47 protein-coding genes and 2 tRNA genes (1 of these 49 running past the window's edge) are annotated in these 57,671 nt (G+C 50.8%); 21 read left to right on the forward strand and 28 right to left on the reverse strand.

Going from position 1 to position 57,671, the window contains the following annotated elements:
* Positions 1–266, forward strand: a 266-nt coding sequence (locus tag AC5L4R_RS03545) for a transposase (RefSeq protein ID WP_494478029.1), incomplete at its 5' end; no start/stop codon positions are given.
* Positions 267–770: 504 nt separating this feature from the next.
* Here the strand turns inward: AC5L4R_RS03545 and metH are convergent.
* The 6 genes from metH to AC5L4R_RS03575 form a co-directional block, all read right to left on the reverse strand.
* Positions 771–4,601: a methionine synthase gene (gene metH / locus AC5L4R_RS03550; protein ID WP_494472704.1), complete on the reverse strand. Its 3,831-nt coding sequence runs from the start codon at positions 4,599–4,601 to the stop codon at positions 771–773.
* A gap of 146 nt (positions 4,602–4,747) precedes the next feature.
* Complete coding sequence (gene fdxA / locus AC5L4R_RS03555) at positions 4,748–5,071, reverse strand: ferredoxin FdxA (protein ID WP_067059216.1); 324 nt, start codon at positions 5,069–5,071, stop codon at positions 4,748–4,750.
* Positions 5,072–5,159: 88 nt separating this feature from the next.
* Positions 5,160–8,156 (reverse strand): DNA mismatch repair protein MutS, encoded by a 2,997-nt coding sequence (gene mutS / locus AC5L4R_RS03560; protein WP_494472705.1) that lies wholly within the window; start codon positions 8,154–8,156, stop codon positions 5,160–5,162.
* A 206-nt stretch (positions 8,157–8,362) separates the two neighbouring features.
* Positions 8,363–9,733, reverse strand: coding sequence for a phospholipase D-like domain-containing protein (locus AC5L4R_RS03565; RefSeq protein WP_494472706.1), 1,371 nt, complete (start codon positions 9,731–9,733; stop codon positions 8,363–8,365).
* Between the two features lie 7 nt (positions 9,734–9,740).
* Entirely contained in the window at positions 9,741–10,988 is a 1,248-nt protein-coding gene (locus AC5L4R_RS03570) for a leucine-rich repeat domain-containing protein (RefSeq protein ID WP_494472707.1), read from the reverse strand.
* Positions 10,975–11,253 (reverse strand): hypothetical protein, encoded by a 279-nt coding sequence (locus tag AC5L4R_RS03575; protein ID WP_494472708.1) that lies wholly within the window; start codon positions 11,251–11,253, stop codon positions 10,975–10,977. The genes AC5L4R_RS03570 and AC5L4R_RS03575 overlap by 14 nt, the downstream gene beginning before the upstream one ends.
* A gap of 182 nt (positions 11,254–11,435) precedes the next feature.
* On the opposite strand from AC5L4R_RS03575, the gene secA reads away from it, so the two are divergent.
* The gene (secA, locus tag AC5L4R_RS03580; protein WP_494472709.1) at positions 11,436–14,282 is read left to right on the forward strand and encodes a preprotein translocase subunit SecA; all 2,847 of its coding nucleotides are present in this window, start codon (positions 11,436–11,438) and stop codon (positions 14,280–14,282) included.
* A gap of 66 nt (positions 14,283–14,348) precedes the next feature.
* Positions 14,349–14,786 (forward strand): hypothetical protein, encoded by a 438-nt coding sequence (locus AC5L4R_RS03585; protein ID WP_494472710.1) that lies wholly within the window; start codon positions 14,349–14,351, stop codon positions 14,784–14,786.
* Positions 14,787–14,799: 13 nt separating this feature from the next.
* On the opposite strand, the gene AC5L4R_RS03590 is transcribed toward AC5L4R_RS03585, so the two are convergent.
* From AC5L4R_RS03590 to tsaB, 3 genes are read right to left on the reverse strand one after another with little or no spacing between them, the layout of a single operon-like run.
* Complete coding sequence (locus AC5L4R_RS03590; RefSeq protein WP_494472711.1) at positions 14,800–15,681, reverse strand: class I SAM-dependent methyltransferase; 882 nt, start codon at positions 15,679–15,681, stop codon at positions 14,800–14,802.
* The gene (locus tag AC5L4R_RS03595) at positions 15,653–16,492 is read right to left on the reverse strand and encodes an undecaprenyl-diphosphate phosphatase (protein WP_494472712.1); all 840 of its coding nucleotides are present in this window, start codon (positions 16,490–16,492) and stop codon (positions 15,653–15,655) included. The genes AC5L4R_RS03590 and AC5L4R_RS03595 overlap by 29 nt, the downstream gene beginning before the upstream one ends.
* Positions 16,493–16,534: 42 nt before the next feature.
* Positions 16,535–17,398: a tRNA (adenosine(37)-N6)-threonylcarbamoyltransferase complex dimerization subunit type 1 TsaB gene (tsaB, locus tag AC5L4R_RS03600; RefSeq protein WP_494472713.1), complete on the reverse strand. Its 864-nt coding sequence runs from the start codon at positions 17,396–17,398 to the stop codon at positions 16,535–16,537.
* Positions 17,399–17,579: 181 nt separating this feature from the next.
* On the opposite strand from tsaB, the gene AC5L4R_RS03605 reads away from it, so the two are divergent.
* The 3 genes from AC5L4R_RS03605 (at position 17,580) to ubiA (ending at position 20,378) form a co-directional block, all read left to right on the forward strand.
* Positions 17,580–18,410, forward strand: coding sequence for an oxygen-binding di-iron domain-containing protein (locus tag AC5L4R_RS03605; RefSeq protein ID WP_494472714.1), 831 nt, complete (start codon positions 17,580–17,582; stop codon positions 18,408–18,410).
* 64 nt (positions 18,411–18,474) lie between these two features.
* The gene (locus AC5L4R_RS03610; protein WP_494472792.1) at positions 18,475–19,296 is read left to right on the forward strand and encodes a methyltransferase domain-containing protein; all 822 of its coding nucleotides are present in this window, start codon (positions 18,475–18,477) and stop codon (positions 19,294–19,296) included.
* 152 nt (positions 19,297–19,448) lie between these two features.
* Positions 19,449–20,378 carry a 4-hydroxybenzoate octaprenyltransferase gene (ubiA, locus tag AC5L4R_RS03615; protein WP_494472715.1) on the forward strand — a complete coding sequence of 310 codons (930 nt, stop codon included), beginning with the start codon at positions 19,449–19,451 and terminating at the stop codon, positions 20,376–20,378.
* Between the two features lie 234 nt (positions 20,379–20,612).
* Here ubiA and purN read toward each other — a convergent pair whose 3' ends face one another.
* Together purN and purM are read right to left on the reverse strand one after the other, a co-directional pair.
* Positions 20,613–21,305, reverse strand: coding sequence for a phosphoribosylglycinamide formyltransferase (purN, locus tag AC5L4R_RS03620; protein WP_494472716.1), 693 nt, complete (start codon positions 21,303–21,305; stop codon positions 20,613–20,615).
* A gap of 287 nt (positions 21,306–21,592) precedes the next feature.
* Positions 21,593–22,660 carry a phosphoribosylformylglycinamidine cyclo-ligase gene (gene purM / locus AC5L4R_RS03625; RefSeq protein WP_494472717.1) on the reverse strand — a complete coding sequence of 356 codons (1,068 nt, stop codon included), beginning with the start codon at positions 22,658–22,660 and terminating at the stop codon, positions 21,593–21,595.
* A gap of 448 nt (positions 22,661–23,108) precedes the next feature.
* On the opposite strand from purM, the gene AC5L4R_RS03630 reads away from it, so the two are divergent.
* Complete coding sequence (locus AC5L4R_RS03630) at positions 23,109–24,341, forward strand: AI-2E family transporter (RefSeq protein WP_494472718.1); 1,233 nt, start codon at positions 23,109–23,111, stop codon at positions 24,339–24,341.
* Between the two features lie 167 nt (positions 24,342–24,508).
* A complete protein-coding gene (ttcA, locus tag AC5L4R_RS03635) occupies positions 24,509–25,528 on the forward strand; it encodes a tRNA 2-thiocytidine(32) synthetase TtcA (RefSeq protein WP_494472719.1) in 1,020 nt (339 codons plus the stop codon).
* Between the two features lie 7 nt (positions 25,529–25,535).
* On the opposite strand, the gene AC5L4R_RS03640 is transcribed toward ttcA, so the two are convergent.
* Positions 25,536–26,312, reverse strand: coding sequence for an endonuclease/exonuclease/phosphatase family protein (locus AC5L4R_RS03640; RefSeq protein WP_494472720.1), 777 nt, complete (start codon positions 26,310–26,312; stop codon positions 25,536–25,538).
* A 228-nt stretch (positions 26,313–26,540) separates the two neighbouring features.
* Positions 26,541–27,680: an AOC03_06830 family ribosome hibernation factor gene (locus tag AC5L4R_RS03645; RefSeq protein WP_494472721.1), complete on the reverse strand. Its 1,140-nt coding sequence runs from the start codon at positions 27,678–27,680 to the stop codon at positions 26,541–26,543.
* 339 nt (positions 27,681–28,019) lie between these two features.
* On the opposite strand from AC5L4R_RS03645, the gene AC5L4R_RS03650 reads away from it, so the two are divergent.
* The 3 genes from AC5L4R_RS03650 to AC5L4R_RS03660 all read left to right on the forward strand — a co-directional run bounded on the left by AC5L4R_RS03650 (position 28,020) and on the right by AC5L4R_RS03660 (position 29,807).
* Positions 28,020–28,271 (forward strand): YheV family putative metal-binding protein, encoded by a 252-nt coding sequence (locus AC5L4R_RS03650; protein ID WP_494472722.1) that lies wholly within the window; start codon positions 28,020–28,022, stop codon positions 28,269–28,271.
* Positions 28,272–28,517: 246 nt separating this feature from the next.
* A complete protein-coding gene (locus tag AC5L4R_RS03655; protein ID WP_494472723.1) occupies positions 28,518–29,294 on the forward strand; it encodes a hypothetical protein in 777 nt (258 codons plus the stop codon).
* Positions 29,295–29,306: 12 nt separating this feature from the next.
* Entirely contained in the window at positions 29,307–29,807 is a 501-nt protein-coding gene (locus AC5L4R_RS03660) for a hypothetical protein (protein WP_494472724.1), read from the forward strand.
* A 94-nt stretch (positions 29,808–29,901) separates the two neighbouring features.
* Here AC5L4R_RS03660 and pnp read toward each other — a convergent pair whose 3' ends face one another.
* The 13 genes from pnp to tpiA form a co-directional block, all read right to left on the reverse strand.
* Positions 29,902–32,031 carry a polyribonucleotide nucleotidyltransferase gene (pnp, locus tag AC5L4R_RS03665; protein WP_494472725.1) on the reverse strand — a complete coding sequence of 710 codons (2,130 nt, stop codon included), beginning with the start codon at positions 32,029–32,031 and terminating at the stop codon, positions 29,902–29,904.
* A gap of 334 nt (positions 32,032–32,365) precedes the next feature.
* Positions 32,366–32,632, reverse strand: a complete 267-nt coding sequence (rpsO, locus tag AC5L4R_RS03670; RefSeq protein ID WP_494472726.1) for a 30S ribosomal protein S15 — start codon at positions 32,630–32,632, stop codon at positions 32,366–32,368.
* A gap of 184 nt (positions 32,633–32,816) precedes the next feature.
* Positions 32,817–33,023: a hypothetical protein gene (locus AC5L4R_RS03675; protein ID WP_494472727.1), complete on the reverse strand. Its 207-nt coding sequence runs from the start codon at positions 33,021–33,023 to the stop codon at positions 32,817–32,819.
* Positions 33,024–33,066: 43 nt separating this feature from the next.
* Positions 33,067–33,591, reverse strand: a complete 525-nt coding sequence (locus AC5L4R_RS03680; RefSeq protein WP_494472728.1) for a type 1 glutamine amidotransferase domain-containing protein — start codon at positions 33,589–33,591, stop codon at positions 33,067–33,069.
* Positions 33,592–33,831: 240 nt separating this feature from the next.
* A complete protein-coding gene (gene truB, locus AC5L4R_RS03685) occupies positions 33,832–34,800 on the reverse strand; it encodes a tRNA pseudouridine(55) synthase TruB (protein WP_494472729.1) in 969 nt (322 codons plus the stop codon).
* Between the two features lie 10 nt (positions 34,801–34,810).
* Positions 34,811–35,206, reverse strand: a complete 396-nt coding sequence (locus AC5L4R_RS03690; RefSeq protein WP_494472730.1) for a ribosome-binding factor A — start codon at positions 35,204–35,206, stop codon at positions 34,811–34,813.
* Positions 35,207–35,403: 197 nt separating this feature from the next.
* Positions 35,404–38,202, reverse strand: coding sequence for a translation initiation factor IF-2 (gene infB / locus AC5L4R_RS03695; protein WP_494472731.1), 2,799 nt, complete (start codon positions 38,200–38,202; stop codon positions 35,404–35,406).
* A gap of 84 nt (positions 38,203–38,286) precedes the next feature.
* Entirely contained in the window at positions 38,287–39,768 is a 1,482-nt protein-coding gene (gene nusA, locus AC5L4R_RS03700) for a transcription termination factor NusA (RefSeq protein ID WP_494478030.1), read from the reverse strand.
* Positions 39,769–39,866: 98 nt separating this feature from the next.
* Positions 39,867–40,379 (reverse strand): ribosome maturation factor RimP, encoded by a 513-nt coding sequence (gene rimP / locus AC5L4R_RS03705; RefSeq protein WP_494472733.1) that lies wholly within the window; start codon positions 40,377–40,379, stop codon positions 39,867–39,869.
* Positions 40,380–40,583: 204 nt separating this feature from the next.
* A tRNA-Met gene (locus AC5L4R_RS03710) sits at positions 40,584–40,660 on the reverse strand.
* A gap of 86 nt (positions 40,661–40,746) precedes the next feature.
* Positions 40,747–40,830: transfer RNA gene (locus AC5L4R_RS03715), tRNA-Leu, on the reverse strand.
* A 98-nt stretch (positions 40,831–40,928) separates the two neighbouring features.
* Positions 40,929–41,249, reverse strand: coding sequence for a preprotein translocase subunit SecG (gene secG, locus AC5L4R_RS03720; RefSeq protein ID WP_494472734.1), 321 nt, complete (start codon positions 41,247–41,249; stop codon positions 40,929–40,931).
* Positions 41,250–41,326: 77 nt separating this feature from the next.
* Positions 41,327–42,115, reverse strand: a complete 789-nt coding sequence (gene tpiA, locus AC5L4R_RS03725; RefSeq protein ID WP_494472735.1) for a triose-phosphate isomerase — start codon at positions 42,113–42,115, stop codon at positions 41,327–41,329.
* 334 nt (positions 42,116–42,449) lie between these two features.
* On the opposite strand from tpiA, the gene AC5L4R_RS03730 reads away from it, so the two are divergent.
* The 10 genes from AC5L4R_RS03730 to AC5L4R_RS03775 all read left to right on the forward strand — a co-directional run bounded on the left by AC5L4R_RS03730 (position 42,450) and on the right by AC5L4R_RS03775 (position 55,910).
* Positions 42,450–43,442: an IS5 family transposase gene (locus AC5L4R_RS03730; protein ID WP_494472736.1), complete on the forward strand. Its 993-nt coding sequence runs from the start codon at positions 42,450–42,452 to the stop codon at positions 43,440–43,442.
* A gap of 272 nt (positions 43,443–43,714) precedes the next feature.
* On the forward strand, positions 43,715–45,418 hold the full coding sequence (gene pilB, locus AC5L4R_RS03735; protein ID WP_494472737.1) for a type IV-A pilus assembly ATPase PilB: 1,704 nt from the start codon (positions 43,715–43,717) through the stop codon (positions 45,416–45,418).
* A 42-nt stretch (positions 45,419–45,460) separates the two neighbouring features.
* The gene (locus AC5L4R_RS03740) at positions 45,461–46,684 is read left to right on the forward strand and encodes a type II secretion system F family protein (protein ID WP_494472738.1); all 1,224 of its coding nucleotides are present in this window, start codon (positions 45,461–45,463) and stop codon (positions 46,682–46,684) included.
* Between the two features lie 5 nt (positions 46,685–46,689).
* Positions 46,690–47,574 (forward strand): prepilin peptidase, encoded by an 885-nt coding sequence (locus tag AC5L4R_RS03745; protein WP_494472793.1) that lies wholly within the window; start codon positions 46,690–46,692, stop codon positions 47,572–47,574.
* 89 nt (positions 47,575–47,663) lie between these two features.
* A complete protein-coding gene (coaE, locus tag AC5L4R_RS03750; RefSeq protein ID WP_494472739.1) occupies positions 47,664–48,275 on the forward strand; it encodes a dephospho-CoA kinase in 612 nt (203 codons plus the stop codon).
* 45 nt (positions 48,276–48,320) lie between these two features.
* Positions 48,321–52,292 carry a phosphoribosylformylglycinamidine synthase gene (gene purL / locus AC5L4R_RS03755; protein WP_494472794.1) on the forward strand — a complete coding sequence of 1,324 codons (3,972 nt, stop codon included), beginning with the start codon at positions 48,321–48,323 and terminating at the stop codon, positions 52,290–52,292.
* A 234-nt stretch (positions 52,293–52,526) separates the two neighbouring features.
* Complete coding sequence (locus AC5L4R_RS03760; RefSeq protein WP_494472740.1) at positions 52,527–53,117, forward strand: YceI family protein; 591 nt, start codon at positions 52,527–52,529, stop codon at positions 53,115–53,117.
* Between the two features lie 192 nt (positions 53,118–53,309).
* Complete coding sequence (locus AC5L4R_RS03765) at positions 53,310–53,981, forward strand: LemA family protein (protein ID WP_494472795.1); 672 nt, start codon at positions 53,310–53,312, stop codon at positions 53,979–53,981.
* Positions 53,982–54,043: 62 nt separating this feature from the next.
* Positions 54,044–55,282: a TPM domain-containing protein gene (locus tag AC5L4R_RS03770; RefSeq protein WP_494472741.1), complete on the forward strand. Its 1,239-nt coding sequence runs from the start codon at positions 54,044–54,046 to the stop codon at positions 55,280–55,282.
* Between the two features lie 58 nt (positions 55,283–55,340).
* Positions 55,341–55,910: a TPM domain-containing protein gene (locus AC5L4R_RS03775; protein ID WP_494472742.1), complete on the forward strand. Its 570-nt coding sequence runs from the start codon at positions 55,341–55,343 to the stop codon at positions 55,908–55,910.
* 28 nt (positions 55,911–55,938) lie between these two features.
* Here the strand turns inward: AC5L4R_RS03775 and nagZ are convergent, their stop codons facing one another.
* Both nagZ and queF read right to left on the reverse strand, forming a co-directional pair.
* On the reverse strand, positions 55,939–57,036 hold the full coding sequence (nagZ, locus tag AC5L4R_RS03780; protein ID WP_494472743.1) for a beta-N-acetylhexosaminidase: 1,098 nt from the start codon (positions 57,034–57,036) through the stop codon (positions 55,939–55,941).
* 24 nt (positions 57,037–57,060) lie between these two features.
* A protein-coding gene (gene queF / locus AC5L4R_RS03785; protein WP_494472744.1) for an NADPH-dependent 7-cyano-7-deazaguanine reductase QueF crosses the window boundary here: on the reverse strand, positions 57,061–57,671 show its 3' portion. Its footprint extends 292 nt past the window's final position; 611 of the gene's 903 nt are visible here — the last part of the coding sequence; its start codon lies off the right edge, out of view; it ends in the stop codon at positions 57,061–57,063.

The raw sequence follows: 57,671 nt of genomic DNA on the forward strand, positions 1-57,671 counted from the left end.
ATGTTGAGCTGATTACCAATGTCAAAAAGAACATGAAAGCTAAGGACATTGCTTGGCTAGATAAGCGATTACTCAAACGCCGTTTCTTGATTGAGACGGTGTTTGATGAGTTAAAGCATATTTGCCATATTGAGCATTCAAGACATCGTAGCCCTGCTGGGTTTATGGCTAATTTATTGGCAGGGCTGATTGCTTATTGCCACCAAGCCAAGAAACCTACACTAAAGAATGTGCTGATTGGGCATTCTTTACCGCAGGTTGCTTAGTTTGTGATAGCTTTCAATGAGTTAGGCTATGGCTTATGTCGAACTGGGGTTAATTATCAAGTATTCATTTATCATTCGTTGCCGTAAAACCACCGACTTTAGGCGGTGGATATAAGGCAATTGTTAAATGCGATGAGTTTTGCTATACTCATCTCACTATATTCAATGTCTTACATTCCACAGTTAAGTTAAGACTAAATTGCGAGTACGCAGTAACTTAACTGGTAAGACGTTTCCAAACACACACTTAAGCTAATTCGTGTCTATGACAATCCTAACGGTAGGATTAGCTTAAAATAAGAACCTAAGATGTACGGTGTGTCGTACGGGCGGTTGCCATTGTCTTAGGTTTGCGGTGGGGCTTCACCGTCTTGCAGAAGGAATCTCCTCACTTTAGGGAGGGGAGGAAGTCAAAAGCGCAAAATATAGCAAATTAAATACACCATGCTATAAAAAAACAGCCCATATAACGGACTGTTTTTTAATAAATTATTATTTAAACGGTTACAAATTCGGATTGAGCCACTTTTGTGCGGTCGGCAAATCCCAGCCCTTGCGCGCGGCATAGTCGGTGAGTTGGTCTTGGCTGATTTTGCCCACGTTAAAATAGTCACTGTCGGGATGGCTGTAATAAAATCCACTCACGCTAGACGGAGGGTACATGGCATAGCTTTCGGTCAGATAAGTACCGATGGCAACGGTGGTATCTAGCCAATCAAACAGCTTGCCTTTTTCGGTGTGGTCGGGGCAGGCAGGATAACCGGGGGCAGGGCGAATACCAATGTATTTTTCTTTGATCAGCTCATCGTTACTCAGCTGTTCATCGGCTTGGTAGCCCCAATACACCTTGCGCACCTGTTCGTGCAACGCCTCGGCAAAGGCTTCGGCAAAGCGGTCGCACAAGGCTTGCACCATGATGGCGTTGTAGTCATCACCGCGCGTTTTGTACGCGTCGGCAAGCTCGTCCGCGCCAAAGATAGACACGGTAAAGCCGCCCAAATAATCGCTGCCGTTGGCAGTAGTTGGGGAGATAAAATCAGCCAAACTGTAGTTGGGCTTGCCACTGGCTTTGTCAGACTGTTGGCGCAAATACTCAAAGGCAAATTCGGCATTGCCTGCGTCGTCATACACGGTTACCGTGTCGGGCGCGGTGCGGCGCGCGTGGGCAAGGCGGATTACGGCTTTGGCGGTGACCTTCTTGTGGGTAATCAAGTCATCAAGCAGGGCTTGTGCGTTGGCGAACAGGTCACGCGCCTCAGCGCCGACAACTTCATCGTCAAAGATTTTCGGGTATTTGCCGACCAGTCCCCATGAGATAAAAAACGGTGTCCAGTCAATGTATGGCACAAGATCTTGCAACGGGTAGTCATCAAACACCACTTGCCCAAGATGGTTGGGTTTGGGCGGTGTGTAGTTATCCCAGTCATAGGCAAAGCCTTGTGCGATGGATTCGGCATAGCTGAGCTTGGCGGCTTTGGGCTGGCGGTTGGCAAGCCGTTCGCGCACCTCGCTGTATTCTTGACGCAGCTCGGCAATGTAGTCATCGCGCTTGTCTTTGGACAGCAGCATGGTGGCAACGCCGACCGAGCGGCTGGCATCGGACACATACACCACCGCGTCGTTTTGGTAATTCGGCTCGATTTTGACCGCGGTATGGGCTTTGGAGGTGGTCGCACCGCCAATCATCAATGGAATGGTGAAGCCTTGTTCTTGCATTTGTTTGGCGACATACACCATTTCATCAAGGCTTGGTGTAATCAGCCCCGATAGCCCGATGATATCAACATTTTCATCTTTTGCGACTTGTAAAATCTTTTCACACGGTACCATCACGCCCAAATCAATGATTTCATAGCCATTACAGCCCAGTACCACACCGACGATGTTTTTGCCGATGTCGTGCACGTCGCCTTTGACGGTTGCCATCAATACCTTGCCCTTGGATTCGCCAGCGACTTTTTCGGCCTCGATGTACGGGTTGAGCCATGCCACGGCTTGCTTCATGACGCGCGCGGATTTGACAACTTGCGGCAAAAACATTTTGCCTGCACCAAACAAATCACCGACGACGTTCATGCCGTCCATTAACGGACCTTCGATGACATCAAGCGGGCGTGCAAATTTGCGCCGCGCCTCTTCGGTATCCTCGTTGATATAGGTGGTGATGCCTTTGACCAAGGCGTATTCGATGCGTTTTTCGACAGGCTCTTGCCGCCATGACAAGTCTGCAACGCTGTCTTTTTTCTTGCCGCTGGCGTAGCTTTCTGCTACCTGCATGAGGTGATCGGTGGCGTCCTGCCCTGACTTGCCTTGTTTACGGTTTAAGATCACATCCTCAATCGCCTCACGCGCGGCAGGGTCGATATCGTCATATACTTCAAGCATGGCAGGATTGACGATGCCCATGGTCATGCCGTTGTTGATGGCATGGTACAAAAACACGGCGTGAATCGCCTCGCGAATCGGGTTGCCACGAAATGAAAACGACACGTTGGACACGCCGCCTGATACCATCGCATTGGGCAAATTGTCGGTAATCCAGCGCGTGGCGTTGATAAAGTCCACGCCGTAGTTGTTGTGCTCCTCAATACCCGTGGCAACGGCAAAGATGTTTGGGTCAAAGATAATGTCTTCACTGGGAAAGCCGACTTCATTGACCAAAATGTCATAGCTGCGCTGGCAAATCTCGATTTTGCGCGCCTCGGTGTCGGCTTGTCCGTTTTCATCAAACGCCATCACAATAACCGCCGCGCCATAACGGCGACACAAACGGGCTTTTTGGACAAATTCGTCATAGCCTTCTTTGAGCGAAATCGAATTGACCACCGACTTGCCTTGCGTGCATTTCAGTCCCGCCTCGATGATGTCCCATTTGGACGAATCAATCATCAACGGCACGCGGCTGATATCAGGCTCACTGGCGATGAGATTGACAAAATGCACCATTGCGCCGTGGCTATCAAGCATGGCTTCATCCATGTTGATATCGACGATTTGTGCACCGCCTTCGACTTGGTCGCGGGCAACGTCCAACGCTTCGGTGTATGCTTCGGTTTTGATGAGACGTAAAAACTTCTTTGATCCCGTAACATTGGTGCGCTCGCCAACATTGACAAACAGACTGTCACGCGTGATGTTAAATGCCTCAAGCCCCGATAAGCGGCAAGCAGGCTGATAGGCAGGCCGCGTGCGCGGAGCATGTGGGCTAACCTGCGCGATAATCGCCGCGATATGCGCAGGTGTGGTACCACAGCAGCCACCGACGATATTGACCAATCCTTGACGCGCGTACTCACCAACCATCGCCGCGGTTTGTTCGGGCGTTTCGTCGTATTCGCCAAACTCATTGGGCAAACCTGCGTTGGGGTGGGCAGAAACGAACGTTTCGCACACATCGGACAAAGTTTTGATATGGGGACGTAGCGCGTCAGCTCCCAATGCACAGTTAAAACCGATGGAAAGCGGCTCAGCATGGCGTACCGAATTGTAAAACGCCTCCGCCGTCTGCCCCGACAGTGTACGCCCCGATGCGTCTGTAATCGTGCCTGAAATCATAATCGGCAAGCGGTAGCCGATTTGCTCAAATACTTTGAGCACGGCAAAAATCGCTGCCTTGGCGTTTAAGGTGTCAAACACGGTCTCGATCAGCAGCAAATCGGCGCCGCCTTCAATCAAAGCAAGTGCAGCTTCGGTGTAGTTGTCGGCAAGCTCATCAAAAGTCACGTTGCGATAGGCAGGGTCATTGACATCGGGCGAAATCGACGCGGTGCGTGATGTTGGGCCTATCACACCTGCGACAAACCGCGGCTTGTCGGGGTTTTGCGCGGTAAACTCATCGCACACCTCACGGGCAATACGCGCCGCCTCGCGGTTGATCTCAACCACCAAGTCCTGCATGCCATAATCCGACATCGAAATTTGGGTCGCATTAAAGCTGTTGGTCTCAATGATGTCCGAACCTGCCGCCAGATAGCTTCTATGAATTGCTTGAATAATCTGCGGTTGAGTCAGCACCAGCAAGTCGTTGTTGCCTTTAACATCGCGGTGAAAATCAGCAAAGCGGCTGCCGCGATAATCCGCTTCTTGCAGCTTATAGTTTTGAATTTCTGTACCCATCGCGCCATCAAGAAACAACACGCGCTTGTCAAGCAACTGGCTCAGGCGTTGTTGGTTAGCCGCTTGTTGGGCTTTGTAGGGCAAACATTCAGGCGGCGTTAGGCGAAAATTGGCAGGATTATGCGGTGCGTGGTTGGTGGGTGCAGTGTCTGCTGATGTTGGGGTATGGTTGGTGACACCTGCTTGCTGGGCAGTGTCAGGATGGCAACAAAACTTCATGAATAAATCTCGGAAATTTTAATAAGTTGTCTAAGTTAAGCAAATTGCAGGCAGAGATAGGTATTATAACATACGCCAATTTTTATACACTTGGCAAAAATAAAGCCCGATATCGTCATCGGGCTATGGGTGTGCTATAAAAAATTCTAGCGTTCAAGGTATTGCAATTTGTTGGGTACACCGTCCCATTCTTTGGCATCGGGCAGTGGCTCATGCATACTGGTGATATTGGGCCATTGCTCAGATAGCTCGGCATTGAGCGCAATAAACTGCTCTTGCCCAGCAGGCACTTCGTCTTCTGAGAAAATCGCATTGGCAGGGCATTCAGGCTCACACAACGCGCAGTCAATGCATTCATCGGGATTGATGACAAGAAAGTTTGGCCCTTCATAAAAACAGTCCACAGGGCACACTTCCACACAGTCGGTGTATTTGCAGCGGATGCAATTATCAGTCACAACAAAGGTCATAGCGGCGGCTACCTTAAGCTATCAGTTATCAAAAAATTGTGCGTAAAAATAGCAAAAATGCAAAGAAATAACACGGTATTGTAGCGCGTTAGTCCGTTTTTAACAATTCTTTTAACGCATAAATAAATTCAAGCGCGGCTTTGGGTGTCATGGCGTTGGGGTCAAGCGCGGCAAGTTGTGACAACGCATCGGCTTGCTTGGTAGATAGGGCAGCGGCAGGCGTGGCTAGGCTCGTCTCATTGGTTATAGCATTGGTTGTAGCATTGGTTATAGCATTGTCATGCGCAGTAGGCTGAGCGCGTGGCTCGGCATGGTCTTGCAAATATTGCTCTGCCATCGTGAGCACGGCGCTGGGCACGCCTGCCATTTTGGCAACATGCAGCCCAAAGCTGCGATGGGTGCTGCCTTTGGCGATTTTGTGCATCAGCAGCAGCTGCCCTGCGACTTCTTGCGTGACCACATGCTGGTTGAGCATAGCAGGGTGGTGCTCGGCAAGCTCGGTTAGTTCAAAGTAATGCGTGGCAAACAGCGTCAGACAACCAAGGTTTGCCAAGTGCTTGACGCACGCATAGGCGATCGCCAAGCCGTCTTGTGTGCTGGTACCGCGGCCAACTTCATCCATCAGTACCAACGCGTTGGCGTGGGCTTGGTTGAGGATATTGGCGGTTTCGATCATCTCAACCATAAAGGTTGATTTACCGCCTGCCAAGTCATCGGCGGAACCGATACGGGTAAAAATGCGCGCGATGCGCCCAATGTCTGCCGCTTGCGCAGGCACAAAGCTGCCACAACACGCCAACAGCACAATCAGCGCGGTTTGGCGCATGTAGGTTGATTTACCGCCCATGTTCGGGCCAGTAATCAGCATCAGGCGTTCAGGTTGGGCAGGCGTGCCCAGTTGGCAGTCGTTGGCCACAAAGCCCTCGCTGTGCGCGCGGCTGTGCTGGTGACGCGCTAGGCTGGCTTCCACCACCACATGGCGTCCGCCTTGAATGTCAAGATAAGCCGCTGGCTGATCGGCATTGGATGCCAGACGCTTGCCAAAGGTTGGGCGACACCACACCGACGCACCGCCGCTCAGATCATCAAGGCGGGTCAGCGTGACCCAGTTTGCCAACACATCAAGGTAAGCAATCGCACGCGCCAATCGCTGTAGGGCAGGCAGCTGCCCTTGTAGTTGCCCCATGAGCTCGTCATACAGGCGTTTTTCACGCGCGATGGCTTGGCTTTGCGCGGATAAATACGCCTCTTCAAGGGTTTTGAGCTCTTCGGTGATAAAGCGTTCGGCATTTTTGAGGGTTTGGCGGCGGCTAAAGTGGGCAGGCGCGTGCATGGCTTGTGCCGCGCTGAGCTCAAAGTAAAAGCCGCTGACTTTGTTAAACCCGACTTTGATGGGCAAATTGTACGCTTGGCGCTCTTTATCCGCCAATTGCTCAAGCGTTTCTTCAACATTGTCATGCAAGTGGCGCAGCCTGTCGAGCTCAGGGTCATAACCCGTCTGGATCACGCCACCGTCGCGGGTGTGGTTGGGCGGTACGTCTTGGATGGCTTGCTTGAGCAAGGCGATCAGCTGGGCAAATATATCGGCATTTTGCCCTGCTGCGTCATTTGCGCCCACCTCAGGCAACTGTTTGGCAAGCATCGGCAACAGCGGCGTATCGGCATTGAGCGTGGTGTGGGTGGCAATCAAATCACCAAACCATGCTGCCAACTGATGGCTTAATGTGGTGGCATCGCCTAGACTTTGGCGCAGTTTGACCAAATCGGTCGGCTTTGCCGAACCCAGCCCAATGCGTCCACCGATGCGCTCGATATCGCCAATTGCCGATAGCGTCTGGCATAGCGCAGCAAAATCGTTCGGCGGCAATGCCATCAGCTGCTCAACCGCATCAAGGCGGCGATTGATCAAGGTGGTATTTAGCAATGGTCGGTGCAAATGGTGCACCAAGGCGCGTTTGCCCATCGGTGTGCGGCAATGGTCGATGACTGACAATAGTGTCACGCCCGATGCCAGCACAGGCTTAAAAATTTCTAAATTCTGCTGGCTGATGGCATCAAGCTGCAAAAAATCCGCCGCCTGCTCCAGCCGAATATGGTTGATATGCGCCAAATCCGCCTGCTGGGTGTGCTTGCCATAATGCAGCACCACCGATGCCGCGGCAATACTCTCAGGCTTATCTGCCAGTCCAAAACCTGCCAACGTGGTGACATTCAGATGTTCGGTGAGGTGCGCCTCGGCATTGATCGGCAAAAAATGGCTATGCGGCTGGCGCATGATGGGCACGGTTTTGGTGGCAGTGGTTGTATGGGGTGATGACTGGGTCAGCATATCTTGTAGCCACGTTTGCCACGCACCGTCCAGTGCTTCATCAATCAGCAGCTCGCTTGGGTCATAGCGCATCAAGGCAGCACTCAGCTGGTCTTGCATCTCCGCTAGGCTCTCGGCCGTCAAGTAGCTGGTGCGGATGCTGCCTTGGCTTAGATTCAATTCCGCCAATCCCACCGCCAGCGGTGACTTGGCAAAACACAATGCCAACACGGTTGGATTTTGCCCGTGGGTGATGAGGCTGTCATCGGTGAGTGTGCCTGCGGTCAGGGTGCGCACAACTTTACGCGCCATCAGTTTTTGGTTGGCTTTAGCGTTGGCGGCTTCGGTGGATTTTTTATTAGATTTTGCCGATTTGGCTTTGGTGTTGGGTTTTGATCCTTGGTTTGCGCCTTGTTGGGTGCTTGTGTGGTCAGTCGTGTCGGTGGTGGGCGCGCTATCCTCGACTTGCTCGCAAATTACCACCGTTTGCCCTGCATTGATCAGCCGTGCAATATAGCCATCTGCCGAATGAAACGGCACGCCTGCCATCGGGATGATATTGCCTTGCTTGTCCGTGCCGCGTTTGGTCAGGGTGATACCCAAAATCTGCGCCGCCAATTTGGCATCGTCAAAAAACAGCTCATAAAAATCGCCCATGCGGTACAGTAGCAGCGCGTGCGGATAGTCCGCTTTGAGCATCAGATATTGCTGCATCATCGGCGTGTGGTGGGCTAGGTCGGGTATGGTTGGGGCGATAGAGGGCGAGGCGGTGTTCATTCAAGGTTTAAAGGTGATAACGTGAAAATCAAAGGTAATACATGGCGGCATTGACGATAAAATCCAATGGGTTAATTGATGGGGTTTAACGCAGATATTGTGACAAAATAAAAATCACCCAAGTGATTTTGGATCATTATTTGGCTAATTAACAGATGTTAAATTAACAGATGTTAAACGTTGCTGCAATCGATTAGCCCAATTGGCTAGTCTGCTGATTCGTTGTTGAGTCGCTGCTCAAGTCTATCGATTTCATCAATGAGCTGCTCTTTGGTTTCGGCAAAGTAACGGTTCCAATCATCAATTTCGCTAATTGTTTGGTAAGCCTCGCTATCTTTCAGGGCAAAAATTTCTTCTTCAACCTGCGCGATTTTAAATTTTAGTTGGGTGATAATCGCTTGGAATTGGGATTTTTCGCTGATGGTTTCAGAACGTGGGATGAAAATGCCTTGCTCAAGTTCAGCTAAAATCTTATTCACGGCTTGAATGTTGTTTTGCTCGTAAGCTTGATTGAGTTGGACAAAAATTTGTTCAGCAATGTCTTTCATATCATCGCTGACACGGTCGGGGTGGCAAATTTGGCTGGCTTTACGATAGGCTTTTTTAAGGTTTTTTCTTTGTTCGTCATCTAGGGTAAAGATGGTTTTTTCGTTTTCTGCTTGAATTTGCTCGTGATAGTCGGCTTCATCTTGCACGGCTTCGGCATAGGCTTCGGGGTCGTGTTGGCTGAGCAGTTTACGCAGGTGTAATAAGCGGCTGATATACCAGCCCAATTCTTTGGTATGCCTGTGGTGAAATTCTGCTAACAGCTTTTCAAGCTCAACTTTTTCATTGTCGTAGGCGTTGAGCTGATGTTCAAGTTGGCGGATTTCAAGTTTTAGCGCGGTCAAGTCGATGTCATGATAGATGATTAAGGCTTGATGACGTTGGATAAAATCATCAATCAGACCAAGGGCGGTACTAAACTGGTGCTGTTGTAGGCTTTGGGTGATTTGGTTGATATCTTGCTGAAAGTTAAAGGCTTGTAGCTTAGCGGTTTCGCGGTCGATGTCGTCTAAGTCTTCTAAGATGACGTAGTTTTTGAGGATCTCTAGGCGTTTGATGATTTTATCAAGTGGCAGGGCAGGGGTGTGGTCTTGATGGTCAAAATAGCGATTGCGAATTTTTTTAAATTGAGCAATAAAAGACTGGGCAAGGACGCTGTCACCTGTGGTGATGATGATGTTTTCATGGTTGCGTTCGGCTTTTTTGCTCCAGTTGTAGGAGCCGTTGATAACGGTGTATTCGTCGATGACGCAAAATTTGTTGTGCATGAGGTCATCTTTGCCATCGCCGATGAGGTAGGCGACAGAATTGCCGATGTTGAGCTGGCTGTAGTCGATCGGGCTTTGGTGGTTGATGGGGTCATTGCTGATGAGCAGTTGCACGGTGACGCCTTGTTTGGCTTTGGCAAGCAGGGCGTTGAATAGCCGTGGGTTGGTGAACCATGCGACAGCGATGTAGATGGATTGTTCGGCTTCGGACAGTTCTTGTTCGAGGCGGTCGGCGATGTGGTCAAATAGGGCTTCGGTTGGCATTTTGGACTTAGAAACTTATTGAGCAGTTGGGTAATTGTTGTTGTAGCCAAGCCATATCGGATTGGGTGATTGGATTTGAAGTCAAGGTAAGCGAGGTTAAATTGGTCAGCTTTGCCAAGGCTGACACATCGCTGATTTGATTATCAGTCAACCAAAGCTCGGTTAGATTAGTGAGTTTTGCCAAGGTCGACACATCGCTGATTTGATTACCACTCAACCAAAGATAGTTTAAATTGGTGAGTTTTGCCAAGACCGACACATCGCTGATTTGATTTTCACTCAAATGAAGCTTGGTTAAATTGGTGAGCGTTGCCAAGGTAGACACATCGCTGATTTGATTTGAGCTCAAATTAAGCTCGGTTAAATTGGTGAGCTTTGCCAAGGCCGACACATCGCTGATTTGATTATCAGACAACCAAAGCGTGGTTAAATTGGTGAGCTTAGCCAAGGCAGACACATCGCTGATTTGATTATCATCCAAATCAAGTCTGGTTAAATTGGTCAGCTGTGCCAAGGCCGACACATCGCTGATTTGATTACTAGACAAACTAAGCGAGGTTAAATTGGTCAGCTTTGCCAAAGCAGCAACATCGCTAATTTGATTGTTAAACAAACCAAGCTGGTTTAAATTGGTGAGCATTGCCAAGGCCGACACATCGCTGATTCGATTTACCCCCAAATCAAGCTTGGTTAAATTGGTCAGCTTTGCCAAGGTCGACACATCGCTGATTTCATTACCCGCCAAATCAAGCTCGGTTAAATTGGTCAGCTTTACCAAGGCAGACACATCGCTGATTTCATTATAACCCAAATTAAGCTCGGTTAAGTTGGTCAGATTTGCCAAGGCAGCCACATCGCTGATTTCATTTGAGCTCAAATCAAGGTCGGTTAAGTTGGTCAGATTTGCCAAGGCAGCCACATCGCTGATTGAATAGCAATACAAGCTAAATTCATTTTTTTTTATGATTGTTTGAACAATATCTTTCATTAAAATCTTATCCAACCAGTCAATATCTAATTGGGTAATGATAAGTTCACCATCTGTCCATTCGTAATCGACACAATCTAGGCCTATGCCGTATTTTAATAATAAAACTCGCCACCAATCATCCAGCGATAACCACCACGCCCAATGCGTTTCAAAATCATCAACTTGTGCCAATAACTTATTGGTAATTCTTAAACTCTTATTAACGCTCTTTAGTGCGACACCAGTGCCTGTGGTGACAGTGGGTAGATTGTTATTTTGTGTCATTTTGATTGCTCCAAGCTAGAATTTTTGTTCTTTGGCAAAAACAACCACCAAAAAAACCACTAATCAAAGCGGTAGGCACTCCAATATAAATTACCCACACGCCAACATACGAAAGAAATGCAATACAAACAAATAAAACTAAAGAAGCTATTAAAGCAATCCCACCAAAAAAAGCTGATAGCTTATTCCTAAAGCCTTTTTCATAGAACAGTTCAATCAAACCACCGATTAGAAGAATAGCAATAATTCCAATAATCCAAGCCATGACAAATACTCCTAATTTATAGAATTCAAAAATATTTTAGTAACGCCTTATGATTAGAATAGTAATTCAATTTTTTCAACCTTACAACGAACTTGTAAGCCTCACATTTAAACCTTGTATCTTAAAACCAAAAACCCATATATAATAGCAAAATTTTCACCGACAACAATTAGGACATGGCAATGCTCGGCAAAATGTTAGGTAAAGTCATCGGTAGCAAAAATGACCGTGAACTCAAGCGAATGCGTAAACTGGTCGATAAAATCAATGCCTTAGAGCCAAGCATTAGCCCGTTAAGTGACAGTGACTTGACCCAAAAAACCGCCGAATTCAAACAACGTCACGAGGCTGGCGAAAGCCTTGACGCGCTATTGCCCGAAGCGTTCGCTGTGTGTCGTGAAGCTGCCAGTCGCGTGCTGGGTATGCGCCACTATGATGTCCAGCTGATTGGCGGTATCACCCTGCATGAAGGCAAAATCGCCGAAATGCGCACAGGTGAAGGCAAAACCTTGATGGCAACGCTGGCGATTTACCTCAACGCCATCAGCGGCAAAGGCGTGCACGTCGTCACCGTCAACGACTACTTGGCACAGCGCGACGCAGAGCTCAACCGCCCGTTGTTTGAGTTTTTGGGGCTCAGCGTGGGCGTGATTTATGCCCAACAAGACCCACAGGAAAAATTTGCCGCGTATGCTGCCGATATCACCTATGGCACCAACAACGAATACGGCTTTGACTACCTACGCGACAATATGGTCGAACGCCTTGAGGACAAAAAACAACGCGGCTTAAATTACTGTATCATTGACGAAATCGACTCGATTTTGATTGATGAAGCACGTACGCCGCTCATCATCTCGGGGCAAGCAGAAGACTCAGCCGCACTGTACACACTGATCGACACCATCATTCCGCGCCTTAAACGCTCCGAGACTGAAGAGGGCAACCGCGAAAATTTGGAGCAAGATTTTTGGATTGATGAAAAAAACCGCCAAATCGAAATCAGCGAAAAAGGCTATGAAAAAATCGAGCGGTTTTTGGTCGAAAAAGGCGAGCTTAGCGAAAACGAAAGCCTATACAGCGCGGCGCGTTTGCCATTATTGGCGCACGTGCAAGCTGCGATCCGTGCCCATCATTTGTTTATCAAAAACATCCACTACATCGTACAAGACGGTGAGGTGATTATTGTTGATGAAAACACAGGGCGCACCATGCCAGGGCGGCGTTGGTCAGAAGGCTTACACCAAGCCGTCGAAGCCAAAGAACACGTCGAGATTCAAGCCGAAAACCAAACCTTGGCTACCACCACCTTTCAAAACTACTTTCGTTTGTATGACAAGCTGTCTGGTATGACAGGGACAGCAGACACCGAAGCGGCAGAATTTAAACAAACCTATGACCTTGATGTGGTCGTGATCCCAACGCACAAACCCATTCAGCGCGTAGATTTAAATGACCAAATTTTCTTGACCAAAATGGGCAAATATCAAGGCATTATCCGCGAAATTAAACGTATCAAAGAAAGCCACGCGCCGATTTTAGTCGGTACGGCGACGATTGAAGCCAGTGAAGTATTGTCTGAGCTACTCACCGCCGAAGGCATTGCCCACAACGTGCTCAACGCCAAACAGCACGAGCGCGAGGCCGATATTATTGCACAAGCAGGTAGCCCCGATGCGGTGACGATTGCCACCAACATGGCAGGGCGCGGTACGGATATCATCTTGGGCGGTAACTGGCAGGCTGAACTTGCCAAATTTGACCACGTCACCGACGAGCTGCGCGACGCCTACAAAGCCGAATGGCAGGCGCGTAACCAACAAGTTTTGGCGGCAGGTGGCCTCCACATCATCGGCTCAGAGCGGCACGAATCACGCCGTATTGACAACCAGCTACGCGGCCGGGCAGGGCGACAAGGCGACCCTGGTGAATCGCGGTTTTTCTTGTCACTAGAAGATGACCTCATGCGTATCTTTGCAGGTGACCGCGTGGTCAATATGATGCGCGCGATGGGGCTCAAAGAAGATGAAGCCATTGAGCACAAAATGGTGTCGCGCTCGATTGAAAACGCCCAAAGTAAAGTAGAAAACCGTGACTTTGACGCGCGTAAAAACTTGCTCAAATACGATGACGTTGCCAACGAACAACGCAAAGTGATTTATAAACAGCGTGACGAACTGTTGGCACAAAGCGATTTGCAAGCCGCGGTTGAGGGTATGCACACCGAAGTCTACAACGCTTTGATTGACCAATTTGTCCCACCAGGGTCGGTTGATGATCAATGGGACATTGACGGGCTTGAAGATGAGCTTGAGGACAACTTTCGCCTACAAATGCCAATCAACGACTGGCTAGACGCAGACAAACGCCTTGATGAAGTTGGCTTGCGTGACAAAATCATCAACGCCGCACTGCTCAACTACCGCGCGCGCCGTGAGCAGATGGGCGAGGACACCGCCGCGTACCTTGAGCGCGTGTTTATGCTGCAAAGCCTTGATCGCCATTGGAAAGAGCACCTCAACCAAATGGATCAGCTGCGTAAAGGCATCCACCTACGCGGCTATGCGCAAAAAAATCCCGAACAAGAGTATAAGTCCGAATCCTTCACCTTGTTCCAACAAATGCTTGGTGCTATCAAATCCGACACCGTACAAGACCTATCACGCGTGCATATCCCAACGCCTGAGGAGCTAGCCGAGCTAGAGCGTCAGCGTCAAGAACAAGCCGCTGCCATGCAAATGCACTTTGAGCACCAAGAGATCAACAGCTTGACAGGCGAAGTCAGCGCAGACCCCGACACGACCACAGACAACCAAGCGCGCGCCAACCGAGGCGGCAGTGTGAATTATCAATTCAGCGCGCCTGTTGTGCTGTCTGCGCCTGCACCATCCGACGCGGATGCCTCGGATGTCTCAGACACCTCAGACACCGCACAAAACCCATACGCAGGCTTGCCAATTAGCCGCAACGCGCCATGCCCGTGTGGTTCAGGGCTTAAATACAAACAATGTCACGGCAAAATTGCCTAACGGCTTTAAGATAGGCAACTTTGGGCAAGCATAACATTTTAAATTGTAAAATTTTAAGGATAAAATATGTCAGCGAATGTCTCGCGCGCGCGCCGCTTAGTGGCTGGTTTGGTGGCGGTTGGACTGGGTATCGGTGGGCTAACCGCGTGTCAAAAACCCGACGAACCTGCCGCCGAAACCACCGCCGCGTCAGTCACCGAGCCGCAAACCATGCCGATGTCTGCCGCACCTGCCGATGACGACAACAACGCGCCACCGCTGATTAACGAGAACACCGCCGCGCTAGACGCAGGCCCGGATGTCAATGCCAATGCCGCAAGCGCGGACGCATCTGTAAATGACCAACTGCCTGCTGCCACAGGCGCAGATGGCGAACCGCTTGAAGGTGCAGCTGACAACTCGGCAATGGAAAATATCAGCGAAAATGATCAAGTCATTGACAGTGAGCCTGCCGACCCCAACGCGCCCAAAGCCAGTGACAGCGACAACGCAGCCCAGCGTTAAGCGCGTCAAAACCCTACAACAACGCTGCCAAATCTGCCTTGTGATAGCTATCAAAGCGAATCAAAGCGTTTGTCGTGCTGTCCTGTGGCGGCAAATCGGCTAAAAATGGCGCGGTTTTCGGGCGTTTGACCAACACTCTGCCGTCATCGTTGAGTACGCTTGCCGCATGCTGCAGTAAGGCGATTTGCTCGGCAAAATTGGGCACAAGGGTGAGCGTATGTAAGGCTTGCATGTGTTTATTGACCGCACGGGTGTAGCTGTCGGCAGGAAACATCGGATCAAGCAAGATGCGGTCAAACGGTGGGCTATCGGTTGGCGGCTGCCAGGCGATAAAATCCGCAAAATTCAACGTCAGTCGTGCCAACAGCCTGTGCCAATGCGCGTGCTGCTGCATGGTTGCCCGTTCAAACGCCAACAGCACAAACAGCGCAGGTTCGCGCTCCAGCATGGTGACACTTGCGCCTGTACTGGCTAAAATCAAACTGTCATGCCCAAACCCTGCCGTCGCATCTAGCACGCGCATACACGGTTGGATTTTGGCGGCTTTGAGCAGCAATTCTGATTTTTTGCCTGCCGTGACAACGCGTTGTTGCAAGGTCTGCCAATGCGGTGCTACGCGCAGCGGTTGTTCATGCGCGCCATGGCTAAGTAGGCTTAATGTATCACCGTCTAACAACAAACTACCGCTGGGCAAGTTTTGTAAGTCTTTTTGCTTGAGCTTAGCGGGTGTATGGTCTAAAATTTTGGGCGTTAAACTGGGGGCATTGGCATAAGCCGCCAGTATCGCTTGTAGCGTTAGCAAGCGGTCGGCCGCAGCCGCTGGTGTCACATACACCACAAGCGCAGACGGGCTAGGCTTAGTAGGCTTAGCTGGCAAATTGGTAGCCAAAACCATAATACGCCACCAACACAATCACCCCTGTGATGATACGCAGCCACGCAAAAATCGTGAAATCCTGCCGACTCACCCACGCCACCAGCCAGCGAATACAGCCAAGCGCGACAACAAACGACACCAACGTACCAACCGCCATCACTGCCCAGTCTTGCGCCGAGGTCAAGACATGGTGGTGTTTGACCAGTGCCAACAAGCCTGCGCCAACAATCACAGGAATGCCTAAGAAAAATGAAAACTCCGTCGCTGCCTTGCGTGACGCGCCCAGCCACAATGCCCCGATGATGGTCGCCCCTGAGCGTGACGTACCAGGCAACAACGCCAAGCATTGACACAGCCCAATCGCCACCGCTAGTGGTATGCTGATGTTTTCTGCCTCTTGCGCCTTGATGGTATGTGGGCGACGCTCAACATAAAAAATCAGCAACGCGCCGATGATCAACATCACCGCAACCAACAGCGGATTAAACAGCGTCTCGATATAATCTTTGACCGTAAAGCCCAAAACCATCACAGGAATGGTCGCCGCAATCAGCGCTAGCCCCAACTGGCGCGGATGATTCATGCCTTCAGCATGCCCCGTAATCAGCCCCATCAGCGCATGCCACAGCCGCCCCCAGTACTGATACACCACCGCCAAAATCGCGCCCAACTGAATAAACACAATAAACAAATCGCGCTTTTCGGGCGTCCAAAACCGCATGACATCGGCGGATAAAATCAAATAACCTGTACTTGAGATGGGCAAAAACTCAGTCACCCCCTCAACCATACCCATCACCGCTGATTTAAGCAGTAAAATCACATCCATCGACATGCACTCTTGTTATAAAATTTGACACAGGCACAATGGCTAAGCATTGCGTTTGGCTTTATCGGCTTGCTGCTCAGCAAGGGTTTTCCACGCATGGTGGCGCAAATACACGGGCAAAGCCGCCTCGGCAGGCACGCCACCTTGTGCCAACCACTGCGCTGCTGCCAGCTGCCCAATGACGGCGGCGGTGGGCGCGTCGGTTGTTAGCACAGGCTGATCGGCATGGGGGCTAAGCAGCGCACCATCACCAACCAACGCCCAAGCCTCTGGCGTTTGGCTACCATAATCGGCCAAGCGTTCGGCAGTTGGCTCGAGGGCAGAGCTAGCCGACGCTTCGGCGGTCAGTGTTTCAATCACAGGTTGCATCAAGCCTGTGGCTGCATCCAGCGCAAACGCGCCCAAATACACCTGCTGCATACGCGCATCAAGCACGGCATACACCTGCGCCAAGCCGCTCGCCTGCCAACCAACCTGCGCCAACGCCTGCAAACTTGACACAGGCAAACACGGCACATCATGGGCGAATGCCAACGCCTGCGCCACCGCTGTGTTAATCCGAATGCCGCTAAACGCCCCTGGCCCTCGGTTAAACGCAATCGCCGTCAAATCTGCCACACGCAGACCTTGTGCGCGTAACACCTCATCAACCAATGGCAAAATCTGTTGGGTCTGCGCGCGGCTACCTGCCAGCGTTTGCTCGGCAAGTGTTTGCCCTGCCGTATTGACCAACGCCACCGAACACTGCGCAAACACGCTGTCCAATGCCAAAATCATACCCGTATCGTCCGCCATCGTATCTGCTCTTGCGTTCACTGAGGTTGATGCCTGAAAATAGCCGCTATCATACCACCAAACGCTGCCAGATGGTGGCTTATGGGCGGATTTTTCAGCAAGTTTTGCCAAGGATTGATGGCGGCAGGGTTTGGTGACAATAATTCATGCGTGGTATTGGGGAAATGGCCGTAACGGTGATATAATACCCCACGCCAAGTGTGGATAAATTGTAGTTTGTTCACACATCGCGATTGGTTTGGGCAAACTTTTTAACGCGTTGGTTTTAAACGCTTTGGTAGAATAGGTGAGTATGGCGGGGCAAATCATTTTTGACAACGGTAGCCACAAGGTGATTGTATTTAGCGACTTGGTGGCAGGCGATGGCGTACAATCCAACCAGTTTTTGGTGCTGCACAGCAACGACGGCGAAACCCACGGAGCGGTGATTGACCCCGGTGGGGATTTGACTTATACACCACTGACGCTTGCGCTGCTCAAGCACACCGATATCCGCCATGTGCGCTATGTCATCGGCTCTCATCAAGACCCCGACATCATCGCATCTTTGCCGCGTTGGCTGCTGCATACCGATGCAACGGTGGTTATTTCTAAATTGTGGGAGCGTTTTTTGCCGCATTTAAATTCGGCATTTAATACAGGGCGGCTGCAGGTGGGCTATATGGAGCGGCTGATTTCGCTGCCTGATGCTGGCGCGTCGCTTAAGCTCGGTAATACCCATTTGGTTGCGTTGCCTGCGCATTTTTTGCACTCAGAAGGCAATTTTCAGTTTTATGACCCGATTAGCAAAATTTTGTTTTCAGGTGATATGGGTGCGTCATTGATGGGCGATCCGCATGTGCCTGTTGAGGATTTTGACGCGCATGTGCCGTCGATATTGGGTTTTCATCGTCGCTATATGGTCAGCAACAAGGTTACGCGCCTGTGGGCAAATGCCGTGCGCGAGCTTGATGTTGAAATGGTTGTGCCACAGCATGGCAAGGCGTTTGTTGGGCGTGAGACCATCGACAAGTTTTTAAATTGGATTGGTGATTTGCCGTGCGGCATTGATTACTTGAGCCAAGCCAACTACAATTACAAAGCATTGGTTGAGCAAACCTTACAAAACTCCGTCGCTTCATAGGCTTTGGTGACGTTTTGCCAAGCAACAGCCAATGCCACCACCATGAGGAATTGCATTGGCTGCTATGCCCTTAACCGCCGCCCACTTGCCAAATTTTGATGCCTGCGCCACCGACTATGACGCGCTCACGCCGATTCAGTCGCAAGCTGCTGTTCAGCTAGCGCGGCAAATAGCGGTACACGCATCAACCAATCAAACGGTTTTACCCAAACAAACGTTGCCAAATTGCTGGCTGGATGTCGGCTGTGGCACAGGCAAGCTGAGCGCGGCGGTGTTGGCGCAATGTGGCAAGCAGTTGGCGCAATCAAATTTAACCCAGCTGTGCGGCGTGGACAATGCCCCTGCCATGCTAAGCCAGTGGCAGACGCGCTGCACAGCGTGGCTACAAGCCCAGCAGTTATCAGCGGCTATTTGCCAGCCATGGTGTGCCGATATGGCGGCGTTGCCTTTTGCTGACGGCGCTATGACGCTGACGTTTTCTGGCTTTGCGCTGCACTGGGCAGATCCACAGGTGTTAGCCGAGCTTATGCGCGTGACGGCAACGGGCGGCCAAATGCATGTCGCTGTGCCGGTTGCAGGGTCGTTGGGGGCGGTGCAAGCACGTTTTGCCAAGTTGCCGATTTTTCCGTTTTTACCGACCACGCATTGGCAAGCGGCATTGGATGCGCAGCTGCAAAGACGCGGTGGGCGGTTGCTGTATGCCGATACGGTGAGATTTTGCCAACCGTTTGATAATTTGGCAGCCTTGTTGCGTAATTTAAAAAACATGGGTGGGGCGGTGCGCACGGGGCGGCAATTGCCTGTGGCGACGCTGCGCCATTATCTTGCCGATACGCGCCCTGTCACATTGGATTATCAGGTGTGGTTGGCAGGCGTGGCGGTGTAGTCTGAGGTTGATGTTGTCTTGGTGGCGTACCGTCGTCACGCGAGTGCGCTTGTTTGTTCAATCGAACATTTGCGTTGCGTTGTATTTTTTTCTTGGGTCAAAAAAACTATAATAAATCCGTTTGTCCATCAGCAGTTAAAGAACCCTGAGCCATGACCACCGCCGCTTTCTCCAATAAATCCAAACTCTACGCTTACTGGCAATTGCTACGCTTTGATCGTCCTGTTGGCATTGAGCTCGTGCTGTGGTCGGCATTGTGGGCGGTGTTTTTGGCGGCGGCAGGGTTTGGCCAGTTGCCTGCGTGGCATATCGTGGTGGTGTTCGCCCTTGGGGCGACACTGATGCGCGCGGCAGGCTGTGCGATTAATGATTTTGCTGACCGCAAGGTCGATGGGCAGGTGGCGCGTACCAAACACCGTCCACTTGCCGATGGGCGGCTGACGGGGCGTGAGGCAGTGGCGGCGTTTGTCGTGTTGTCGCTGGTCAGTGCACTGCTGCTGGTGTTTTTGCCTGTGGCGGTGGTGTGGTGGGCGCTGGGCGCGGTTGTCTTGGCGTTTATTTATCCGTTTATGAAACGCTACACGCACTTGCCGCAGGTGTTTTTGGCGGCGGCGTTTGGCTGGGCCATTCCGATGGCGTATGTTGCGGTGTCCAATGCGGTCATAGGGCAGACAATGGTGGATGGCTGGTGCTGGTTGCTGTTTGCAGGCTATATGTGCTGGACGGTGGCGTATGATACGCAGTATGCAATGGCAGACCGTGAGGATGATTTAAAAATCGGTGTCAAATCCACGGCGATTTTGTTTGGCAAATATGACGTTGCCATCATTAGCCTGTTGCAAGTGGTATTTGTGGCAAGTTTGGCAGGCGTGTTTGGGCATTATTTTGGCGGCGCGTCGGTGCTGCTGCTTATACCGCTGATTGGTATGTTTTATCGCCAAAACAAAAAATGCCTGACGTATAACCGCGCACTGTGTACCGAGGCGTTTTTGGATAATGTGTGGGTTGGGCGGTATGTGTTCGTCTGTATCGTGGTGCTTGCGGTTTGGCAATTTGCTTTTTCGGGGGTGTCGTCAATTTAACTTTGCATGAACAACCGTACAGACTATAATGAAACCTAACATCGGTGTAGATTTGCCCTCTGCCACAGTCCTTTGACGGCGCTTAGCGTTTTTTTAACCTTATGCTTCGTTAGCGTTTAGGGCTAAAATCATGAGAATTTGGGTTTTTTTAAATTACAGACACGCTGTGGTGTCAAATCTGGTGTCAAATTAAGTTAAATTGTACCAAACCAAGTCAGCTTACAAGCGCAAGATTTAGGCAAACCACAACCGCACAGGCATCGGCAAACCCGATTGATTGACCAAGTCAGCGTTTTGCCACACCAACAGCCGCCGCGCAAACAGATTGACCACCAGCGGCAATAGCTGATACTCCAAGCCATGCACGCGCTGTTGTAGCTGCTCAGCGTTGTCGTGCGGCGCGATGGGTGTGACTGCCTGCGCAATCACCGCGCCTGCATCAAGCTCACTGGTCACCATGTGTACACTACAGCCGTGCAGCCGCTCGCCTGTTTGTAGCACGCGTTGGTGGGTATTTACGCCTTTGTAGGCAGGTAGCAAAGAGGGGTGTAGGTTAATCATTGGCGCGTTCAGCGTTTGGCTGACCCCATCAATGAATAACGGTGTTAAAATCCGCATAAAACCTGCCAATACCACCAAATCAGGCTGCCAATCGCCTAAAACCGCAAGCGCGCGTTGCTCAAAGCCGACACGGGTGTATTTTTTGCCGTTGTCGTCGCGGTCGATGATGGCGGTTTGGATATGTGTTTGGTGCTGGGCATTGATCAGGCGCACCCGCTCAAGCGCGTAAGCATCGGCTTTGTTGCTAATCACGCCCACCAACGCAATCGGCAGCGCACCGGCTAGCATTTGGTCAATCAGCACCTGTAAATTACTGCCATTGCCTGAGACTAAGACGGCGACTTTCAATGGTGGGATATGCGGCATTTAATCAACTCAATCGGGTGGGATTTGGTGGTGTCATCAACCGTAACCGTTCGCGGTGTGAGGCGTTGGGCTAGGGCTTGTGACACGCGCAGATGGTCAAATGGGTCTTGGCAGATGGTGACAAGTTTTGTTGGTATATGGCAGTCATGGATGACACACTGCCACATAGCCTGCTGGTGTTGCAAACGCTTTAAAGTAAGCGCCAATAAATCATGAGCCATAGTTTTCAATGACGAATTTTACTTGACTAAAACCATGTCTTTGACAATAGCGTCTTTGGCCAAATCTTAGCGATACGTCACCGCATCATCCGCTCGCGCCACAATCGTACCCAGTAGCCATGCGGTTTCGCCATTGTTTTGCAGCACTTGCAAGGCGTGATCAGCGTGCTCAGCAGGCACAAGGATGACAAACCCCACACCACAGTTAAACGTGCGGTACATCTCGCTTGGCTCAATGTTGCCACGGGTTTGCAGCCAATCAAACACGGCAGGTAGCGTCCAGCTTTGCGTGTCAATGCTTGCTGCCAAATCGTCGGGCAGCACGCGCGGTAGGTTTTCGGTCAAGCCGCCGCCTGTGATATGGGCCATCGCATGGAGGTTGGCATTGCCTAAGGCTTGTTGTAAGGCTTGGATGGCTTTGACGTAGATTTTGGTGGGTGCCATCAATACGTCTTTTAGCGGCTTGCCGTCTAGCTGTTCGCTTGCGACATCCACGCCGCTGACCTCGATGACTTTGCGCACCAATGAGTAGCCGTTGGAGTGCACGCCGCTTGAGGCAAGCCCGATGAGTACATCGCCTTGCTGGACATTTTTGCCCGTGATGACTTCAGCCTCTTCGACAACACCCACGCAAAAACCTGCCAAATCGTAGTCGTCATCTTGGTACATACCGGGCATTTCAGCGGTCTCACCACCAATCAAGGCGCAGTTTGCCAAGCGGCAGCCCTCGCCAATCCCAGCAATGACGGTGGCCGCGGTATCAACATCCAGCTTGCCTGTGGCGTAATAATCCAAGAAAAACAGCGGCTCAGCCCCACACACCAACAAATCATTGACGCACATCGCGACCAAATCTTGCCCGATGGTGTCGTGCTGGTTGAGCTGCAAGGCTAGCTTGAGCTTGGTGCCCACGCCGTCAGTCCCTGATACCAGCAAGGGCGATTGGTAGCCTGTTGGAATGCGGCACAGTGCACCAAAACCGCCCAAACCGCCGACGACTTCGGGGCGGCTGGTGGCTTTGGCAACGGATTTAATGCGTTGTACCAGAGCGTCGCCTGCGTCGATATCAACACCTGCGTCTTTGTAGCTTAGTGAAGTGGGGGCAGAATTTGGCGTGTTGTGCGATTGGGTCATGGCAGGCTCGGATGGTTGGGTTGATGACAATAACCAAGAAAACTGACGGTGGGTGTAGGCCGCCGCGTAACACAACGTGCGCTTGTGCTACAAAGCCCATACGTTTGGGCAAGCCCTACTACAAATGGCTAACACGGCGTTACGCTACCTAAAAAAATTGTTTATCACTTAACAAAAAAATCAGTACAATAGCGCAAGTTTTTGCGGTGATATCTGACGGTTTTTGTCAAGCTTGCATGAGTTTGGTGCCGCGCCTTGTCAGTGCTGCGCTGGCACTGCGATGATAGCTGGCTGTGATAACGCGAATAACGCTGTTGGGCACGGTCAATCTTTGCGGCATTATACCCAAGTTCATGGCAAAATACCAACCTTATGCCCCGTACGCGGCAGGTTTTAGCCACGTGCCTTGCGGTTTATTTATCTGTTGTTCATCTGCCAAGGGGAGCTTATGCACACTCACTACCGTTTTTCCCAAGATCCGTTTTTTAAGCGCCTGTTTTATTTGGCGGCGATTGTTGTTGCAGGCTATGTGGTCTATCAACTCCAAACAGTGATTATGCCGTTTGTCGTGGCGTTCATATTGGCGTATTTGTTCAATCCTTTAGTACGCGTGTTACAAAATACGCTGCATTTACGTCGCTGGCTGGCGATTGTGTTGGTGTATTTGGGCGTGATTGGCGCTACGGTGGGCTTGTTGTGGTGGCTGTTGCCGATTGTTTGGGAGCAGCTACTGACGATTTGGGATTTTGTGCCCAAGGCAGTGACTTATTACAACCAAACCATACGCGGCTGGGTGTCTAGCAACACACCGCTGCGCTTGCCTGTGTTTCAGATGAAAGACATGTCGCGCGGCGTGCTTAGCTATTTGCAAAACAACTACAATTTTTCTGACGCAAGCTCACTGGCACTGAGCGTGTATAGCTCCAGCATGAGTGTGATTAATATCGCTGGGCTTGCCGTGCTGGTGCCGATTTTGATGTTTTACTTTTTGTATAACTGGGATGAGCGTTTGCTAGAATGGCAACACGCCATTCCAAACCGCTATTTGGGCAGCGTCTATACCATCGCCACCGAAAGCGACGAAGCGTTGATGTCGTTTGTCAAAGGGCAGCTGTTGGTGATGATTTTATTGGGCATAGTGTATGCCGTGCAGTTACAGATGATTGGCTTAAAGGTCGGTTTGCTGATTGGCATGGTGGCAGGCTTGGCAAGTTTTGTGCCGTATTTGGGCTTTGCGCTTGGGTTTGTCGCCTCGATTGCGGCAGGGATTTTTCAATTTGGCTTTGACTGGGTGCATATGGCGCTGATTGTCGGTGCGTTTATGGTGGGACAAATGGTTGAAGGCTATATTTTGCAGCCTTTGCTACTGGGTGATAAAATCGGGCTGTCGCCGATTTGGGTGATGTTTGCCGTACTGGCAGGCGCGGGGCTGTTTGGTTTTGCTGGTATGTTGGTTGCCTTGCCTGTTGCCGCCGTGCTCAACGTGTTTGCCCGTCATGCCTACATGGCGTATCGCAACAGCGAATTTTATCAAGGCAACCGCCAAATTCCGCTGTTTGAACAGCAGACCTTGGAGCAAGCCAAACGTGAGCAGCGTATCAAAGCGGCTGATGAAGCCGCTGCCAAGAAAAAAGGTGGCTGGCTCAATAAGCTCAACATCTTTAGTAGCAAAGATAGCTGATTTATCACCGCGCCCAAGGTGGCGGCACAGAACGACACAGACGGCGCAGCCATCCTAACAGCCGCTGCGCCTGTTTGTGCCAAATTTGTGTTAAAATAACGGTTTGTCCTCACGGGCAAGCCGTTTTTGTTTATCAAACCGCCTAAACGCTTAACAAAAGGTCGCCGATGTCTGAACTTGTCACCGATTTGTCGTTGTCTGCCCTCTCTACCCCACCATCTGCCCAATACGATGGGCTAAATTCTGCGCGCTTTCGCAAGCTGCAAAAAAAGCTGCGCAAATTGGTGTCGTGGGCGATTCGTGACTACAACATGATTGAAGATGGCGATATCGTCATGGTGTGTATCTCAGGGGGCAAAGATAGCTACACTTTGCTAGATATCTTGTTGTTTTTAAAGAAAATTGCACCGATTCACTTTGACGTGGTTGCGGTCAATCTTGACCAAAAACAGCCAAATTTTCCTGCCGATGTGTTGCCCAACTACCTCAATGAGCACGGCATCCCGTACTATATTTTGGAAAAAGACACCTACAGCATCGTCAAAAGTCTAGTGCCTGAAGGCAAAACGTACTGCTCGGCGTGTTCGCGGCTGCGTCGCGGCTCACTGTACGGCTTTGCCAAGCAAATCGGTGCAACCAAAGTCGCGTTAGGCCACCACCGTGATGACATCATGGCGACGTTTTTTTTAAATTTATTTCATGGCGGTAGCCTCAAAGCCATGCCACCTAAGCTACTGTCAGACGACGGGCAAAACGTCTTGATTCGCCCGTTGGCGTATGTTGAGGAAAAAGACATCATCAAATACGCGCGCTACAAGCAGTTCCCGATTATCCCATGTAACCTGTGTGGCAGCCAAGAAAACCTACAGCGCGCGGCAATCAACAGCATGCTGCGCGACTGGGATACGCAATTTCCCAAGCGGTTGGATTCGATTTTTGCCGCCTTGCAAAACGTCGCACCGTCGCAACTGGCCGACCGTGCGCTGTTTGATTTTGAGCATTTGACATTGGCGCGCGACAATACCATACGCGCGTTTGAAGGTGAGCACATTCAAGCAGGGCAGATTACGCCAGATTTGCAGCAAAAAGGTGTGCCCATCGCGCCTGCCGTGCAAACCTTTGACCCAAACACCAAGAACAACACGCCAAAGACGGTCAAAATCCCGACGATTAACCCGTTGATTTAAGGCGGTATTAGCTGAGCGCTAATTCTGCACTGACAGGCAAATGGTCAGACAGCACCGACCACGGCAAGCCCCGATGCACCCATGCGCGGCGCACCGTGAGGTTACGCACAAAAATCCTGTCCAAGCTTAGCACAGGCAGCGCAGCAGGAAACGTCGGCAATAGCCGCCCATGCGTTGCCAACAATGCCTCTTGCATACCGAGCGCCTCACCCAGCCGCCCATCTGAGCGTTTGCGCCAATCATTAAAGTCACCTGCCAAAATCAGCGGCTGCGCAGGGTCAATATCAGCAAGCACATACTGCGCAATCGCGTCGTATTGCTTAAAGCGGTCATTTTCTAGTAAGTTTAAATGCGCGCATAGCACCACAATCGGCACATCCCAGCCCGTGGGCGTGACCTCACAATGCAGCACGCCGCGTTGCTCCAAGCGATTGACCGTGATATTGACGTTGTGCTTGGGGTCAAGCGGATGGCGGCTTAGCACCGCATTGCCATGATGCCCGTGGCGGTATTCCGCGTTTTTGCCGTAGCTGTGCTGGTATTGCAAGAACTCGCCAAACAATTCATGTTGTGATTGGTCAGGAAATTCATTGAACTTCAGCACGCGCTTGAGATTTTGCCCCTGCACCTCTTGCAAGCACAAAATATCGGGATTGACCGCACGCAGCGCGTCAGCGATACCTTGCACTTTAACCAAGCGGTTTAGCGGTGACATGCCTTTGTGGATGTTATAAGTGGTGACGGTGATGGGGGCAACAGATGAGTCTATGTGTTGGCTGGGCATGAGGGTGGCTCTGATTAAGCTAAATTCGGTTATTGTAGCGGTTTTCGGGCGGATTTGGAAAAGGCGATTGCAATTTGTGCTAAATTAACCGCCATTTGCCTCTACACGCGCCGCCAATAAAAACACCCACCAAACTGTCGGTGGGTGCTTGATTTGGATGCCATTTAGGCACAGTATAGCAATATAAGAGCATTAGCGCCTAAACGGCCGATGATTAAATCATCCCAATCAGTAACGCGTAATCAATACGATAGGCGCGTGGTCATCCATACGGTCAGCCGGCATGAACACCACAGTCGCGCCGTTTTGGTTGGCAAGGTCAATGATTTCACCCACCGCATCATCGGTGACATTGGGTGAGTTCTCATCCGCTGTATCCACCACTTGTAGCGTTTGTGCGGCTTCATCAATACGTGCAGGCACGCGGTAGCCTGTGGTTACCAACAACGTTTGGGCATTGCCTGCAAAAACGGCGCGGTAGATTTCTTGTAAATCCGTGCGCACCATGTTCTCATTGCGTGCTTTTTCTAGCTCGCCTGTGGCAGCGGTGTAGCGCGTTTCGCGTTGCGCCTCAACCAACGCTTGTACCGCATCGATAAATGCTTGTGGATTGGCATCATCCATGTGGTCGATGTTGTCGATTTTACCTGCAATGATTGAAGGGTTATCGCAAACTTGCTCATACACGCCAAGGTTTTGGCTGTCTGCCATGACGAACACTGGTTTGGGCGCAATCCCGTGGATTTCTTGCATACTTTTGTCCACGCGATTAAAAAATTCTTTTAGGTACTTGTCATCGTCTGATGAGCCTGTACGGTCTGCCTTGCTGTTGGTTGGCAAGGTGGTATTGTGGATGGGAAAAGGGATGTTTCTCATAGCCTGCTGGCGCGCGCTGCCTTCTTTGATTTCTTTGACCAAACGCGCATCAATACCTTCAATCAAACGCGCAGAGTCACTGGTAACCACCAGCACATAGTAGTTCAATGATTGTGATAGGTTACGCATTAGGTCACGGGTAGCAAATTTATGACCAACGATGACGCGCTCAGGGGTATCAAACGGCAGGCGCAGCACCTGTGCATCGTCTGGGGTGGCAAAAATCGCCAAGGTATCAAGGTTGTAATTGTGGTCAATATCCGCAACTTGCGCCCCAATCGCGTCTAAAATCGCTTGGGCAGTGCGTTTGTCGTATTCCTCGCTGACGCGTTCTTCTGCCACTTTAAGTTGATTTTTTAGCGCGATCGGGTCTTGGTCGTTGTCTGGAAAAGTTCGGTGTGTTGGCACAAAAATACTAACCGCAGGGTTGCCCTGTGCTTGACGCAGTTGTTGTAGCGTGCCTTGCAAATCATCTACCATAAAATCTGCCATGGTTGTTCTCCTTATGTAAACTTAAAAAATTAAAAAAATAGGCGTATCTTACTCTCTTACTCGCTCTCTTACTCGCGTTTTATAATAAAAGTCCTATGATAAAAAATATTTAATTAATCAACCTGTTAAGATTTATTATAACCACAGTTTGATCGCAGGGGCATGAAGGTCATGGTAAGCGTTGATGGGCTTTATGTAAGCGTATCGCCTGAATTTATTTAAGAGTAAATTTTTGTTTAATAATTAGCCGTATTGGGTAAAGATGGACGACTTGTAAATCACGCTTTTGATACCATTTAACAGCCAAGTTTTGTGGTGCAACATCAACCAGCGTTTTAAATGGGGGATAATATGCGTTATCAGTCCAATCAGACCAAACGGCAATTTTTGGCAGGTGTCGCCTGTCCTAATTGTAGCGAGGTCGATAAAGTCGTGCAGGTGCGCGTATTTAGTCCCGTGTCTGATGAATACATCGAATGCACGGCGTGCGGGCATCAAGAACGCCGCCCAACGCGTGAGGATTTGGCAACCATCAAACAAGCTGACAACATTGACGCGACAGGTGTGGGTGTGGTGCGTTTTAAATCTTAATTGTTTTAAAAGTTTTTGCTTAATAGTGCTTATTGTAGGGTGCTCAGCGTAACTTAGGTAGATGCCGCTTATCTTGCAATTACTGCCTTTGCCGTTACGCGTTGTTTGCTTTTTTGTCAAGGTTTGTTATATTAGCTGGCGAGATTAACTTAATGCCCAATTTGCCAAACTTCAGCGAGCTTGTTGCCAAACTTCAGCGAGCTTGGCTCAACCCATTAGCCGCCCGTCGCCTTGTGGTCAAATCCTATGAAATGGTTAAAGCAGAAAAAAAAGCCCAATCCGCCCACGCAAATTTTATTGCGTAAAACAAAAGCGGTCAATCAAGCCACAACAGAGGTTGAACAAGGGCTACAGTTTGGACAAAACCCGTCTGCAGCCAAAACTAAACTGGCTAATCGCTCTGTTAAAGCATTATCAACGCCTCAGCTGACGTTGGCTAAACGCCAAAAACCCACCACCGCTACCACGACGCATACGACCCAGACCAGCACACCGCGCAGAGCATTGGCAAAAATTGGCGGCAAGTCAAAGATGCCGTGGCTGTATGTGCTGCCGCTGTTATTGGTTATACCTGCGTTATGGTATTGGCTAAATCGCGCGCCGCAAGCGCCTACCGAGCCTGTGTCTACAGCACCTGCACCCGTCGCCGCACCCAAAGCAAGCGCACCTGCCACATCAACGGCCAGCGCGGTAGCGATGGCACAGGCTGCCCGTGAGGCGGCAACCGCGGACGCATCTACCCAAATGGCGGAACACGTGCCAGAGGTAGCCAATGCAATCCACCTGATTACGCCTGAGGATATCCTCGCCCCTGCGATGCCGCAAGACCCAGCACTTGCCAAAGAAGAGCTTGACCGTCTTGATGAGCAGAGCAGTCAGCTTGCCGAGCAGCAGGCCATGATGAGCGAACAGCTTGACATGATGAATGAATTGAGCAATAAAAAAGCTGAGCGCATTCGCTTGCTTGAGCAGCGCATTGCCGAGCTAGAGCGTGAGCAAGAAGCGAGCAAATCCAGCCCTTAAACGACCCATGCCATGATCCACCTAAATTCTGTTGCCACCTTGTGGCAAGACCGCTACCAAGTGTTGGTATTGCCTGTGCCAACGTCGGGCATATTGCGCCAGCGCGCGTTACTCAAAAGCCAAGCGTTATACCCCAGCCATGCCAGTGCCTACCGCACAGCGTGCCAACGCAGTGAGCTACCGCTAGGCGGTGTGCTGGTGCATGATGTTGAGCGCGATTTGGCAGGCATGGGGGTAGACCCTGCGCTGTCTAAACCCAAATTTATCGTGGATTTGGCGGTGACTGAATTTGCCGAACACGCACCCCATCTGTCCGCGATTGAACAGACCTTGGCGGCATTTGCGCCAACGTTGTACGATTGGGCGCGTTATGATGGCATTCGGCGTGTGGCATTGCTTGCCAGCGATGAGGTGATGTTGCCCACGGCGACAACATTTGAAGATGCGGTTTTACCCTTGCTAAAAAAATACTTGCAGCCAACGCGCGCGCTGAATTTGTGGGTGTATCGCTAAGCGTTGGCTTATCACAGCGCGCTTTGTTAAAGGTTTCACCCAAAAAAAACCAGCCACATTTGGACTGGTTTTTTTTTGGATGTTTAAACAAGCATTATTGCGCACTGCTTGCATCCACCAAAGGGCTTTGATCCACGCCGCGCATGGTTAGTTTGATGCGCCCACGGTTGTCCACGTCTTGTACCAACACATTGACGATCTGACCTTCTTTGAGCACGTCGCTGACGTTGTCGATGCGCTCATCTGAGATTTGCGAGATATGCACCAGACCGTCAGTGTTGGGTAATACGGTGACAAACGCGCCAAACTCTGCCAATCGCGCCACTTTACCGCTGTAGATTTTACCAACTTCAACTTCAGCGGTGATGGCTTCAATTTTGGCAATTGCGGCACGGGTAGAGGCTTTGTTTTCACCAAAAATGCGAATCGTGCCGTTGTCATCGATATCAATCACCGCGCCCGTCTCTTCGGTGATTTGGCGGATGGTCGCACCCCCTTTACCAATCACGTCACGGATTTTGTCTGGGTCAATATCAATCACCGCAAAGTTTGGCGCGTGGGCGTTGATTTCTTTGCGGCTGGCTGCCAAGACTTCATTCATCGCATTTAGGATATGAATTCGACCGGCATGCGCTTGGTGCAAGGCTTGTTCCATGATATCGGCGGTGATACCTTCGATTTTGATATCCATCTGTAGCGCGGTCACACCGTTGGCCGAACCTGCCACTTTAAAATCCATATCGCCCAGGTGGTCTTCATCGCCCAAGATGTCTGACAACACGGCAAAGCGTTCACCTTCTTTGACCAGACCCATGGCAATGCCTGCCACAGGGGCTTTTAGCGGTACGCCTGCGTCCATCAATGACAAACTTGCCCCACACACCGATGCCATCGAGGATGAGCCGTTGGATTCGGTGATATCTGACACCACACGGATAACATACGGGAAGCGCTCACTGTCAGGCAACACGGCTTGCACACCACGCCGCGCTAGGCGACCATGCCCGATTTCACGGCGTTTAGGGCCGCTGTCGCGTCCTGTTTCACCGACAGAGTAACTGGGGAAATTATAATGCAACATAAAGTGGTCTTGCTTGGTGCCTGCCAAGGTGTCAATCAAATTGACGTCACGGGTATTGCCCAAGGTTGTGGTCACCAAAGCTTGCGTCTCACCACGGGTGAACAGGGCTGAGCCGTGCGTATAGGGCAACACACCCACTTGGATGTCAAGCGCGCGCACAGTTTGCAAGTCACGCCCGTCAATACGCGGCTTACCCGATAGGATGTTGTCACGGACCGTGCGGTATTTAAGCGTCTCATACAATTCGCCGATTTGCTTGACGTTTGCGTCATAATCCGCGCTTTGTGCATCACCTGCCAACGCGGTAATGGCTGCTTGCTCAATCTCTGCCAAGCGCGTATAACGCTCTTGTTTGTGGCTGATGGTATATGCCTGTGAAATCGCTTCAGAAAACTGGTCTTGCAGTTGTTGTTGCAACGCGGCATTGACCGCAGGCGCTTCAAAAGGGGTTTTTTGTACGCCAACAGCGGCGGCAAATTCATTGATGGCATCAATCACCACTTGCTGCTGCTGATGACCGTATAGCACCGCGCCCAGCATTTGGTCTTCGCTTAATTCTTTGGCTTCTGATTCAACCATCAACACAGCCGACTTAGTACCTGCCACCACCAAATCCAACGCGCTTTGTTTAAGCTCTTCATGGCTTGGGTTTAAGACATACGCATCATCAATCAAACCCACACGCGCCGCGCCAATCGGGCCACCAAACGGCGCTTGAGAAATCGCCAACGCTGCTGATGTGCCAATCATCGCCGCGATATCGGCATCATGCTGCTTGTCTGATGACAGCACGGTGGCGGTGACTTGAATTTCGTTGTAATAACCTTCGGGGAACAGCGGACGAATCGGGCGGTCAATCAGACGTGAGGTGAGCGTCTCATGTTCGCTCGGGCGACCTTCGCGCTTGCCATAGCCGCCGGGGATTTTACCTGCGGCGTACATTTTTTCTTGATAATTGACGGTCAAAGGAAAAAAAGACTGCCCCGGTGCGGCTTCATCTTTGACCACCACCGCCACCAACACACTGACGCCGCCCATATGCACCAACACCGAATTGGCCTGACGGGCAATGCGTCCCGTTTCTAGCGTCACCTGCTGGTTGCCGTACTGAAACTCTTTGGTAATCGTATTAAACATAATCATCCTATTTAAAAATTCTAAAACATTCAGCAATCGCTATGCCTCTAATGCTTGCCTTCTGCTGACAAAAACCAAGCATTAGAAGCAGTTTAAACCATTGCTGTGCACCCCAATGAGATGCGCGTGAAGCATTGGTCACCGACGTGGCCAACAGCTGTTTATTTTAACGTGTTTTATATGCAATAACCATTAAAAATTGTCAAGCGTTTGTGCCAATACGCTTAGATAATAAAACTGGCACAATAAAGCCAATAAAAAAGTGACCATCCCAACGGACAGCCACTTTTTATATCAGCGTTTTGGCAACACTTTGGCAAATACACGTGCCAATGCCGAATTAGCGACGCAAGCCCAATGCGCTAATCAAAGACGCGTAGCGATTGGCATCTTTTTTCTTTAAGTAATCAAGTAGCTTACGGCGTGAGTTTACCATACGAATCAAGCCACGGCGGCTGTGGTGGTCGCCTTTGTGGGCTTTGAAGTGAGGTTGCAAGTCATTGATACGAGCCGTTAAAAGCGCGATTTGCACTTCAGGAGAGCCTGTATCGTTTTCAGATTGCTTAAATTTTGCGATGATGTCAGCGCGATCTTGGTTGGTTAGCATAGTCATTCCTAATCAAGAGAAGCGAATGTGATGCAGGCTTACCACGCTTCTCGGGAGTAAACCTGTTTGCCCTGCCACCCAATTTGGCATTGGGCAAAAATAAGGGCGTTATTGTAGCAAAATTTTTATCATAAAAAAACCCCAATCTCAGATTGGGGCTTGTAGCACTGAACCGATTGATAACTTAGGGTGTTTGGTTACCAACAGGCTGTTTTGGCGTATCGCTGTCTAGCGCGCCCAGCTGCGCTTGTGGGGCAGTTACCACTTCATCAAGCGTATCAGGCTCAACTTCAGTGGTGGCAACAGATTCGCGGTTGAGATCAGCGTTCTCAACAAGTTGCTCTGCACGGTTTTGCAGCTCGTTGATGTCCATGGAGGTGGTCGGTTGCATGATAAAATCCTTTTTATTGTTTGCGGGTTGTCCAATCGATCCATTACGCCTTAAGCGCGTTGTCGATGGCGTCAGAAAAGTCTGGGATATCATCGGGTTGGCGGCTGGTGATGATGTTGCCGTCAATCACAACTGACTTATCTTCATAGGTTGCGCCCGCATTTTTCAAATCGATGGCGATGGTTTTGTAGGCGGTCAAACGTTTGCCGTCAGCGATTTTGGTATCCACAAAAATCCAAGGCGCGTGACAAATCGCTGCCACAGGCTTACCACTGTCCACAAATTGTTTGACAAATTGTTGGGCAGATTCTTTAAAACGTAAAGCATCGGCATTTGCGCCACCGCCTGGCAAAACCAGTGCATCATAATCGCTGACATTGGCATCGCCAATCAATAAGTCAGCGGTAAAGTGATCGGCTGGATCAGTGTGGTTAAGACCGCGTACTTGTTTGTTGTCTTGTGTGGTGATAAGTGTGGTTTCGTGACCTTTTTGTTGTAGTAGGTCGCGAGGTTGGGTGTATTCAACTTGTTCAAAATCGGTATCAAGCAAAAATGCAATCTTTGCCATGGTAGTTATCCTTATGATATGTCGTGATAAATTTATTTCAGTAATAAAGTCACTCAGCTGGCTGCTTAAAATCGCATAAATAAAAATTAACAGCCAAGGCTGATTGACTTTTCCGTTATATCATAAGCAATCACGGTGTTTTACAATACGAGTAAAGCGTGACAGTTTGTGTGGGAATATAAAAACTTGCCTAAGATTGTAGCGAGTTGTTAAACAAATGTAGAGCAGGACAGAGAAATCTTACACAATCTGCACCAATTTATTCGGCTGTAAGCGCCCATGACGCGCCAATTCGCCCAGCCCAATAAAAGTAGTGCCGCAATATAACCGCACGGTTTGTGGGCTATCGGCAGTATTTGGCTGGTTAAAAATTTTTGCAAACTGGCTGCGTTGGGCGTTTAGATTCAGCCGTTGCCCGTGGCGTACACGCGCAGTCTGCTCGGCATCAAGCGTTAAGACGGGTAAGGCCGTGACACAGGCATCAACGGGCAGCAATTTGGCGCAGCGCTCAGCCAAGCTCAATGCTTCAAAATCTGCCAATGTGATGGCATGGTCTAGGCGAAAGTTGCCTGTTGCTGTGCGTCGCAGGGCAGTCAAATGCCCCAACGTGCCCAACGCGCGCGCGATGTCTTCACCCAGCACGCGCACATACGTGCCCTTTGAACACGTCACGGTTAGGGTTAAGGTGTCAGCGGTGGGCGCGTGCAACGCAAGGGCATCAATCGTAATCGCCCGTGGCGTGCGCTCGACTTCAATACCTTGGCGGGCAAGTTCGTACAGTTTTTTGCCGTCTTGCTTGAGCGCGGCATACATCGGCGGCGTCTGCAGCTGTTCACCACAAAACTTAGCCGCCAGTGCTGTCAAATCGATTTGCGACCAATCGGGTAGGGCAGCGCGCTGGATCACTTGTCCATCCGCGTCACCCGTGTCAGTCTGCGCGCCGAGTTGGATAGTCGCTTGGTAGGATTTGACCGCAGTAAGCTGATAATGGCTAAACTTCGTCGCCTCACCCAAGCAAATTGGTAATAGACCTGTCGCCATGGGGTCAAGCGTGCCCGTATGCCCTGCCTTACGGCTGTCATGACTGGGAGACTTAAGCAACCATTTAACACGGCTGACCGCCTGCTGTGAGGTCATGCCTTGCGGTTTATCCAGCAGTAACACACCGTTTACGGGCGTTTTTTGGGCATTTAAAGCAGTTTGCACCATGTAGCAACACTCATGACTCATCGGATGTTTGGTTTTGCTCGCTGCTTTGTACCGCCTGTGATATCAAGTTGAGCATGTGGTTGGTGTTGGCGGTCACTTCATCGTAATGAAAACGCAAGCGCGGTGTGGTGCGGGTTTTTAGGATATGGCTAAGCTCTGTGCGCAAAAATCCTGCGGCATTGTTGAGCACGGCAAGGCTTTCTTGATGAAAATCTTTTGCCATCGCATCGCTCATATCGCGTTCCATCACAGTGACATAAATATCGGCGTAGCCTAAGTCGGGGCTGATTTTTACCCCCGAAATGGTCACAAGGCCTGTCAGCCGTGGGTCGTTGATTTCATCACGAATCAACACGGCAAGCTCACGCTGGATTTGGTCGGCAAGGCGTTGTAGGCGTTGGTTCATGGTATCATCCTTATGATAGATTTGGTGAATTGACTTAAAAACAGCATGACATCGCTAAATAGTGTAACCAAATTTGCCGCGTTAGACTGTAGCGTAACGTAAGCCAATGCTTGATTAGATAAAAACGCATCATAAAAAACAAAACGGTTTAAACCAATACCAGCGTTTAAACCGTCGTATAGTTGGGCTAAAAAGGCTTATAGGGTGCGTTGAACCTCGTGGATTTCAAACACCTCGATTAAGTCACCGACTTGTACCTCATAACCTTTGACCGCCAGACCACATTCCATGCCTGCGCGCACTTCTGTCACGTCATCTTTAAAGCGGCGCAAGGACTGTAATTGCCCCGTGAAGATGACTTGGTTGTCACGCAAGACGCGAATTGGCTTGTTGCGGATAATTGTGCCTTCGGTCACCATACAACCTGCGGCCGCCCCAAAGCGGCTAGAGTGGAACACTTCACGCACCTCAGCAATGCCCAAAATCTGCTCACGATGCTCAGGCGCAAGTAAACCACTCATTGCTGCCTTGACATCATCAATCAAGCCATAAATCACACTGTAGTAGCGAATATCGATACCTGCCTCATCGGCTTTGCGCTTGGCTGCACTGTCCGCGCGTACGTTAAAGCCCAGTAGTACCGCTTCGCTGGACTCTGCCAGCACCACGTCAGATTCAGAGATAGGGCCGACACCTGATGAAATCACTTTAACCTTGACTTCATCGGTCGAAAGCTCATCAAGCGCGGCTAGTAAGGCTTCAAGCGAACCGCGCACATCAGTTTTCAAAATGAGATTGACGCTTGGTAGCTTGGCCTCGCTCATTTGGTCAAACAAGTTTTCTAGGCGCATTTTGGCTTGGCGTTCTAGTACGCGCTCACGCTCACGCACGGCGCGGTAGTCGGCAACTTCACGCGCGCGTTTTTCATCACTCACGACCAAAAACTCACTGCCTGCCGCTGGCGTGTCGGGCAAGCCCAAAATCTCAACAGGAATTGAAGGCCCTGCGGATTTGACTTTTTTGCCGTTTTCATCGGTCATTGCGCGCACACGGCCATAAAACTCACCTGCCAAGACCAAGTCGCCTTGGTTGAGTGTGCCTTGTTGAACCAACAGGCTAACCACCGCACCGCGGCCGCGTTCAAGACGTGACTCGATGACCACCCCTTGTGCCGCACCATCTGTGGGCGCTTCAAGCTCCATGACCTCAGCTTGTAGCTCGATGGTTTCAAGCAAGTCGTCAATGCCTTCACCTGTCAAAGCCGACACACGCACCACTGGCGTATCACCGCCCCATTCTTCGGGCACGACTTCTTTGGTGGTCAGTTCGTTGAGCACGCGATCGGGGTCAGCACTGTCTTTGTCGATTTTGTTAATCGCGACAATCAGTGGCGTACCTGCGGCGCGCGCATGGTCGATGGCTTCGGCGGTTTGTGGCATCATGCCGTCATCGGCTGCCACCACCAACACGACGATATCGGTAGCCTTAGCACCGCGTGAACGCATGGCCGTAAAAGCTGCGTGCCCTGGGGTATCCAAAAAGGTAATCACGCCGCGGTCGGTCTGCACGTGGTACGCACCGATGTGCTGGGTGATGCCACCTGCCTCACCTGAGGCAACCTTGGTTGAGCGGATTTTATCCAGTAACGATGTCTTACCGTGATCAACGTGACCCATGATGGTAACAACAGGCGGGCGTTTTTGTACATTGCTGCTGCGCTCATCAACGGCTTCACGCAAGGAGTCTTCCACCTGTGTTGAGCTCACCAAGATTGGGTTGTGTCCCATTTCTTCCACCAACAAGGCGGCCGTTTCTTGGTCGATGGCTTCATTCTCGCGCACCAATTCGCCCATTTTCATCAAGGTTTTGACCACTTCGCGCGCTTTAATTGCCATTTTTTGCGCCAAGTCAGAGACAACGATACTCTCACCAATCTCAACATCATGCACAATGCGATCAACAGGTTTTTCAAACTTGTGACGGTTGGCTTGGGATGATTTAAGCGCGCGGCTACGGTTTCTGACTTCATTTTCACCGTCTTCATCACGGCGGCGACGGCGGTTGCGGTTGGCATTGCCTGAGCTACCGCGTTTGATTTCACGGCGTTCTTGCTCAAATGAATCCTCAAGCGCAGCACCGACCAAGCCTTCTGCCAACGGCTCGTCTTTACGCACCACGGCCGTGGTGGCTACCTCACTGTCCGCGTATTTGCTGGCCATTTGGCGCATTTGCTCAAGCGTGCGTTGCTGCGCCGCTTCAGCAGCCTTGCGGCGGTTTTCTTGCTCGATGTCGCGCAGGCGCTGCTCTTCGGCTTCACGGGCGCGGCGCTCGGCATCGGTTTCTTTTTTCGCAGCAGGCTTGTTGGCCGTAGCGGCTTTTTTGGCAGGTTTTTTAACCACGATGACTTCAGTCACCACGCTGTTGCCTTTTTTGACCACCACGCTGGTTGATTCGATGCCCGATTTTTGCGTGTCGCCTGCGTTGGCACGCATGGCGGCAAGGGTGGCTTGCTGACGTGCTTCGGCTTCGCGCTGTGCTTGTTCTTTGGCCGCTTTTTCTGCGGCGGCTTTTTCGGCCGCAAGACGGGCTTTTTCTGCGGCGACTTTTTCGGCCGCAAGACGGGCTTTTTCTGCGGCGGCTTTTTCTGCCGCTTCTTTGGCGGCCTGCTCGCGCGCGGCTAGCTCTTCTGCGATTTTTTGTGGGTCAGGCTTGTCAAAGACCATTTTTTTACGAACTTCAACATTGACGTTTTTGGCTCTGCCTGATGTGCCCGTCACTTTAGCGGTGGAGGTGGTTTTGCTTTTTAGGCTGATACGGGATTTGTTTTTTTGCCCGTGGCTTTGCTGCAAAAACGCAACCAGCTGCTCTTGTTCGTGTTCGGTGACGATGTCGTCGTCGCCACGCGCAGACAGCCCCGCACTGACAAGTTGCTGCTTGATGATGTCAGTGGTGGTTTTGGAAGCGGCTGCCAGTTGTTTGACGGTTTTATCTGCCATTCATTCACCTTTATTTTTAAATGTGTTAAGCGCGGTTAAGCGGATAGGTTAGTGCTAAGCGTGGTTTATGGTCATACGTCAAATTTAGTCAAACCACGTTTCACGGGCTTTCATGATGAGCTCGCCCGCGGTTGTTTCATCCAAACCGTCGATATCTTGTAAATCAAAAATTGCTTGTTCGGCCAAATCATCCACTGTGATGACATCGCGCGCGGCAAGCTGATACGCCCATGCCGGGGTCATGCCTTCGAGTGCCAACAATTCGGCGCTTGGTTCTTTGATGTTTTGCTGTTTTTGCAATTCATCGGCAATGACGGCTTCTTTGGCGCGTTCTTGAATTGCGTCAATCGCATCATCGTCTAGCCCGTCGATGTCATAAAACGTTTCGGCAGGTACATACGCCACTTCTTCAAGCGTTGTAAAGCCGATATCCACCAATGCCTGTGCCAGGTCTTCATCGACTTCCAAACGATTATAGAACAAATCGCGGTACGCTTTGGTTTCGTTCTCAATCTGTGCGTTGTACTCGTCTTCAAGCAGCATATTAAGACGATAGCCTGTTAGCTCAGAGGCTAGGCGCACGTTTTGCCCTTGTGAGCCGATCGCGCGCGCCAGTTGGTCATTGGTGGCAAAAATGATATCCGCCGTTTTGGTGTCTTCATCCAAAATAATGCGGTCTACATCGGCAGGCTCAAGGGCGCTGATGATGTATTGCACAGGGTCATCTGACCACACAACGATATCAACGCGCTCACCTTCAAGTTCTTGTTGCACCGCTTGAATGCGCGTGCCACGCATACCGATACACGCACCGACGGGGTCAATACGATGTTCTTTGGTTTTGACCGACACTTTGGCGCGTAATCCCGGTTGGCGAGCGACGTCTTTGATGTCAATGATTTGCTCGGCAATCTCAGGCACTTCTTTTTGTAGCAGCGCGGTAAGCATTTGTGGCGCGGTGCGTGATAAAACCAATTGTGCACCACGGTTATCACGATTGACTTGGGTCAAAATCGCATTGACACGCGCTTTGGTGCGCAGTGTTTCACGCGGTAAGGTGTTTTCTTTGGGCAAATAGCCTTCGATGTTATCGCCCAAATCAATGATATAGCCATCACGCGCAGGTTTTTTGACCTCACCGACAATCAGCTCACCGATACGTGGCTCAAATGCATCAGCAACCAAGGCACGTTCTGCTTCACGGATTTTTTGAATGATTACTTGTTTGGCTTGGGTGGCAGCAATTCGCCCAAAATCAATCGATTCGATTTGCTCTTCTTTGATATCGCCGATTTGCCATTCATTGGGGTCAAGGTCGCTGATTGCCAGTTGGCAGGCAGGCATTTCGTGGTCTTCATCTGCCACTACAGTCCAATAGCGATAGGTGTCATAATCACCCGTTTTGCGATCAATGTGCACGCGTAGGGCAACCTCGGGCTGCTCACTGTAAATCTTTTTTTTGGTTGAAACTACCAGCGCCTGTTCAATCGCCTCAAAGATATCCTCAGGGCTTAGACCTTTTTCGTTACTGACGGTTTCTACAACCGTTAAAATTTCTCGATTCATATTGTCACCTATTGCCCAATGGCAGGTAGTATGGTCAGGTTTTGACACACTACCCACACAGGATGAAAACTTAAAACCAACAATCGCTTAACAAGCTATTAGTCATCAAAACTATATACCAAATTCGCTTTATCAATATTGTCAAGACGAATGGTATAATCATGCGGATTGGTATGGGGTTCAGCAGTCACGACCAAATCGTGCTCACCGATGCTTTTAAGCGCGCCTGTCACCTTACGGCGTTTATCGCTACCTGTACCAATCGCTTGGATTAAACGCAAGCTTAAAGTTTGCCCGATATAATCGTGCAACTGCTCGGCATAAAAAAAGCTGCGATCAAGCCCTGGTGAAGACACCTCAAGCAAGTATTCACCTGCAATGGGATCATGAACATCAAGTACACCGTTAATTTGGTGTGTGACCGCAGCGCAGTCCTCGATTGTCACTTGCTTGCCTTGTGCTTTGTCCTCAGGCGTTGCCTCGATAAATACGCGCAGCAAGGAGCGCCGCCCTTGCGGCACAAACTCAATACCCCACAACGCAACATCACAAGCGGTCACCGCAGGCTCAATCATTTGCGTCAATTCCGCAACTTTGCTTGATAACTTCATAGCTGATAAAATTTAAAATACTGAGAAAAATTAATCTGTGGTGTAGGCAAACTTGCAAAAATCTGTATAAAACGCTGCATTTTACAATCGACAAATACAAAAAAACCCACAATCTGATGGGTGGGCTTCAAAAAAATCCAGCGTCCAACTTGGCTTACGCCAATCTTATATTATACCATCAACCAGTAAAATATAAGCTAAAAGTGGTAGCGGGGGCTGGATTTGAACCAACGACCTTCGGGTTATGAGCCCGACGAGCTACCAGACTGCTCCACCCCGCATCAATTTAGGCTGCCTATTATACGGATATCATTTGGCTTGTCAATACCTTTTGCTAAAAAATTTAGCAAATATCCCATAAATGGCTTGGTGCGATTGGAGGGACTTGAACCCTCACGCGTAAAGCACTACCCCCTCAAGATAGCGTGTCTACCAATTCCACCACAATCGCAAATCAGCTAAGCCTGACCTGTGCCAAGCTTGGTAAGTAGGCGAAGTATTTTAACAAAACTTTGTCAGAATGCAAGCAAAATATGCGGCCTTGCGCAATTAAGGCGCAGGTGTTGGGCGGGTTGGGGCAGCAGGCACGGTCTTGGCAGGTGTCACCCCACTGATATCAAGCGTACGGCTGTCAAGCGCTTGTTGTTTGGCAAATACCGCCAGTGTCAAACTGGTGATGAAAAAAATCGCCGTCAAAATCGCCGTGGTACGGGTCAAAAAGTTTGCCGTGCCTGCCGCACCAAAGACTGTACCCGACGCACCACCGCCAAATGATGCCCCTGCATCCGCGCCTTTGCCATGCTGAATCAAAATCAAACCAATCATGGCAATCGCCACAATGATATGAAGGGCTAAAATTGCATTGTACATACGCTGTTAAACTCGCCGTCGCTTGTGAGGGGTGATAAGATAAAACGCATTATTATAGCCAAAATTTGCCAAAATCGCTAAGCAAATGCTTGGATAATCTGATAAAAACTTGTTGCATCCAGGGACGCACCACCCACCAACACCCCTGCCACATTTTGCGCTTGGGCGAATGCGGCGGCATTGTCAGCTTTGACGCTGCCACCATACAAAATTGGCGTATCGGCTAGGTTTTGGTGGTAGGCGGCTAGCGTAGCCTTGATAAAACCGTGAATGGCGCTGACTTGCTCGGGGCTTGCAACCTGCCCACTGCCAATCGCCCAAACAGGCTCATAAGCAATCAAAAAGCGCGCTGGGGTAGCCGTCTGGTGAGCTTGCTGGACATCGTTTAGCACGGCAAGTTGTTGCGCCAATACACTTTGGGTTTGTCCTGCTTCAAACTGCGCTTGTGTCTCACCCACGCACAGCACCACGCCTAAGCCTGCCTGCTGGGCGTGGGTGATTTTTTGTGCCAAGATGGCATTATTTTCGCCAGCGTATTGGCGGCGTTCAGAATGCCCGATAATCACCCACGCCACGCCAATATCTGCCAACATTTGTGCGGAGATATCGCCTGTAAACGCGCCCATATCGGGGCTATGGGCACAAATATCCTGCGCCGCAAGACCAATCGGAGTGCCCTCAAGTTGTTGTCCAACCTGTGCTAGATGCACAAAACTTGGCGCAACGATAACTTGCATGGCATCTGGGATGGCATGGGCATTTTGCTGCAGTGACCGCGCAAGCTCAGACGCGGCAGATGGGCTGACAGGATGCATTTTCCAATTGGCGATAACCCAAGCGGTGGGTTGAATGGCAGAAATAGACATACAGACTCACTTGATGATTCATTTTAATTCGACTTAAAATAACAGCACAGCAAAATCAGGGCGATAATGGCTATTAAGAGTATAGCAATAAATGGCGTATTGTAACATTATTTGTCCAATTGTACGGTACAATTTATTGGCGTGTTGTTGATTGGCCAAATATGCACACCTTGTTTGACAAATTTTTATGCTAAAATAAGGTGTTAAAGCCAGTTTTTTTACGCCTATTATTTTTAGCCTATTTATTTAAGAAACCTTTGCACGAACAAATGCACAAAAGTTTGTAAAAATGATATAATACAGTAAAATCAACCAGATAGCAAAAGACACGAATATGGCATGGAAACAAACAGGGCAACTGTCCCTAGCAGACAGTCTCATTAACGCTCACAAAGCCATTGAAGAGCTTGATGAACTACACGACCTTATAAACTGGCAAACTATCGAACACACTCTACGCCACGTCCATAGCAGTGAACGTGGTGAAAGTGCCTTTCACCCAGTCATCATGTTTAAAATCTTGTTACTACAAAAACTCTATAACCTATCTGCCCCAGCCATGGAAAAACAGCTAGCACGAGACTTACTATTTCGTCGCTTTGTTGGATTATCACTTACCGATAACGTACCCGACCACAGCACCATCTGGCGATACCACAAACACCTAGGTGAACTTGGACTCATTGAACCCTTATTCAACCAAATCAATGAGCAACTAGCCGAGCAAAACATCATCATCAAAGCAGGCAGTGTTAGCATCATTGATGCCAGTATCGTTGAAGCCAAAAACAAACGAGCTAAAAAAGGCAAACATACCAACAATACCCAAGACAGACAAGCTGCCTACGTCAGTAAAAAAGACAGTACAGGGACACTCAAAACCACCTATGGCTATAAAATCCATCTTAACTGTGATGAAGACAGCTTTGTCAAAAAAGTTCAAACCACCCCTGCTAATGTCCATGATTCACAATGTTTTACCACGCTTTTAACAGGTGATGAATCTGCCGTTTACGCCGACAGTGCGTATAAAAGCCAAGCCCATGACGACTATCTTGCCGAGCATGAGCCGCCTATCAACAATCATATCCATGATAGGGCATGGCGTAATACACCACTTACTAAAGAGCAGAAACATACCAATACCCAAAAGAGCCAAACCAGAAATACGGTAGAACGGGTATTCGGTCATTTTAAATTGCATTATGGGATGAGCAAGGCTCGTCACCTTGGGTTAATGCAATTTCATACCAGTACTTTGCTTGCAAGCATAGTGCATAATTTAAAAACTGCCCTAGGCTTGAAGCGAAAATATGGGGTCGCTTAGGGTTATTGTGTCTATCGGTTGGTAAAACTAGCCAATAGACGTTAATTTACGGCAATTTAGGAGGCTTTTATGCCAATTCGGTGACTTTCTTCACTTCTTTAACACCAATTCCAGTTTTTAGTTGAGTTTGAAATTGGTGTCGAGAGATGGTCGCTGGTTTGTGCAAAGGTCTCTTTAAATATTTAAAATATGCTAAATATCCAAATCGACCGTTAAACGGTATGGGTTTAACGGTCAAACCACGACAAAATTGACCATAATAAGGGGGCAGTATGTCAGCGGCGTTTCCAAGTTTTGGCGGTATCGCACTGCGATTGGTGCAAGAAGGACTCATCAAAGAAGAGGCCATGCAAGCGGCATTGGCACAAAGCCAACAAGAACGCGTCAATCTGATTGCGTACTTGGTCGATAACAAACTTGCCAATCCAACGCAAATTGCGTGGCTAATTGCGCGTGAGTTTGGTGACCCGCTCATTGACTTGGACGCGCTCAACCCCGAGTATGTGCCCAAAGCAGCGATTGAAGAGAAAATCATTCGTGAATTTACGGTGCTGCCAATCTTTGAGCGCGGCAACCGTCTGTTTGTGGCGATGAGTGACCCAACACGCGTCGATGCGTTGGACGCGCTGCGTTTTGCCACCCGTCAAACGGTTGAGACCGTCGTTGCCGAACACCACAAAATCAAAGCCATGATTGACAAGCTGTTTGCGTCCGCGATAGCAGATTTTGATGGCATGGGCAATATTGTTCTTGAGGATGAGACGCACACTGACAACAGCACTGCCGAAACCACGCTTGATACCACCGATGAAGCGCCTGTGGTCAAGTTTGTCAATAGCATGCTGATCAAAGCGATTACCATGGGTGCATCGGACTTGCACTTTGAGCCGTATGAAAAATCCTACCGCGTGCGCTTTCGTGTGGATGGTGTGTTACAAAAAATTGCTAATCCGCCCGTACAGCTGGCAGGCAAACTGGCCGCGCGCCTTAAAGTCATGTCACAGATGGATATCTCTGAGCGGCGTGTGCCGCAAGATGGACGCATTAAGCTAAAAATCTCCAAAGACCGCGCGATTGATTTTCGTGTCAATTCCATGCCAACGCTGTTTGGCGAGAAAGTTGTACTGCGTATTTTAGACCCTTCATCGGCTATGCTGGGGATTGACGCGCTTGGCTATGAGCCCGACCAAAAAGCGCTATTTATGCAGGCGCTTGAAAAACCGCAAGGTATGCTGCTTATCACAGGGCCGACGGGCTCGGGTAAAACAGTCTCGCTGTATACAGGGCTAAACATTTTAAACACGGTTGAAACCAACATCTCCACCGCTGAAGACCCTGTTGAGATTAACCTTGAGGGGATTAACCAAGTCAATGTGAACAATAAAGTGGGCTTGACCTTTGCCAGCGCGCTCAAAGCCTTCTTGCGTCAAGACCCTGACATCGTGATGGTTGGTGAGATTCGTGACCTAGAAACTGCCGAAATCGCTATTAAAGCTGCACAGACGGGACACATGGTGCTCTCAACGCTACACACCAACTCAGCACCCGAGACCTTGACGCGGCTACGCAACATGGGAGTGGCATCGTTTAATATCGCCACCTCAGTGAACTTGGTCATCGCCCAGCGGTTGGCGCGCCGTTTGTGTAAAGTCTGCAAAAAACCTGCCGACATCCCTGCCCAAAGCCTTTTGGAGATGGGCTTTACCCAAGAGGATTTGGACAATCCTGATAACGTGATTTATGAGCCTGTCGGCTGCGCTGAATGCCGTGAGGGCTATAAGGGGCGTGTCGGGATTTATGAAGTGATGAAAGTTACGCCTGAGATTTCACGCATTATCATGGAAGACGGCAACGCCATTCAGATTAAAGACGTTGCCATGACCCAAGGCTTTCGCGACCTGCGCCGCTCGGGTATCATGAAAGTGCTCCAAGGCGTGACCAGTATTCAAGAGATGTACCGCGTCACCAGTGACTAACCGATTCAACACACACCAAATTGATTTTTTGGAGAAAGCCTGATGGCAAAAGTGCAAACTGAAATGCTGCTTGATTTTGTCTATGATGGTACTAACCGCCGCGGTGAAAGGGTCAAGGGTGAGGCAACCAGCCGCAACATTGAGCTTGCCAAGGCACAGTTGCGTAAGCAAGGCATCACGGTCAAGACAATCAAGAAAAAACCTAAGCCGTTGTTTGCTATGAAAAAGTCAATCAAGCCGATTGACATTGCGATTTTTGTGCGCCAGTTAGCCACCATGATGAAGGCCGGCGTGCCATTGACCCAATCGTTTGAAATTGTTGCTGACGCGCTTGACAACCCCAGCATGAAAGATTTGGTTTTAAACATCAAAGCCGATATCGAAGCAGGCAGCACGTTTGAACAAGCACTGCGTAAGCATCCACGCTATTTTGACGACTTATTTTGCTCGCTGGTCGGTGCAGGTGAGCAGTCAGGTGCGCTAGAGACCATGCTTGAGCGCGTGGCAACCTACAAAGAAAAAAGTGAACTTCTTAAAGCCAAAATCAAAAAAGCGCTAAAATACCCGATTGCGGTGATTGTGGTGGCGGTGATTGTGACGGCGATTTTGCTCATCAAGGTCGTGCCCGTATTTGCTGATTTGTTCCATTCATTTGGCGCAGAGCTGCCAGCGTTTACCCAGATGGTCGTCAATATGTCCGAGTGGATGCAAAAATACTGGTGGATTTTACTGTTTGGGATCGGTGGTGCTATCGTGGCATTTTCTGAAGCCCAAAAACGCAGCAAGAAATTTCGTGACAGTCTTGATCGGATGACGCTCAAAGTACCGATTTTTGGTAACATTGCTTATCAAGCCATTATCGCGCGTTTTTCGCGCACGCTATCAACCACGTTTGCCGCAGGTGTGCCCTTGATTGACGCGCTGGACTCAACCGCAGGCGCGACCAACAACGTGGTGTATTACGATGCGACCCAAAAAATCAAGCAAGATGTGGCTACAGGGCAGCAGCTGCAATTTGCCATGCGCTCGACCAACTTGTTCCCCAGCATGGCCATTCAGATGGTGGGTATCGGTGAAGAGGCAGGTAGTCTTGAGGAGATGCTGGATAAAGTCGCCACGTACTATGAAAACGAGGTGGACAACGCCGTGGATGGTTTGACAAGCTTAATGGAGCCGATGATTATGGCGTTTTTGGGCGTGGTGGTCGGTGGCTTGGTGATTGCCATGTACTTGCCGATTTTCCAAATGGGCAGCGTGGTCGGCTAATGGCAATGGTAAGCGATTGGGTTGAGCTGCTGCGCCAACTGCCTGTGTTGGCGTATGCCTTGACGGTGATTTTGGGGCTGTGTGTTGGTAGTTTTTTAAATGTCGTCATCTATCGGCTGCCACGTATCATGGAGATGCGCTTTCGGCAGGAGTGTCAGGTATTTTTAGCGGCTGAGCAAGGTGCGCTAACGGACACGCCGCTTGGCACGCCTGTAATGACGCTAAGCCAACCTGCGTCAAGCTGCCCGCATTGTCATGCCAATATCCGTTGGTATGATAATATCCCGTTGATTAGCTGGCTTATGCTGCGTGGACGTTGTCGGCGTTGTGGTGCGCCCATCAGCGTGCGTTATCCCTTGGTTGAGCTTGCCACTGCCTTGTTATCGGTATTGGTGGTCTGGCAATTTGGAGTCAGTATACAAGCACTGACAGGACTGATGCTCACGTGGGTGTTGATTGCGCTGACAGGCATTGATTTTGATACCCAGTTGTTGCCCGATAGCTTAACCTTGCCACTGGCAGGCTTAGGCTTGTTGGTGAATGCGTTTGGTGTGTTCGTCTCGCCTGTGCAGGCGATTTTTGGCTATGTTGTCGGTTTTTTGTGCTTGTGGGTGGTGTATCATCTGTTTTTGCTGGTCACGGGCAAAGAGGGCATGGGCTATGGCGATTTTAAGCTATTGGCGGCGCTGGGCGCGTGGCTTGGGGTGGCCATGTTGCCGCTGATTGTGTTTTTGTCTGCGGTAGTCGGCTCGGTCATCGGGGTGATTTTGCTCAAACGCGCAGGCGAAAGCCGCCCGTTTGCGTTTGGTCCATTTATCGCCATGGCAGGCGTGATTGCGCTGTTGTTTGGCAGTGATATTTTGCAGTGGTATTTGGGTGGTTTGCGTTAGCTTGGCTTGGCAAAATATAATGGCTGGGCGATAACATGGGGTAAGGTTATGCTGATCTTAGCGTTTTTGGTATGGGGTGATAGGGCGGTATGTTTGTTTTAGGTTTGACGGGTGGTATTGGTAGCGGTAAATCAAAGGTCAGCGAGTGGTTTACTGAACAAGGCGTGACGGTGGTTGATGCCGATGTTTTGGCGCGGCAGGTGGTGGCCAAGGGCTCAAAGGCCTTGCGGCAGATTGTTGGTAAGTTTGGTGATTGGGTCTTGACGGCAGAGGGCGAGCTTGACCGCCGCGCGATGCGTGAGTATATCTTTGAGCGTCCACAAGCCTTGATGGATTTAGAACAAATCACCCATCCTGCCATCCGCCATGCCGCCAAACAGCAAGTGGCTGCTGCCACCTCACCGTATGTGGTCTTGGTCGCGCCGTTGCTGCTTGAAGCGTCTGAGGCAGGCTTGGCGAATTTGTGCCACCGCGTGTTGGTCATTGATAGCCATGAGGATTTGCAAATTGCGCGCGCCAGCACACGTGATGGCCAAACGGTGGCATCCATCGAGCGTATCATGGCAAATCAGCTAACGCGCGAGGCAAGACTTGCGCAAGCCGATGATGTGGTGACGAACAACGCAAGCTTAGCCGAATTATACGCCCAGCTAGAGCCGCTGCACCAACGCTATTTGACCATGGCGGCGCAGATTGGTTAATTTTTCCCTTAATACTGATTCAATGTGGACAAAAGTTGTATGAATATGACGATGATCGCAGGCTTACCGTGGCTAACGGATTTTCAAACCACCAAATTACTGGCGCAGCTCAATGCAGCATCGCCCGAGGTGCAAATTGTTGGGGTTGAATGCCAACAGGTGTATTGGGTCACGCCTGCTTTGAGTGCGGATGATTTGCACAAAGCTGAGCAACTGCTCAATGATGGTACAGCGTGCACACTCAAGCAGCCCAATGCTGACGCGCTACAGGTGTTTGTCAGCCCGCGTTTTGGCACGATTAGCCCGTGGGCCAGTAAGGCAACGGATATTTTTAACAACTGCGGTATTGGCGTTGAGCGCGTGGAGCGTGTATTGGCGTACACCCTGCACACAGCGACAGGGCAGCTTAGTCACCCATTGCCACAAGCGCTTGAGCAATGTTTATATGACCGCATGACCCAAAGTGTGTTTTATGATTTGGCAGCCGCTGAGCGTTTGTTACAAGATGCTGCGCCAGCGCCGCTTAATCACATCGATGTCATCGGGCAGGGGCGTGAGGCATTAGAGCGCGCCAACCTTGAGTTTGGCTTTGCTTTATCAAACCAAGATATTGATTATCTGATGGATGCGTATGTCAATCAACTTGGGCGCAACCCCACCGACGTTGAATTGATGATGTTCGCCCAAGCCAACAGTGAGCACTGCCGCCACAAGATTTTTAATGCCGAATGGACGATTGATGGCAACGTGCAGCCCAAATCGCTATTTGGCATGATTAAAAACACTTACCAAAAACATCCCAACCAAATCTTATCTGCGTATAAAGACAACGCGGCGGTGATTGCAGGTTTTGATGGTTTGCGCTTTTATCCACTGCCAAACCAAGATGACGCTGGCGCAACTTACCAGCGTTATGGCTTTCATGATGAAATGATTGATATTTTGATGAAAGTTGAAACACACAACCACCCAACGGCGATTGCACCGTACGCAGGCGCGGCGACGGGATCAGGCGGTGAGATTCGCGACGAGGGCGCGACGGGGCGTGGCGGCAAGCCAAAAGCAGGTTTGGCAGGCTACCATGTGTCGCATTTGCATTTGCCCAATTTGCCTGAAAAATGGGAGCAAAGCGGACAGGTAACAAGCCAAGCCTACGGCAAGCCTGCGCGTATGGCATCAGCGCTACAAATCATGACCGACGCGCCTTTGGGGGCGGCAAACTATAGCAATGAATTTGGTCGGCCTAATTTGGTTGGTTATTTTCGCGCATTTCAGCTTGATACGTCAGCCGAGCAGGACGGCAGCCAAATGCGCGGCTATCACAAGCCAATCATGATTGCAGGCGGTTATGGCAACATCAAGCGCAATTTGATTGAAAAAAATGCCATTCAAGCCGGTGATTTGCTCATCGTACTTGGCGGGCCTGCGATGCAAATCGGCTTGGGCGGTGGTGCGGCAAGTTCGGTTGATAGCGGTGCGCTGGATGCAGGGTTGGATTTTGCTTCCGTGCAGCGCGATAACGCCGAGATGGAACGCCGCTGTCAGGAAGTCATTGACCGCTGCTGGGCGTTGGCAGATGCGCACGGCGATGGCAACCCGATTGTATCCATTCACGATGTGGGCGCAGGGGGATTGTCCAATGCCATGCCCGAATTGGTCAATGACCATGAGCTAGGCGCGCATTTGAACTTGCGCCAAGTGCCGTCTTTAGAAAATGGCATGTCTCCGATGGCGATTTGGTCAAATGAAGCACAGGAACGCTACGTACTGGCGATTCGTCCGCACGATGCCGAACGCTTTGATGCGATTTGCGCGCGCGAGCGTTGCCCGTATGCGGTGCTTGGTACAGCCACACAGGTGCGTCAGTTGGTCGTTGATGATACCTTGCTCAACCAAAACGGCGATGCCCAGCCTGTTGATATGCCCATGCAGGTGCTACTGGGTGGCACACCGCGCATGCAGCGCAGCTTTGAGCGCAGCGCCCCAACGCTACGCGCGCTTGATTTGACCACGCTTGATATTGAGCAAGCGGTGTATGATGTGCTGCGTCACCCAACTGTTGCCAACAAGTCATTTTTGATCAGCATTGGTGACCGCTCTATCACGGGCATGGTGGTGCGTGACCAGTACGTTGGGCGTTATCAAGTGCCCGTTGCCGATTGCGCAGTGACCGCAACGGCGCTGTTGCCCCGTACCGAGCAGCCGATGACGGGTGAGGCCATGAGCATGGGCGAGCGCACCCCTGTGGCGTTGATTAGCCCAGCCGCGTCGGCGCGCTTGGCGGTTGGTGAGGCGATTACCAATATCGCCAGCGCGCGTATTGACAAGTTGGCTGATATCACCCTGTCGGCAAACTGGATGGCGGCGTGTGGTGAGGACAGCGAAGACCAAGCCTTGTTTGACGCGGTGCATGCGATTGGTGAGGAGCTGTGCCCTGCGCTGGGTATCGCGATTCCTGTTGGTAAAGATTCGCTATCCATGCGTGCCAACTGGACGGATGATGGTGTGGCAAAATCGGTGGTGTCACCGTTGTCACTGATTATCACCGCATTCGCGCCTGTGCAAGATGTCGCCAAAACCCTAACGCCTGAACTGGTCAAAACCGACAGCGCGTTGTACCGCCTTGACCTATCGCGTGGACAATACCGCCTAGGTGGGTCGATTGTCGCGCAAACGCTGAGCCAACTGGGTGATGAATGCCCCGATTTAGATAAGCCTGAAGACTTGCGCGCGCTATTTGATTTTATCCAGCAAGCCAACGCCCAAGGGCTAATCGCTGCCTATCATGACATCAGTGATGGTGGGCTGGTCGCAGCGGTGGCAGAAATGCAGTTTACCAGCCGCCAAGGCGTAAAACTGGTGCTGGATGATGCCAATTTGGTTGGGCAATTATTTGCCGAAGAGTTGGGCGCGGTGATACAGGTCTTGCCTGAGCACGTTGCCGAGCTGATGGCGCTTGCCGAGCAGACAGGCGCAAGTGAGTTGTTGTCATTGATTGGCCAAACCACCAATGAAGACAGTTTGTTGATACAGACCGCAAGCCAAACGCTGTGCTTTGAACGCGTCGCGCTTGAGCAAGCATGGAGCAAAGTTGGCTATCATATCGCCATGGGGCGTGACAACCCCGATTGTGTGCAGCAGGCGTTTGACCTAATCGCCGATGACACGCACAGCGGCTTGATCGCGCAGGCGAATTTTGACCTCAATCAAGCCATTGAAGCGCCGTACCTCAATAGCCGCACCGTCAAGCCAAAAGTCGCGATTTTGCGTGAACAAGGCGTGAACGGGCAGCTTGAGATGGCAGCAGGCTTTGTCCGAGCAGGTTTTGACACGCTTGATGTGCACATGAGCGACCTACTCAGCGGACGCGTTGATTTACGCGATGTCGATGGGCTGGTGGCGTGCGGCGGCTTTAGCTACGGTGACGTACTGGGTGCAGGCTCAGGCTGGGCAAAATCCATCTTGTTTCACGATGCCTTGCGTATGCAGTTTGTGCGTTTCTTTAACCGTCCCGAAACATTTGCCTTGGGCGTGTGTAACGGCTGTCAGATGATGGCGCAGCTCAAAGACCTCATTCCGGGGGCAGAAAACTTCCCGCGCTTTATTGCCAACTGTTCGGGGCGTTTTGAGGCGCGTACCGTCAATGTCAAGGTTGAGCGCACCAAATCTGTCCTGCTCAAAGGTATGCAAGACAGTATCTTGCCGATTGCGGTGGCGCATGGTGAGGGCTTTGCCACCTTGAGCCATGATGACATCGCAGGCATGAGCGCGCATGGGCAGATAGCCTTGCGCTACGTTGATAGCCATGGGCAACCCACCGAGCATTATCCGCTAAACCCGAATGGTTCGGCACAAGGGGTGACGGGTATTTGTAGCAATGATGGGCGCGTGACCTTGATGATGCCGCACCCTGAGCGCACTTTGCTTGCCCACAACCACAGCTGGAAGCCTGACGAATGGCAAGGCGACGGCGCGTGGATGCGCTTATTCCGTAACGCGCGCGCATTTTTGCGTTAATAGCGGCGCATATCATCACACGCAATAGCCAAACAAATCGCCAATGGTCGTCTCCGTTGGCGATTTTTTATGAATTTATACTTATTAAAATAGACTGTATAAAAAATTTTACTTAAAAATAACGCCCAAGGTTATCAAAACCTGCTAAACTTAACCACAATTAGCCAAATAACTGGTCCAAAAGTATTTGACCAAAAAGTATGGCCAAAAAATCAACAACAAGGAGCATGCTACATGCAAGCATTTAGTAAAATCGCCGCCTTAGCAGGCGTGCTGGCATTGGGCGCGGCCGCCCACGCCGAGACTTACCAAATTGACCCAAATCACGCCAATGTGTATTTCTCCATTGACCACTTTGGCACTACGACCAATCACGGTGCGTTCACAGGTGTCACAGGTACGGTGGACTTTGACCCTGCCAACCGTACAGGCAGCGTTGATATTGATATTCCCGTCAAAAGTCTAGAGACAGGCAACGAGCACTTTACCAAACATCTTAAAAGCGCGGATATGTTTAATGTTGAGCAATATCCAAACGCGCATTTTAAATCAACCAAGTTTTATTTTGCAGGTAAAAACAAAGACGGTATCAACCGAGTCACGCGCGTGGATGGTCAGCTGACCCTTTTGGGTAAAACCCACCCTGTGACCTTGACCGCGACCAAATTCAACTGCTACCAAAGCCCAATGCTCAAAACCCAAGTCTGTGGTGGCGATTTTGTCACCAGCATTGACCGCACGCGTTGGGGTCTAGACTATGGCACCAGCATGGGTATTTCTAAATACGTTAAACTCAACATCCAAATTGAGGCGGCAAAACCCTAAGCCAAATGCTTCTACCCGATATTGCCGTATGGTGTTCAAGCCTGTTGCCTTGCAATGGGCTTTTTTTTGGTGGTCAGGCCGCTATGGCGGATGGCACTAGATACAAACCGCAAACGGCTTTACACATTTTTTAGCTTTACATCATGGCATCGCGTCGCCATAATCGCGTTAATGGGATGTTGAAACAAGGAAATCATTATGCAATACCATGTAATGCCAACGCTAAAAGCGGCTGTCTTGGGGCTGGTTTTGGTGACAGGCGGCGCAAACTTGACGGGCTGTAGCTACAATAAAATGCAGGCACAAGACGAGCAGGTCAATGCGTCGTGGTCAGAGGTGGTAAACCAGTACCAACGCCGTGCGGATTTGATTCCAAACCTTGTGCGCACGGTTGAGCGTTATACCCAACACGAGCAAGACACCTTGACACAGGTAGCACAGGCGCGTGCGGCGGCAACCTCCATGCAAGTCACTCCTGAGGTGCTCAATGACCCACAAGCGTTTCAGCGTTTTCAACAAACGCAAGACCAGTTGGGCGGCGCGTTGTCGCGGTTGATGGTGGTGTCAGAAAAATACCCCGATTTAAAAGCCGACCGCCAATTCCAAGAGCTACAAGCCCAACTTGAAGGCACCGAAAACCGTATCGCAGTTGCGCGTAAACGCTACATCGACGACGTACAGGCTTACAACACCACGGTGCGTTCATTCCCTGCCAACCTTGAAGCCAAAGCATTCGGCATGAAGCCGCGGCCTAACTTCACGGTGGCGAATGAAGCACAAATCTCAACCGCGCCCACGGTAGATTTTGGTAACGACCGTGCGCCAACCACCGCACCTGCCACTAACACGGCAACCGCACAATAGTGCCTGTGGTGGTCAAAAAGCAAATCGGTGATGGACGGGCAGCGCGGTCAATGGGTTGATAGATGAAACGGCAAGTGCAGACGACAACAACACAACGGTGGCAAGGTAAGCGTCAAGGTGGCAAGGCAAGCGGCTGGTTATTGGGCGGCTATTTGGCGATAGCTGCCCTACCTGCTGTGGCTGACCCTGCCGTCAATATCGACCCCAATCGCCAAAGCGGCGCGTTACCGACCTACAGTGTTGATGACATGGTATCAGCTGCGCAGGGTAGGGCAACCAACACCGACGCGCCAACGCATGACACACCAGCCGCTAACAATGCTGCTGGCACGGGCAATCGCGCCGACAACACCGCCACCGCCACGGCTGACGCGTCCACCACACAGACAACCAGCCAATCACCGCGTACTTCAACAGCCAGCAACGTACCACCCAATCAGCTGGTACTCAACAATCCCATCATTGACCAAGCCAATATCTTAAGCGCGAGCGAAAAACGCCAGCTTGAAACCAAGCTACGCGCCTTATACCAAACGGGCATGGCACAGATGGCGGTGGTTGTCGTACCCAGCACCGACGGGCAAGACACGTTTGATTATGCCTTACAAGTGGCTGAGCGTTGGGGGCTTGGCAAAAAAGGCACGGACAACGGTATTTTGATGTTGGTTGCCATCAATGACCGTAAGATGCAAATTCTCACGGGCTATGGCGTAGAAGGCGTGTTGCCCGATGCCGCGCTCAAGCGCATCATCATTGAGGATATCACACCGTATTTTAAAACAGGCGATTACGCAGGCGGTATTAGCGCAGGTATCAACCGCATTGAGGAACGCCTAAGCGCTGACCCCGAGGTGCTGCGCCAAGCCGATGCCGAGCGCGCGCGTCAGGCTAACAGCACCAGTACTGCCCGTGCAGGTTCGGTGTCGGGCGCTGAAGCCATGATACCGCTGCTGATTTTTGGTTTTATTTTTGGGCAAGTTATAGCCGCGATTTTTGGGCGGTTTATCGGTGCGTTGCTCACATCCATCGGTGTGGCGACGTTTGGCTCTGCCATTGCGGGTGGTGGTGCGTTGGTGGCTGCGTTTATTGTCTTCTTCTTGCTGCTATTGTTTGGTGGCGGTGGTGGTGGCGGTCGAGGTGGTGGCGGACGCGGTCGCCGTGGCGGGGTGGTCTTCTTCCCGATGGGTGGCGGTTTTGGTGGTGGTAGCTTTGGTGGCGGCTCAAGCGGCGGTTTTGGTGGTGGTGGTTTTGGCGGCGGCGGTGGCGGCTTTGGCGGTGGTGGCGCAGGGGGGTCTTGGTAGGACGTGCACCAACCAACACGGCTTAAGCGTTTAACGTCTACATTAAAAGGATATCTGTATGCCTGATTCAGCCTCAACCTTGCCACCTGAGCAGTGCGCTAAACCCAGTCACCGTGACCCAAGCAAGCCCAGTTGGGCGCGTTGGTGGCGGCAAGTTGCGTTTGTGCCCATGCGTCATAGCCATTGGCTGCCCAAATCGGCGCAGCAGGCACTGACCGAAACCGTCGCGCAGGCTGAGGCTGGGCATCGCGGTGAGATTGTCTTGGTGGTTGAAAATACCTTACCGCTTAAGATGGCGCACCGTTATGGCTGCTGGGATAGGGCATTGGAGCTATTTGGGCGTTATCGGGTGTGGGACACAGCAGACAACACAGGCGTGTTGGTATACCTCAATGTCTGTGAGCGGCGGCTTGAAATTGTCGCTGACCGTGGCATCAGCCGCCATGTCGCCGACAGCACATGGCAGGCGATGTGTGACCGCGCAATCAGCGGTATTCGCGCCAAACGCCAAGTCACGGCGCTGACAGAGCTGTTGCAGCAAATCGGTGACGTGCTGCGCCAGCATTACAGCTTAACGGATGACCCACAAGGCAATGAACTGCCCGATACGGTGGTCTTTATCCGCTAGACTATATCTTTGTTTTAGCCTGCCTCTTTTAGTCTGCCAAGCGCGCGCAAAAATCTGCCACACGGGTTTGCAAATCCTGCCACGCTGGCAGTTGGCTGGCGGTTTGGGCCAAATCGCCCTGCCAAGCAGGGATTGCGCCTACCATACGGCGCAAACGCCGCTGGCTATCTGCACTTGTCAAGGCGGGCTGCTTGTGCAAACCTGCCAATGCCAGCGTTGCCGCTGCGCGGTCATTGCACACCACGCCCATATCACAGCCTGCACCCAACGCGGCTGCCAGTCGTGCTGCGGCATCGCCTGCAACGTGTGCCGCTTGCATGGATAAATCATCAGAGAACAGCACGCCATCAAAACGCAACTGCTGACGAATGATGTTTTGCAGCCACACCGCTGAAAACCCTGCAGGCTTGTCATCCACTTGGCTAAAAATCACATGCGCAGGCATCAGCGCATCAAGCTGCGGCAAATTTTGTATAAACGGCTGCATGTCTTGCGCAGCAATGTCATCAAATGCGCGTGTATCAATCGCTTGCGCCACGTGAGAATCAGGCGCGACCGAACCGTGGCCTGGAAAGTGCTTGCCTGTCGTCGCCATGCCTGCCGCGTGCATACCACGCATAAACTGCGCCGACAATGCCGTCACCGCCACAGGCGTGGTATGAAACGCCCGGTCACCAATCACTTGGCTAATACCATTGATATCCAGCACAGGCGCAAAGCTAAAATCAATCCCCACCGCCAGCACTTCTGCCGCCATGACATACCCACAAGCGTATGCCAACGCCAGCGCATCAATAGGCGATTGCTCAAAATACGCCCCCAGCCGCCCCATCGCAGGCAATGGGGTAAAACCTTGCCGCAGACGCGCCACCCGACCGCCTTCTTGATCCACCGCCAGCAAAATATTCGGCTTGACCGCGCGAATACTGTCGGTCAAAGCGCGGACTTGGGCAGGCGTTTCAACATTACGCGCAAACAAAATCACCCCGCCAACATTCGGGTCGGCAAGGAGATGGCGATCCGCGTCAGTCAGCGACGTGCCTGCGATGTCAAGCATCAGCTGCCCAAACGGCAAATCATGGCCAACAGTGCGCGGTGTGCGACGGCTTTCGATAACAAGTGACATACTAACTCTCTGGCAAAACTTGAATTATTGACGATTAAGCCGACTTGGCGCAGGCAGCAAGCCGCTATCACTCACCCGACACGGGTTGATATCAATCCCACCACGGCGCGTGTACCAAGCCCGTACCAACAGCGATTTGGGCGCAAATGCTTGCGTTAAATCATGAAAAATCTGCTCAACACACTGCTCATGAAAACCATTGTGCGCCCGAAAGCTCAAAATATAGCGCAGCAAGCTGGCAGGGTCTAGCGGAGCGCTGTCAATCTCAATCGCTAGCGTGCCCCAATCAGGCTGATTGGTCACAGGGCAGTTTGAGCGCAGCAAGTGTGAATAATACGCTTGTGGCTGGCTGGCGTGGACTGAATTTTTGGCCACGTCGGTTGAACTTGCAGCGCGTAACAAGCTGGCATCCACATCGCCGACCAATGCTAGTGGTTCATTGGGTGGCAAATCATCCAGCGCATCATCAATACAAACCCCCTGTGGGGCAGACAATGGCAAGGCGTCTGGCGTATCGACTGCAAACAACTCAACCGCCACCGCCGCTTGTACGCACGCGCCGACATCTTGTGCAATCGTTGCGATGAGCGCACCGCGATTGGCAAAGGTGGTGAAGTTTAGACTGTTCAAATACA

The sequence above is a fragment of the Faucicola sp. SE7633 genome, from assembly GCF_059264685.1.

Excerpts from the sequence above, each read along its gene's own strand:
- infB (WP_494472731.1), bottom strand. The coding sequence starts at position 38,202 with ATGGCAGATAAAACCGTCAAACAACTGGCAGCCGCTTCCAAAACCACC.
- AC5L4R_RS03760 (WP_494472740.1), top strand. The coding sequence starts at position 52,527 with ATGCAAGCATTTAGTAAAATCGCCGCCTTAGCAGGCGTGCTGGCATTG.
- purN (WP_494472716.1), bottom strand. The coding sequence starts at position 21,305 with ATGCCGCATATCCCACCATTGAAAGTCGCCGTCTTAGTCTCAGGCAAT.
- pnp (WP_494472725.1), bottom strand. The coding sequence starts at position 32,031 with ATGATTATGTTTAATACGATTACCAAAGAGTTTCAGTACGGCAACCAG.
- tpiA (WP_494472735.1), bottom strand. The coding sequence starts at position 42,115 with ATGTCTATTTCTGCCATTCAACCCACCGCTTGGGTTATCGCCAATTGG.
- ubiA (WP_494472715.1), top strand. The coding sequence starts at position 19,449 with ATGACCACCGCCGCTTTCTCCAATAAATCCAAACTCTACGCTTACTGG.
- rimP (WP_494472733.1), bottom strand. The coding sequence starts at position 40,379 with ATGAAGTTATCAAGCAAAGTTGCGGAATTGACGCAAATGATTGAGCCT.
- AC5L4R_RS03630 (WP_494472718.1), top strand. The coding sequence starts at position 23,109 with ATGCACACTCACTACCGTTTTTCCCAAGATCCGTTTTTTAAGCGCCTG.
- AC5L4R_RS03605 (WP_494472714.1), top strand. The coding sequence starts at position 17,580 with ATGGCGGGGCAAATCATTTTTGACAACGGTAGCCACAAGGTGATTGTA.
- fdxA (WP_067059216.1), bottom strand. The coding sequence starts at position 5,071 with ATGACCTTTGTTGTGACTGATAATTGCATCCGCTGCAAATACACCGAC.
- AC5L4R_RS03645 (WP_494472721.1), bottom strand. The coding sequence starts at position 27,680 with ATGGCAGATTTTATGGTAGATGATTTGCAAGGCACGCTACAACAACTG.
- secA (WP_494472709.1), top strand. The coding sequence starts at position 11,436 with ATGCTCGGCAAAATGTTAGGTAAAGTCATCGGTAGCAAAAATGACCGT.
- ttcA (WP_494472719.1), top strand. The coding sequence starts at position 24,509 with ATGTCTGAACTTGTCACCGATTTGTCGTTGTCTGCCCTCTCTACCCCA.
- AC5L4R_RS03770 (WP_494472741.1), top strand. The coding sequence starts at position 54,044 with ATGAAACGGCAAGTGCAGACGACAACAACACAACGGTGGCAAGGTAAG.
- mutS (WP_494472705.1), bottom strand. The coding sequence starts at position 8,156 with ATGAACACCGCCTCGCCCTCTATCGCCCCAACCATACCCGACCTAGCC.
- AC5L4R_RS03655 (WP_494472723.1), top strand. The coding sequence starts at position 28,518 with ATGAAATGGTTAAAGCAGAAAAAAAAGCCCAATCCGCCCACGCAAATT.
- AC5L4R_RS03745 (WP_494472793.1), top strand. The coding sequence starts at position 46,690 with ATGGTAAGCGATTGGGTTGAGCTGCTGCGCCAACTGCCTGTGTTGGCG.
- AC5L4R_RS03660 (WP_494472724.1), top strand. The coding sequence starts at position 29,307 with ATGATCCACCTAAATTCTGTTGCCACCTTGTGGCAAGACCGCTACCAA.
- AC5L4R_RS03565 (WP_494472706.1), bottom strand. The coding sequence starts at position 9,733 with ATGCCAACCGAAGCCCTATTTGACCACATCGCCGACCGCCTCGAACAA.
- rpsO (WP_494472726.1), bottom strand. The coding sequence starts at position 32,632 with ATGCTAACCAACCAAGATCGCGCTGACATCATCGCAAAATTTAAGCAA.
- nusA (WP_494478030.1), bottom strand. The coding sequence starts at position 39,768 with ATGAATCGAGAAATTTTAACGGTTGTAGAAACCGTCAGTAACGAAAAA.
- purL (WP_494472794.1), top strand. The coding sequence starts at position 48,321 with ATGACGATGATCGCAGGCTTACCGTGGCTAACGGATTTTCAAACCACC.
- purM (WP_494472717.1), bottom strand. The coding sequence starts at position 22,660 with ATGACCCAATCGCACAACACGCCAAATTCTGCCCCCACTTCACTAAGC.
- AC5L4R_RS03675 (WP_494472727.1), bottom strand. The coding sequence starts at position 33,023 with ATGCAACCGACCACCTCCATGGACATCAACGAGCTGCAAAACCGTGCA.
- AC5L4R_RS03690 (WP_494472730.1), bottom strand. The coding sequence starts at position 35,206 with ATGAACCAACGCCTACAACGCCTTGCCGACCAAATCCAGCGTGAGCTT.
- AC5L4R_RS03585 (WP_494472710.1), top strand. The coding sequence starts at position 14,349 with ATGTCAGCGAATGTCTCGCGCGCGCGCCGCTTAGTGGCTGGTTTGGTG.
- AC5L4R_RS03590 (WP_494472711.1), bottom strand. The coding sequence starts at position 15,681 with ATGGTTTTGGCTACCAATTTGCCAGCTAAGCCTACTAAGCCTAGCCCG.
- coaE (WP_494472739.1), top strand. The coding sequence starts at position 47,664 with ATGTTTGTTTTAGGTTTGACGGGTGGTATTGGTAGCGGTAAATCAAAG.
- secG (WP_494472734.1), bottom strand. The coding sequence starts at position 41,249 with ATGTACAATGCAATTTTAGCCCTTCATATCATTGTGGCGATTGCCATG.
- AC5L4R_RS03610 (WP_494472792.1), top strand. The coding sequence starts at position 18,475 with ATGCCCTTAACCGCCGCCCACTTGCCAAATTTTGATGCCTGCGCCACC.
- AC5L4R_RS03775 (WP_494472742.1), top strand. The coding sequence starts at position 55,341 with ATGCCTGATTCAGCCTCAACCTTGCCACCTGAGCAGTGCGCTAAACCC.
- AC5L4R_RS03575 (WP_494472708.1), bottom strand. The coding sequence starts at position 11,253 with ATGGCTTGGATTATTGGAATTATTGCTATTCTTCTAATCGGTGGTTTG.
- AC5L4R_RS03650 (WP_494472722.1), top strand. The coding sequence starts at position 28,020 with ATGGGGGATAATATGCGTTATCAGTCCAATCAGACCAAACGGCAATTT.
- pilB (WP_494472737.1), top strand. The coding sequence starts at position 43,715 with ATGTCAGCGGCGTTTCCAAGTTTTGGCGGTATCGCACTGCGATTGGTG.
- AC5L4R_RS03570 (WP_494472707.1), bottom strand. The coding sequence starts at position 10,988 with ATGACACAAAATAACAATCTACCCACTGTCACCACAGGCACTGGTGTC.
- AC5L4R_RS03680 (WP_494472728.1), bottom strand. The coding sequence starts at position 33,591 with ATGGCAAAGATTGCATTTTTGCTTGATACCGATTTTGAACAAGTTGAA.
- AC5L4R_RS03740 (WP_494472738.1), top strand. The coding sequence starts at position 45,461 with ATGGCAAAAGTGCAAACTGAAATGCTGCTTGATTTTGTCTATGATGGT.
- truB (WP_494472729.1), bottom strand. The coding sequence starts at position 34,800 with ATGGTGCAAACTGCTTTAAATGCCCAAAAAACGCCCGTAAACGGTGTG.
- metH (WP_494472704.1), bottom strand. The coding sequence starts at position 4,601 with ATGAAGTTTTGTTGCCATCCTGACACTGCCCAGCAAGCAGGTGTCACC.
- nagZ (WP_494472743.1), bottom strand. The coding sequence starts at position 57,036 with ATGTCACTTGTTATCGAAAGCCGTCGCACACCGCGCACTGTTGGCCAT.
- AC5L4R_RS03640 (WP_494472720.1), bottom strand. The coding sequence starts at position 26,312 with ATGCCCAGCCAACACATAGACTCATCTGTTGCCCCCATCACCGTCACC.
- AC5L4R_RS03730 (WP_494472736.1), top strand. The coding sequence starts at position 42,450 with ATGGCATGGAAACAAACAGGGCAACTGTCCCTAGCAGACAGTCTCATT.
- AC5L4R_RS03595 (WP_494472712.1), bottom strand. The coding sequence starts at position 16,492 with ATGGATGTGATTTTACTGCTTAAATCAGCGGTGATGGGTATGGTTGAG.